The organism is Moritella sp. F3, assembly GCF_015082335.1.
GTDB lineage: Bacteria > Pseudomonadota > Gammaproteobacteria > Enterobacterales > Moritellaceae > Moritella.
This window is the reverse complement of sequence record NZ_BLRL01000009.1, coordinates 115,343-173,013: the sequence shown is the minus strand read 5'-3', so window position 1 is coordinate 173,013 and position 57,671 is coordinate 115,343. Positions and strand designations below refer to the sequence as shown.

Sequence of the window (57,671 nt, the reverse complement as noted above, 5' to 3'; positions counted from 1 at the left end):
TGGGTTGTCGATAGGCATGTCGCATAAATAACAACGTGGTTGTAATAATGCCACACTGAATTTGCGTATCTTAGTTGTATCTAGAGGTTTGATTGGTATATCCTCGAGGCAATAAATTATTGCTCAAGTGTAGGATCAAATGCCAGACGTTATCGCCAAAGAAAGTAAAAATGTAAGTCCTTGTACAAAGTTGCATGTCGAAATTGTTGGTGAAGGCCCAGATCTAGTATTACTGCATGGTTGGGGACTAAATAGTGCGTGCTGGCAATCGGTTGTGCCGTTATTATCTACGCATTATCGTTTACATTTGGTTGACCTACCTGGTTTTGGTTTTAGCCATGAAAATTACGCTGATAGCAGTACGTTAGTTGCCATCACTAATGCATTAGTGGATGTCGTCCCTGCACATGCTGTTTGGTTAGGTTGGTCGTTAGGTGGGCTTTGTGCGACACATTTTGCGCTGCAATATCCGCAACGTGTTGCTGCATTAGTGACGGTCGCTAGCTCGCCGAAGTTTATGGCAACGGCGAAAATTGCTGATATACCCGCTTGGTCAGGCATTGCTGAAAAAGTATTAGCGCAATTCCAGCAACAGTTACAAGAAAACTTACCGCAAACAATTAACCGATTTCTCGCTATTCAGGGCATGGGAAGCGAGACGGCAAAACAAGACATTAAGCAATTAAAATCCTTATTAGCTGCTAGACCACAACCACATGAACAGGCGCTAAGTAATGGATTAAGGTTGTTGGAGAGAGTGGATTTACGTGCTGATTTATCTTCATTAGCAATGCCTTTTTATCGTTGCTATGGCCGTTTAGATGCTCTGGTACCACAAGCAACGGTGGCTTGGATGGATAATCACTTACCGCAATCATCGAGTTTGATATTTAAGGCATCGTCACATGCGCCGTTTATTTCGGAACCTGTGCTTTTTGTTAATAAATTGCAGACATTTCTCAAGAATTCGTTATAAACTTAAGTGACCATCATTAATGTTGTTTTTTGATGTGCTGCGATTATTTGATGACGGTTAGCGACAATGAGGGGGAGGATATGTTTACACAATTATCAGTTAATATGTCTTGTCTAGAAAGTGCGTATATAGCGCATTCTTGTGCTCGTACTTTAACTCATGCAATCACTCATCATGTGGCTGATATATGGCGTTAGTGATCCCGCCACCTACCGCTATTCCGAATGCATTAAATCCGACGACTGCAGCGGTAGAGCGTGACGCCGAAAAACGCGAAATCACGCCAGCCGTGACACCTGATAGTGCGTCCGCTTCAACGAATGATAGTACGGCAGAAAAAGATCTTCTCAATTACAACCCGAAGAAAAACGATCCCGAGCACAAGAGAAAACAGCCTCGAGACCCCTCACCATTTACTGATAATGAAGATCGTGCCGCTGTTGTGCTCGAGCATGCTGTCGATGAAGATGATCGCAGCAATACTGGATTTGAACGTTCCACATTACCGATTGATATGGCTCAGCCTCCCGAGACTATTATTGCTGAACTATTACTATTACGTCAGGCGATCTTAGCTAAAGCAATGCTCGATATTGATGATCGTGGGCAGCTTGGCGAGATTAACTATACGATTAAAACCGCACTGGCGGATCTATTACGCTTAAAACAACTCGATGATGTGAAAGAATTAGCCGCGCAACTGCCCAGTGTCACAGGCGTATTAAAAGGTGAAAATATCCATTCTCATGTTGTCTCGCTCGATGATCTTTTTGCTTCTTCTATTGATGACGCTGCTATTTTGGGTAATGGCTCTGGTAATAATTTAGGCAATGATTCAGTAGCTGTCTCGGCAAAATCAAAGTTAGCAGGTGCTGTTGTCGGTTATTTTTATGGTGAAAATATCGAACCGCACCCACCTTCACAAATCGATCATAAGGAATGATGTGTTCTTTATTGCTTATTTTCCGATACTTTAGCAGTAACTCAGGCTCTGCTTTGTTAGTATAGGTAAAATAACCATACTGATAACGAGGATGTCATGTCAGAGCAACGGATACAGCAAGCAATAGAATTAATCGATCAAATAAATCAGTGTGACCCAGTAATTGAACTCGTTGATGGTGTAGCCCAGCCAAAAGAATGGCTATATGGCATTCGTATGAGTGAGTGTCTGGCTGAATTTATGCCTGAAGCGTCAACAGCGCTGCAAATCGCCGCTCGTGCCCAGCATATTAAACGTTGGAGTATTCCACGTAGCGATCATCCTCTAGGCCGTGAAGGTTATTATAAATGGCGTCAGTCACTCGGTCGTTTACATGCCGAAGAAGCGATGAAGATTGCAGTACAAGTCGGTTGTGCAGAAGATGAAATACACGCGATTGGCCGGATGTTACGTAAAGAAAAAATTAAGCGTGACCCACAAGTTCAAGCACTTGAAGATGTCATTTGTTTGGTATTCTTAAAATATTATTTTAGCGCATTTGCAGAAAAGCATACGCCAGAAAAACTGATTGTGATCGTGCAAAAGACATGGGCGAAAATGTCAGAAAAAGGTCATGAGGCGGCACTAAAATTACCGTTTACAGTTGACCAGCAAGCTTTATTGGCTAAAGCCCTTAGTTAGTCATTCAGGTTGTGACTGTCTAATCCAGTAATCATAATTCACTATCGCGATGATGAGGTCAGTGAATTATGATTAATCATGTATCAATGTATAAGCACCTTTCTTTACCTACCATTATGACTCGACTCACAGATTCAATTCCTCATTTTATTACTCGCAGTTAATATCACTATGTTAGTCGCTATTTTTGTTTTCTTTTGACTATGATTAAAGCCTGTATATATGCAATTGCTCTGGTATATTGAGCTCAGTAGTTACAGTTGGTTAATTGCATGATTTAGGGAGTTTAAGTTAATGGAAATGGAAATAATCTCGGCAGCGGTGATGCTTTTTTTGATCATGGATCCGCTAGGTAACTTACCTATATTTTTATCTATTTTAAAGCATATTGATAAAAAACGTCGACGTGCGGTGATGATCCGTGAGTTGCTAATCGCACTGTTTGTTATGCTGTTATTCTTATTTTTGGGTGAAAAGATCCTCGGTTTCTTAAGTTTAAAGCAAGAAGCTGTGCGGATCGCCGGTGGTATTATTTTATTCTTGATCGCAATTAAGATGATCTTTCCAAGTGAAGGAGGGCTAACTGGCCTGGCGGCAGGTGAAGAACCCTTCATTGTTCCAATGGCGATCCCTTTATTGGCCGGTCCTTCAATTCTCGCCGCACTATTACTATTAGCTCATCAAGATCCGGATAAAATGTTTGAATGGTCTGCTGCGTTAATTATTGCGTGGGGCTTGAGTGCGTTTATTTTAATGTTTTATGAAGGCTTTAACCGTATTCTTGGTGAAAAAGGTTTAGCGGCTGTAGAACGTCTGATGGGGATGTTGCTAGTGATGATATCTGTACAGATGTTACTTGACGGCATTGCTGATTATATTGCAACGGTAAGCTGATGAATAACGCCAATTTGTTGCCGCGTTGTAAACAAAACTTTGCTTTGTTGTTTGCAATATGCCGTCGCAATGGTAAATTAATCTATCTTAATACTTAAGTAAGCTTACAGATAGTTTAGAACGTTGGATGAAAGTAGCATGGTTAAAGGTGCTGCTTCTGATCGACATTCTCATAAATGACAAGGAAAATGAATGAGCATTACCTCTTTTTATCCCCCGCAACGTACTTTGATGGGCCCAGGTCCTTCAGATGTTTACCCTAATGTACTACAGGCGTTAAGTCGCCCGACTGTTGGCCATCTTGACCCTACGTTTGTACAGATGATGGATGAAGTCAAAGAATTACTGCAATATGCGTTTCAAACTAAAAACCCTTGTACGATGGCTGTTTCTGCTCCAGGTTCTGCTGGTATGGAAACATGCTTTGTGAATTTAATTGAGCCTGGCGAGAAAGTGATAGTTTGTATCAATGGTGTGTTTGGCGGCCGTATGGCTGAAAATGTCACTCGCTCAGGTGGTGTGCTGGTTAAAGTGGAAGATGAATGGGGTAAACCTGTTGATCCACAAAAACTTGAAGCAGCACTAAAAGCGCACCCTGACACGAAAATTGTCGCTTTTGTTCATGCAGAAACATCTACTGGTGCATTGTCTGATGCAAAAACACTGTGCGCACTAGCAAAAGAGCATGGCTGTTTATCTATTGTAGATGCGGTGACGTCACTCGGTGGTGTGCCACTGTATGTTGATGACTGGGGCATTGATGCTATTTATTCAGGTACGCAGAAATGTTTATCGTGTGTACCTGGTATTTCACCTGTGAGCTTTAGCGCTGCAGCGGTTGAAAAAATTAAAAGCCGCACAGTGCCAGTACAAAGCTGGTTCTTGGACCAAACATTAGTCATGAGCTATTGGTCAGGTGAAGGTAAGCGCAGTTATCACCATACTGCACCAGTGAATACCCTGTATGCATTGCATGAATCTTTAGTGCAATTACAGACTGAAGGTTTAGAAAATGCATGGGCACGTCATGCTGAGCAACATTTAGCACTGCGTGCCGGCTTGGAAAAACTGGGCATTGAGTTTATCGTTGATGAATCATGTCGTTTACCACAGCTTAATACCGTTGTTATTCCTGAAGGTGTTGATGATGCGGCTGTACGTAATCAGTTATTGCAAACTTATAACCTTGAGATTGGTGCTGGTCTTGGCGCGTTTGCTGGTAAAGCATGGCGTATTGGTTTGATGGGTTATGCTGCACGTCCTGCTAACGTTGCGCTGTGTTTACGTGCGCTAGAAGAAACGTTGAATTAATAGAAAAGCTCTATTAATGTTCTAGTATGCAAAAGCTCCAGTCATTAATAATGGCTGGAGCTTTTTTGGTTTTAATCTAATTTCTTAGCTAATCAAGATTTGTCTATTAAGGCTGCGTGCTATCAGCTTGACTAGCAGCCAAGCGTTGTACCCATTTATTACTTGGGTAAAGTAACGCAGTGCGTTGCAACAAGACCTTTGCCTCTTCATTTTGTCCTAGCTTAGTTAATACCCGCACCCAATTAATATAAATATTTGCTCTTGGGGTTTTCTGGCTGATTTCTGTAGCCCAATCTATATAGTTATTTAGCTCTGCAATGTCATTATTGTACATGGCAATTTGTAAACGATACATCATGGCGTTGAACTCTAACCGTGTGATCCAAGCCACTGGGTTAACAACTTTTGTTAATGGCGTTATATCACTGCGATCACTGCGTTCATATTGCGTTAGTAGCTTATTGGTATGTAAAGTTGTTAGCATGAATACGCTTGTTACCAGCGGGATCAATAAGGCTAAAGTACGTAATAAAAAGGTGTAATTAAACGTGATGCTTTTGGTATTGCCATAACGACAGCCGATATACCAAACCAAGGTTAAAAAGACGACCCAGTGTACGATGGCATGATAAAACGGGTATTCAGTTTGGCTGTGCAATACCAGCGGGAACACCAGCCCTAATAAAGCCAAACCTTGCCAGATTGGTTGCTTGACGATAATACGTAAGAAGCCAATCACTAATAATGCGATGCCAGTTAATGCTACGAGCCCACCTTCAATGCCCCAATAGATGAGTTCATTGTGGGGGTGGTCGAGATTTTCTGGAGAGCCGGGTAAGGCTAAACCTTGACTTAATGCTTCGCTATATGAGTTGAGGTAAGCAACTTCAAAACTGCCGTAACCCCAACCTAATAAGGGCTTTTCTAACCACATGTTAAAACCATGCAGATAGATTGGTACACGAGCACCTGGATCTGTTAATGCGGCTGCTGAACGCGCCACTTTATCTGCCGTTTCGAGAGAGTAAGTACTAATTGCAACTGCGATAACGCAACACGCTAACCATATAAACAGATTTTTTGTTTGTTCAGATTCGCGTAATTGTAGCCATACCCAAGGTAATAACATCAGTGGGGCAATCAATAATGACAAGTAACCGGTGCGTGATTGCAGTAATATCACCGGAATAACCGCCATGAAGGTGGTGGCGTAACAAAATAACCGTTTACCTTTTTCATCTAACTTGGTCTGTGTCAGCAAATATAAAGCCAGCGCAATACCGGTTGTTAAAAATGATGCTGACACATTCGGTTGTTGAAAAATACCATACGGGCGATTGGCTATTTTTTGATAACCCACCGTATTATTGACGGGTAACAGGTAATACTGCACTAGGCTAAATAGCGCTTCGACAAAGACAGCACCTAAGATGAGATACAATAACATTAGGCGTTGTTGTTGATTAAGCTGCAATTGTTGCAAGGCAATAAAAAACAGTAAGCCACCGACTAAACCGAATAATCGCGTGTAGCTAAGCCCTGCGACTACTGGGTCGGCATATAATACCGGTATTAACATGACTAACGTGGCAGCGATGAACATTAAACTGAGACGTGAATAAACCAGTTTAGCTTGTAATGTCGCTTGCCATAGGCCGATACCGATTAAGCTGGAAATAAATATCCAGCCAATAGGATTAAAAGGCAAGTGTAGGCCAGAACCGCCACCATTATGCTGAAAATAATGCATCCCGATCAACATATATATGGCAAACGTAATGAAAAATCCTTTTTTCAATGTTGTTAAGTTCATATTATGACTCTTGGTTAATAACTTGAAGCTGCTTTGCACGTTCAAGCATTGGTTTTAGAAAGCGTGCGGTATGGCTGTCTGGATGCTCAGCTACTGTTTCCGGTGTACCTGCAACCAGAATCTCACCGCCGCCACTACCGCCTTCTGGACCAAGGTCGATCACCCAGTCAGCCGTTTTAACGACATCCAGGTTATGCTCAATAATGACAATGGTATTACCGTGATCACGTAGGCGATGTAACACTTTCATCAACAATTTTATGTCATGGAAATGCAAACCTGTCGTCGGTTCATCCAAGATATACAGGGTTTGGCCGGTATCGCGTTTTGATAATTCTTTAGCCAGTTTAACGCGCTGTGCTTCACCACCCGATAATGTCGTCGCTGACTGACCTAAGCGTATATAAGACAGACCTACATCCATTAAGGTTTGTAATTTACGGGCAATAGGCGGGATCGGCGCAAAGAAGGTATTAGCCTCTTCAACGGTCATATCCAATACTTCATGAATATTTTTGCCTTTGTAGCGTATTTCTAATGTTTCACGATTATAGCGTTGGCTCTTACAGCTATCGCAAGGTACATAAACATCAGGTAAGAAATGCATTTCGACTTTGATTAAACCATCACCTTGGCAGGCTTCACAACGACCGCCTTTAACGTTAAAGCTAAAGCGGCCCGGTTTATAACCACGAGATCGAGATTCTTGCGTACCAGCAAAAATTTCACGAATAGCTGTGAATATTCCGGTATAGGTCGCTGGATTCGAACGTGGTGTACGACCAATAGGACTTTGATCAATATCAACCACTTTATCAAGCTGATCTAGTCCTGAAATTGACGTATAAGGCGCGGGGGTTGTTACCGTTGCGCCATTTAATTCGATATGTGCGATCTTAAAGAAAGTATCATTGATCAGGGTTGATTTACCAGAACCTGATACGCCTGTTACACAGGTCATCACGCCAACGGGAACCGAAAGATCAACATTTTTAAGGTTGTTACCTGTGGCACCTTTGAGGTGAACCCATTTATCGGTTAACGGTGTTCGTTGCGCTGGGATCTCAATCGCTTTACGACCACTGAGGTAATCTGCCGTCAGTGATTTTTTACTTTTTAAGATATCATCAACATTACCTTGTGCGACGATCTCACCACCATGCACACCTGCACCTGGGCCAATATCAAGTACGTAATCAGCCGCGCGGATCGCATCTTCATCGTGCTCGACAACAATCACGGTATTACCAAGATCGCGTAAGTGGATCAGGGTTTGTAACAAGCGTTCGTTATCACGTTGGTGTAAGCCGATCGAGGGTTCGTCGAGTACGTACATCACGCCAACCAGACCTGCACCGATTTGACTCGCCAGACGGATCCTTTGTGCTTCACCACCAGATAAGGTATCAGCACTGCGCTCTAGACTTAAATAATTAAGCCCAACATTGACTAAGAATCCAAGACGATCGCCAATTTCTTTGAGGATCTTTTCGGCTATTTGACCTTTTTGACCAGGTAGTTCCATACCCGCAAAGAAATCAAATGCTTCACCTATTGCCATTCTAGATACTTCTGGCAGTGTCGTTTCTTGGATATAGACGTGACGAGCTTCTTGGCGTAGACGCGAGCCAGAACATGTTTCGCAAGATTTAGTGGTTAAATATTTACTCAGCTCTTCACGTACCGCATTAGATTCTGTTTCTTTATAGCGGCGTTGCATATTAGGAATAATGCCTTCAAACGCGTGGTGACGAAGCACGATATCGCCACGATCATTGACATAGTTAAATTCAATTTCTTGTTCGCCACTACCTTGCAGGATGTAATTTTGAATGTCAGTGGTTAATGAATTAAACGGTTTGGTCAGATCAAACTTATAATGCTTCGCTAATGAAGTCAGCATTTGGAAGTAATAGAAATTACGTTTATCCCAACCACGGATCGCGCCGCCTGATAGACTTAAGTCGGCATTGATAATAATGCGGTCGTGATCAAAATACTGCTGTACGCCTAGCCCATCACAGGTATGGCAAGCGCCAGCTGGATTGTTAAACGAGAACACTCTCGGTTCAAGCTCAGCCATGCTATAACCACATTGCGGACAAGCGAAGTTCGCCGAAAATACGATAGGTTCTGCATCGCTATCATCCATATCAGTAATATAAGCCGTACCGCCAGACATATTGAGTGCGGTTTCAAAGGATTCCGCCAGACGTAGTTGCAGGTCATCTCGGACTTTAAAGCGGTCGATCACCACTTCAATAGTATGTTTTTTATGTAGATCTAATGCGGGTGGATCGGAAAGATCACACACTTCACCGTCAATACGTGCGCGGATGTAACCCTGGCTGGCTAAGCTAGCCAGGGTTTTAACATGCTCACCTTTACGTTCTTTCACGATCGGTGCTAATAACATTAATTTACGGCCCGTTTCTAATGCCAACACGTGATCAACCATTTGGGTGATTGTTTGTGCTGCTAAAGGAGCATTATGAGTCGGGCAACGTGGTTCGCCGACACGGGCGAATAATAGACGCAGGTAATCATAGATCTCGGTGATTGTACCAACCGTTGAGCGTGGGTTATGCGATGTTGATTTTTGCTCGATAGAGATCGCCGGAGAGAGTCCCTCGATATGATCGACATCGGGCTTTTCCATCAAGGACAGGAATTGTCTCGCATAGGCCGAAAGTGATTCCACATAACGACGCTGACCTTCTGCATAAAGCGTATCAAATGCTAATGACGACTTGCCAGAACCGGATAACCCTGTGATCACAATTAGCTTATCGCGCGGTAGTTCAACATTGATATCTTTAAGGTTATGGGTGCGTGCGCCCCGAACAATGATTTGATCCATACATAACTCACACTACATAAAATAATCAGTCAGTATCGCATACTCGAACTTGTTAGGCATTACTTTAGAAGAAACTCTCCGCAATATTAAGGATATCGTCGGGAGAGATATGATCATCTATGTTGACGCTTTGTGTTTTGGTTAGATCGCTATTTGTCGAGCGCATGATGGACTGTTTTGCCGCGCGTTCAGTGAAACCGCCTGCGAGAGCAATGGCTTTATCAACGGTTAAGCCTGGTCGAAAAGGGTATCCTCCAGGGCGCTTTACTTCGCCTTTAATATAAAACTGACGGAATGTGGCGATACTGACCATCACTTTGGGTGAGATGAGGTAAGACCCTTCTAAACCGTTATGTATTTTTTGTTTTATTTCACTTGGCGTTAAGCCAACAACGGTTATTTCGCCAAGATAGGGGTAATCAATAGTGCCGGAAGAATCAATGATGACATTAAAACTCAGGTCTGTTTCACCATAGACATCAATCGCGATTTTATCGCCAGCACCGACTGTATAGTTGTGATGCTTCTGGTGCGCCGCCGCAGATGTTGATAGTAATAAACAGGATAGTAATAAACAAGACCGTGATAAACAGAGTTGCCACAGAGTGAGATTAAACATGCTGAATCCTTTCATATTAGTCATCTAGAAGACCAAGTTGCTGGTTAGACCGTAGATGCTTTTATCATAAGCGAGTCGTGAATCTGACGATGATTTATTTTGGTATCCATAACTTAACCCGAATGTTAACCAGCGGCGAAATTGATAATCTAATGCCATATTAAGCTGGTGACTATTGTCATTACGTTTGCTCTGTTGGTATAGCTCATCACGGTGACTATAAGCCAATGAGCTGGATAAATTATAACGCCAGGTATGTTGCCAGTTGATGGATTGATTATTGGTTTCAATGCTGTCAGTACCTGTGACTGCATTGCGTATTTTTTGACTGACGCTGATATTGATGATGGAATAGGTTTTTGGTGACCAGCGAATACCAACATCCCAGCTTGGATCCGCTTGCGCTGTACGACTATTATCGGCGAAATTAATTTTTTCATAGCCCAGTTTTATTACGCCTTGTGTTTTACCTGTAATATCCCAATTTATACCACTATAAGCGAGATAATTAGCGCTGCCTTGAGTGCTGTCTTTAGCATTGCCAGTGTCTCGATAATTTGTGCTGATATGACCCATGTCGACTAACAAGTTAACACTGGCGGCAAGGCGATAATAAATGGCAAGGCCGTAATCGTATTCATTGAAATCTGCAGCCGTTGTGTAATTACTATTGTCCTCATCGTAGCGCTTGTTATTAAAGCTGACTCTGGGCGCTAGCGTTACAGTTGAGGATTGACTGCCGTAGCGATAGCTAAGGTCTATAGCTTGAGCATAAAAAATAGCAGGTTCAGCGACTCGAACGTCACCTTCTGAGACCCCTGTGTTGGGAGCATCGTGGCCTTGGTCAAACTGATATAGCAATGCTAATGTATGTCGCCTGTTCATGGCGCGACTAATACCTGCTTGTAATGTATGGTCAGTGAAATTACTATTTTCACTTTCGCTGTATAGATTTCTTTTTGCTGCGTAGTTGAGCGTTAATTGGTTATTGTATTTTATTCCTTCAATACGTAACGCTGGCATTATTTCAATTAAGTTGGAGGCTGTTTTGTTACTGCTGACATTGGCTATGTTGTCGTCGTACTTGTAATTGATTGCTAGGCTCGGCGTTATTTCAATACCTAAATCAGTGTTGTAAGCAGGTGAAGGCTCTGCCAGTAGGTTAAATGGTGCAGAGCAGAGGATTAATAGCAGGTAACGTAATGTAAGCATAAGGTTTTTCGCATGGCTATGAGGCCAGTGCAGCCTCCCTTTTATAATAGTATTGATAGCGCTTATCATTCTTTAAAGGTTCTTGGTTTAAGATAATGCCATTGGTACTGACGCCATGTTTTGCCAGTAATTCGATAGTGTTGTTGAGCTCGCTCATTTTAGATTTGTTTGAACGGGTAACTAAAATATTAAAATCAGAGTGTTGACCAATAATAAGCGCATCACTGACAAGCAAGCTTGGTGGTGAATCGATAATAATATAATCATACTGTGATCTTAAGATCGCCAAACAGCTTGAGAAACGCTTAGAAATAAGTAAGTTAGATGGGCTGTCGGTAAGTTCGCCCGCTGACAGTACCGCGAGGTTTGAATGCTGATCATGCCAGATATAACTGTTTAAATTACCACTTTTACTCAAGATATCGACTAGTCCCCGTTGGATGTTTGGGATCCCCATTTTTTTTCTTATCGATGGCTTTCGCATATCGGCTTCTAAAATAATCACTTTGTGGGATTGAGCTAATGCCATCGCGAGATAAATTGCAGATGTACTTTTTCCTTCAGCGACGGAACTGGACGTGACCATGATGACCTGCTGTTTCTTGGTTACTCCTGATAGTTGCAGTGATGTACGTAAACTTTGTGTTGCTTCAAAAATTACATTATTGGTCTGGAATAACTTTTGTGGGGAGTGTTGCTCAAATTTTTTATTAATGGCTTTAAAATTGGGCAGTGAGCCTAATAATGGCACGGTTAGATTTGTCACATTGTCTCGATTGACAAAGAATAATGCACTGAGTAACGCATGTGCTACTAACAGCATCAGTGTCAGCAAGATCACCAAAACTAATATCAATGTGCGTTTCGGTTTGAAAGGGGATCGCGGTATTTTGGCTCTGTCGGTTATGGTGGCTGTTGATAGATTAAGATCATTGGTGAGATTGGTTTCTTTCAATCGCATCAAAAACATATTATATAATTCGTTACTTGAGGTGAGTTCTCGATTGAGCTCTTTATAACGTGCTTTCTGTTTAATCAGGGTGCGATGCTCGGTTTTTTTTGTTTGTAATGCGGCGATGACTGCGGATTCATTTTGTTCAAGCAGAATGATGCTTTTTTTAAAACCGAGAGAGAGTTGTTGCAGCTCTTTTTTAGCATTATCTTCTATGACACTGAGTTGCGCATTGGCGTGGATCATCTTGTCATGAAGTGGACCGTAGCGTTTTGATAACTCGGCTATATTATTTTTCACTCGAGTATAACTATTTCTCAACTCAACTATAACAGCTTGATTAGATAGTGCTTTAATTGATGTTGATGTGAGTAAATCTAAATTTTCAGCCTGATTTACTTGTCGATATAAGGTCTGCGCGCTAATTAACTCACTACGGATCACATTTAATTTTGTGGTGAGATTCTGTAATTCTGTCGTGGTGAAATTATTAATACCGCTGTCATTAATTAAGTTCTCTTGCTGCAGAAAGGCGGTGAGATTGCTTTCCGCTAAATTCAGGTTATCTTTGAGTGCTTGCACGCCTTCTTTAAGCCAAAGCGAGGCTGTGATCGTTTGTTGGACTCTGAAATCACGATTATGTTGGATATATACATCTGCATAGGTATTGGCAATTAAGGCGGCTAACTCAGGTGAATAGTGTTCATAACTGATGGTGAGTAATGGCGTATTTTTAATTAAGCTGACCTGGACTGCGGACTTTATCTGGGCAATAAAAGCATGTGGATTAACGACCGTTACTGGGACTATATCCGTTGATAATATTTTTTTTATATCGCTCACGAGCTCGGCGAATTTAGTGAGAGGTTTGTTCTGTGTGTAATAAAGGTGTTGAGATAGCTGTAACTTGTTGATGACTTTTTCGGTGATTAAATCAGAACGCAGGATCTCTATTTGCGTTTGAAAGTAATCTTTATTGTTTATATCGTTTTGTAGCACCCCTTGGATTGCAATTGGCTTTGCTTGCTGTATTTGTAATTGCAGTACGGTGCTGGCTTTATAAATCGGGGGTAAATCGGCAATGAATACCGCTGCAATGATAGCAACAAGCGTTGTGATGACACAGATCCGTAAAAACGCACGACTAATTATATTAACTAAATGCGTTAAATCTATTTCATCTTGGGCTCCTTGTTGGAGTCTGTGATGCATCTCATTATTTTGCTCCACTTCAGATCCTTTGAATTGCGAGCGATAGGGTCACGTATCCATACGTTCTCATTACTTAGCATTAACAAGTACCATTGTTTTAACAAAAAAGAAACATTTCAAGTGCAAGTTAGTATGTAATTATCTCGTAGGAAGTATAAAGGACCATATAAAATATGATCTTTTATGTATATTAGTCTAAGAGGCGGCGTTGCTTTTAGTCTAAAGGGGAGCGTTATTTTAGCGGGGTGATAATGGCCTTGCGAACCATTAATTTTTATATCAGATTTTCTTTCGCCCAAGATACCGCTTGTAGACGGTTCTTAACTTTGATTTTTTTGAATACATTATAGAGATGCGATTTAATGGTGTGCTCGCTGACATATAATGCATCGGCAATTTCTAAATTAGATGAGCCTGTCATTAACTGACGCAAAATTTCTTGTTCACGAGTTGTTAGTTCTGGTTTTCTATCGAGATCAACGGTTTTAGTTGAACGATAAATTGAGATCAAAGAACTAAGCGTGCGTCTTGGCATCCAAAACTCACCTTCGGTGATCTTTTGTATGCCTTTGCAAACGACATCGAGTTCATCGCGTTTATTAAATACGCCGAATATTGATGGCCAAGTTGAAATGTTTTCCATCGTGGTATCGTCACTTAAATTAATCAATGCTAAACGAAACATGCCATGATATTGCTTCAATTTATTTTTTAGTTGTTCCTGTGAAGTACTGCTGAGGTTATCTGTATCAACCAGTAATAATAAATTGTCATCTATCGAGATACGTTCAATTTCGGCAACTTCACGCAGCTGTTGTACCGGTATATCGAGCTTAGCTCTTAAACACGAGACTAACGTGGCGACTTGCAGACTTGGCTGTGACAGTAGTACTACATTTGGGTAATCCGACATATGACTAATCCTTTAGTGTGTGTGGTTATATCCATATTAATGTTGGGTATTATAAAGCGATAATATTGAGGTAATGACTTAATTTAAGTGTTAAACCTAATGCCTAAGTTCAATACCGCGTGGTACTAAAGTATTGATTGACAGTGGGAGACACAAAAAAGCCCTTCATATACTCAATGTTAAATAGTTGTTAATTAAACTTAACATATCTGGGTGTCTGAAATGAGTCAAGTTAGCCTGGCACTTTATGCCGTCTCATACTTTTATTTTTTAATTGTATTGATGGTTTAACTTCGATTAATGCTTTTATTGTCATTGTATTGGCGTTTTATTTTGGCGTTTTGTTTCACTTGTGATGATTAACTTGGTGTTTTACGGTTATTTTTATTTTTTGTTAATACTAAAGCATGGTCGGGGGGACTGTGATTGTTTTAAATAAATTTTTATTGTCAGCTAGCATGACGTGTTAACATGGCGCTGTAAATATTAAAGGGTTGATGGATTAATTATGGATAATGTAGCTTTATCTAAATTAGAGCAAAAAACAGCGGTGTCGCTAGCGCTAGTATTTGGTTTAAGAATGCTGGGGTTATTTATGATCATGCCGGTATTTGCTATATATGGGCGCGATTTAGTCGGTTATTCGCCGTTGTGGGTTGGTATCGTTATTGGTGCTTATGGTTTAACTCAAGCAATGCTGCAAATACCGATGGGCCAGTTATCTGATCGTATTGGTCGTAAGCCCGTCATTATCGCTGGCTTAGGCTTATTTTGCGTTGGTAGTATTGTTGCTGGCATGGCTGATTCCGTTTACGGCGTGGCTTTTGGACGTATACTACAAGGTACAGGTGCCGTTGCCAGCGCTATTTTGGCATTAGCTGCTGATATTACCCGCGAACAACAACGCCCTAAAGTGATGGCTGTTATCGGTATGTGCATCGGTCTGTCATTTGCGTTTTCGCTGGTGGCTGGTCCTGTATTAGCACAATGGGTTGGTCTTAAAGGCATCTTCTTTGTGACCGCTGCTTTGGCTATCGTTGGTATGTTAGTGGTGTACTATATTGTACCGAACTCAACAACCAAAGCGCCCGCGGGCGATGCGAGTACGAATAAGAACAAATTAAGAGCGATGTTACGTGATCCGCAATTATTGCGCCTTGATGTCGGTATCTTTTTATTACACCTAACGCTGACTGCAGTATTTGTATCATTGCCATTTGAATTAGAGTCGGCAGGACTGGTTGGTGAGCACCACTGGTGGATATATTTCCCTGCATTACTGCTATCATTTATATTGATGGTGCCGATGTTGATTATTGCGGCGAAAAAGAAAATGAATAAACAATTTTTCTTATTTGCAATCGCGTTAATGGGGAGCGCCTTGTGCGTCATGGGTTTTGCTCATGGTAATTTATGGCTGTTTGGTCTGGCAATTATTTTGTATTTTACCGCGTTTAACTTTTTAGAAGCATCGTTACCTGCGATGATCTCTATGTCGGCTCCGGCTGGTGCTAAGGGATCGGCAATGGGCATTTATTCAACGTCACAGTTTGCTGGTGCATTTTGTGGCGGCATTATTGCTGGTAGTTTGTATTCGCAATTAGGCTCGCAAGGTTTATTCTTTATTATTGCTGCGGTCATGATAGTGTGGTTTGCTATTTCTTTAGGCTTAGAGAATGTCGGTCAAGTGAAGGCACATACTATCGCTGTGAGCATTGCTAACCAAAGAGACGCTGAATTAATCGCCGAAAAGCTAATATCGCTTTCCGGTATTAATGAAGCTGTAGTAGTATTAGAAGAGCAGGTTGCTTATTTAAAAGCGACTAAAGATTTTGAAATAGACCAGGCTTTGAACCTGGTTCGTGAACAGCACAGGAGCTAGCATGGCCAGTCGTGGCGTAAATAAAGTAATTATTCTTGGTAATTTAGGTAATGATCCTGAAATCCGCTCATTCCCAAATGGTGGCGCGGTTGCCAATCTAACGATTGCGACAAGTGAATCGTGGCGTGACAAGCAAACTGGCGAACAGCGTGAAAAAACTGAATGGCACCGTGTTGCTGTATTCGGTAAACTAGCAGAAATTGCTGGTGAATATTTACGTAAAGGTTCACAGGTATATATTGAAGGCGCATTACAAACACGTAAATGGCAAGATCAAAATGGCCAGGACCGTTACACTACAGAAGTTGTAGTACAAGGTTTCAATGGTGTAATGCAGATGATTGGTGCCCGTCAAGGCGGTCAACAACAGCAGCAAGGTGGTGGTTCTTCTTACAACCAGCAACCACAACAGCAAAACCAAAATGCAGGTTGGGGTCAACCACAACAGCCAGCAGCTGCACCGCAGCAACAGCAAGGTGGCTATAATCAACAGCCACAGCAACAGGCTCCACAGCAACAAAGCTATGCTCCACAACAGCAAGCACCTGCAGCAGCGCCTCAAGCACCACAGCAAGGTTTTAACGAACCATCTGCTGACTTTGATGATGACATTCCGTTCTAGATCATTTCAGAGCCGGAATTGATTGTTTAACATGATAATAAAAGAGCCCCGATTTTCGGGGTTTTTTATTATTTGTCGTTCCGTCATAGGCTGCAAAGTAAATGGCGGCATAACGTTATGATTTGAAATCATAACGTTATATATGAAAAACAGAATATTCATTTTAGCGGTGGGTTAAGATCACATTTATACTTCATTTGCTTTAAAATTAGTTGTTATTTATTAGTACTGCTCGCTAAACTGGTTTTTTATTCTTGACTCTGTTTGGTATATTATCTGCTTTTCGTGTTGAAATACCGTAGAATCGATAATGATACGGTAAGTTCGTTATCATCAATAAAGTTAAGTTTTTACAAGATTAGATTCTGATATAGGGATGTATAAGAATATATGAAATTTACCAATAAACTGATTGGTTTTATTATTTTTTGTGTGGTGTCATCGGTTGGCGTTGTATTACTTGGCGGTGCGGTGAGTTTACGTGAATTGGCAATTGAAACTCAAAAACAAAATATTTCCCGTCTGATTGATGTGATGGATGAGCAACTTGCAATGGAAGATAGCGAGCCTCGTTTTGCATTCTGGCTGCCAGAGTTATTACGTGCACATTCGGTATTACAATTAACGGTTGAAAAAGAGGGGCTCGTTAGTTATTACTTTGATGCTAACACGCCTGATACCGACGCCGTTGCCTCTTTTCTTAAAGAGTATCATTTTAAATTACGCGCTAATAATGACTTTACTGCAAAGGTGGTGATGTTGTCGCCGTATTATGCGATGGAATACCCGCCGGTATTATTAACTGGTGTTGGTACTGGGTTAGTGATTGCGTTGTTTGGGTTAGTGATTGCAATTAGGTTGCTAAGAAAAGGCATGTATGGCGCCGAATTACTGTCAATGCGCAGTTATAAAATCATGAATGGTGACCACCTTAAAGTGGCTGTCGGTACAGATTCAGAATGGCCTAAAGCAACAAGTCGTGCATTCGATAAATTAATCGCTGATCTGGAAGATACGAAACAAGAACGTAGTCGTTTTGATTCTTACATGCGTACTAATGCGTTTGTGGATGCGTCTACGGGGATTGGTAATCGAGACTCTTTTTTAAATCAACTAGAGGCGATGTTATCCGATCCAGGTGTTATCGCTGGTACGGTTATTAAAATAGAACTCTATGAATTATCACAACTAAATTATAACCATGGCGTAGCAAGTGTTGACGAGATGGTAAAATCAGTCAGTGAACTGTTAAGTAAATTTGTAGATCGTTTTACAGATTCAGTACTCGCGCGTTATCGGGGTGATCAATTCATTGTTTTATTACCTCGGATCACTGGTCCTGAGTCTGAGATTGTGATGAAGCAGTTGTATAAGTTACTCACGCGAGTTGGTTTATCAACCCCCGTGGATTGTGATGAATTATTTTATACCGGCGTGGCTATTTACCACTACGGCGAAGATGCTGAAGAGGTACTAGAAAGTGTCGATCAAGCATTAAAAATTGCGGTGTTACAAGGTTGCTCTGGCTGGTTCTTGTATGAGCAAGAAGAGCTTTCCCCTGTACATTCGAAGGGGACCGTGAGATGGCGAGCACTATTTGATAAAACCTTTAATAACAATGGTTTTTATTATGAACAGCAATCTGTTTTAAGCATGGCAGATAAACAGTTACTTGGGCATGAAATATCCCCAAGACTAAAAGATGAAAATAACGAGTGGGTGCATGCCGGCGTATTTTTGCCGATGGCAGAGAAATGCGGTGTATTAAAACGTATTGACCGACTGACGGTTGAACATGCGATTTCGACTTTAGAGCAGGGTGAGGCAATTGCTTGTGGCATCAACTTAGACATTCAAAGTTATTTAGATAAGCGGTTTATGCGTGCGGTGTATTTAGATATAATTCGCTTGCCTGCTGCGCTACGCGGACTTATCCATTTTGAGATCCATGAATATCAAATAAATCGTAATTTAGCTATGTTATTAGATCCAGTTAAAAACCTCAAAGCGCTCGGTTGCCGCATCGCTGTGGATATGGTTGGTCAGGACGTTGTGGATTCCTCCTATATCAAGAAATTAGGTGTTGATGTTATTAAGATCCATCCTAGTTTGGTGCGAGATTTACATAAACGCCAAATTAATCAAGTGGCTATTCGCAGCATCCTCGGTGGTACCGTTAACTTAGTGACGACAGTGGTTGCTGTCGGTGTTGAGTCTAAAAGTGAGTGGGACAGTCTCAAAAAACTTGGTGTTTATGGCGCTCAAGGTTATTTTTGTAATCAAGTCAGTGTATTGGCTGAGTCTTAACGTCACTTTAACGTGGTCATTTAACTCTTTCTAAGAGTCCATTTTGTGCTAATGTCACACTTTACTTACTACTTAAAGCTGATTGAAGTATTATAGCCATCACGTTATTTACAATTATTAATTTATTTAGGTGCAACAACATTTTATGCGTATACCCTGGTTAAAAAATCGTAATACACAAGCTAAACTGGGTGTTTTTATCGCTAAACAGCGGGTTGACATTTGTGCTTTGTCAGCGGGTAATGAAGCTATTTCAGTACTTGATTCTGTTGCGCTGTCTGATATGTCAGCACTGGTTAAAACGTTAGATGAAATGGTTACAAAGCATCATTTACAGGCAGCTAGTTGCCATGTGGTGCTGTCAAATCAGGTGTATCAGTTACTCCAAATAGACAAGCCAAACGTACCTGATAATGAAATTGCGAGCTCATTGCCTTTCATTGCTAAAGAATTTATTAATGAAGCGATCGATACGGTCGTGTTTGATTATTTTTCGGTACCTAATCAAAATAAAATCAATTTAGTTTATTGTCCAAAAAGCGTGGTTGAATTAATCGTCACGGCCATGCAGCAAGCAAAATTGGAATTGGTCAGCATAGGTATTGAGGAGTTAGCAACTGCAAACCTATTTAACACCCGTGCTGGTGATGAGCAAAAAACGACTCAAATGTTAATTGCTCAGCAAGATTACCAAGAAATCAATTTAACGATTATTTATGATAATCAGCTGTATTTCTCACGTCGCTTGCGTGGCTTTTCTCGATTACGTGATTTACAAGAAAATCAACTTGATAGTCCGTTATTAGATAATTTTAGCTTGGAAATTCAGCGCTCAGCTGACTTTGTTGTTAGCCAGTTAAAACTACCGGAAGTAAAAGCAATCAACTTAGCCTTGCCGAGTGCTATTTTAGAACCGCTCATCACCCGTATACAACTTAACTTTACTACTCCAGTGACGCCGTTAACGCATGCGATTATTACTGATAATGTGGATATTGGATTTTTACCTGCCATTGGCGGCGCTTTGGAAAAACTGTAATGAAGACTCGCGTAAATTTATATACTCAGGCGTTTAGGCCAAAGAAAGAGCGTTTTACGTTAGCACAGGGGCTAGTGATTATTGTTAGCGCCATCTTATTGATGCTGACGCTTACGGTATTATCTGAAAATGATATTACCGCGTCAGTGGCAAAGGTTAGCAACGTAAAACAGCAGGTAGCGGCATTGGAAAGTGAAGTTGATGTACTCTCTGACAAAGTGGCTCGTCATGTGCAAAATCCAGCGTTATCTCAACAGCTCGAACTCTTAAAAACACGCTTGAAATACCGTGATGAGTTATTGGTGCAATTATCACAATTGGCTGAAGTTCAAAGCAGTGGTTTTGCTATCTTAATGTCAGACTTGGCGCGACAACGTGATAAAGACATTCGCTTAAATCAAATTCGTTTAGCGGGCAGCAGCATGACCTTGCAAGGTATTGCGCGTAATCATGATGCGATCCCTCGTTGGATTGGTAAATTCTCGGCGGGTAAATCATTGCAAGGGCGTGAGTTTAGCCAGCTTAATATTAGCCGTAATGAAGATGATATTATCGCATTTACCTTAACTAATTCGCCTATTACGGAGGCCAATAAATGATGAAGCAACATTGGCTCACCCTGAATGAAAAATTTAATCAGTTATCAATGCGTGAGCGTGTGCTACTGGTTGGCGCGTTAGCGAGTGCGATTGTTTATGTGATTTTTAGCTTTGTACTTGAGCCGAACTATGCACGTGACAAGCAGTTAACGACTCAATTGTCGTCGTTAACACAGCAGCAGCGACAATATGATTTTACCATTACCGAATTAAAGCAAGTCTTAACGACAGATCCGAATAAGGTGATCAAGTTACGTATTGCTCGCGCTGAAAATGAACTCAAGGAAGCCAATGGTAAATTAGCAGATCTGACCGCAGACTTAATTAATTCCAACCAGATGGCATTGGTATTAGGTGATGTGTTAAGTCGAGCGAAAAAAGTGAAATTGCTTGGTATCGAGTCATTACCAGTGACAACTATCACGGGTAATAGCAACAAAAAATCAGAAAATGAGCAAAGCCAACCTAAGCCAAAAATGGCGAATGCCAGTGGCCAAGAGGTTAACTCTGCTGAGTTGATTAAATCGGACGCTATTTCGAGTAATATTAATAGCGTTTTAGAGTCGAGCGGCTCAGAAGTGTTGCTTTATCGCCATGGTTTACGTATTACCATGACAGGTGCGTTCTTTGATATTCAAGCCTACCTGGACTCTATTGAGCAATTGCCCAAAAAATTCTACTGGGAAGTATTTGACTATCAAATGCAAGAATATCCAACCGCTGAAGTGGTGATGGAAATCTATACCTTGAGTATTAATAAGGAGTTTATTCGTGGTTAAATTATTACTGCCGATTTTCATCCTGATGAGTTCAACTTTTGCGTTAGCCGGTCAAGGTGTTATTAATGGTAATGTGTTAGACGATCCCACTGGTCCTTGGGGGGCTGCAGACCCCATTGCCCGCAGTGAAACTAAAGCAAAGGTGCATATACCGCGCTTACAGGCTATTTTTGTGCGAGATAATAGCCATGTTGCCATCATGAATGATAAAGAAGTCACCGCCGGTAGCTGGGTTTCTGGTTTCCAGATCCGCCGTATTACTGATGACTTTGTGTATTTCATCCGTAACGATAAAGAATTTAGATTGTCATTATTTGGCAGTAAAATTAAACATTAAGGCTCAAATTTAATTATGAAAAAGTTGTATCTTGCAATTATTTTAGGTGTGTTTTTAACGGGCTGCGAAACAACGCGTAGCTCACTTGAGCCTGTTGTGATCAAAGAATCAATTCAAGCTGAGCTTGATCGTGCAGATGCCGAGGCGCAAGCTTGGACGGTACCCGATGATGTGAATGCAGAATTGTTACCAGCATTTGATGGTAATGAGGGGCTGAATACCCCTGTTGTTGAACAGCGTATGGATATCTCTGCTAAGTCTGTCACAGCGCGTCAGTTCTTTGGTTCGTTATTGAAAGGCACTAAATATAACTTAACTGTTAATCCAGATGTATCTGGTCGTGTGACTGTTGTGCTTAATGATGTCACTATCGCAGAAACCATGGATGCGGTTGCAGATATGTATGGTTATGATATTCAGCGTCAAGGTAATACTTATCGCGTGAATGGTGCGGGTGTGCGCACTGAAATAATCCCGATGAACTATTTGTTGATGAAGCGTAATGGTTTATCAAATAGCTCAATTAGTTCTGGTTATTTGACTGATAATGGCTCTTCTAGTAGTTCTTCAGATGATGATAGTTCATCTGACTCATCGTCATCATCAACGAGTACTGGTACCGAGATATCGACGCAAACGGATACCGATTATTGGGCGGAATTAGAAAATACGTTATTAGGCCTAACGGCTAATCAAAAAGATACCCAAGTTATTATCAGCCCACAAGCGGGTCTAGTGACTGTGCACGGTTACCCGAAAGATATTCGTAAAATTAAAGACTTCCTTGCTAAAGCAGAGCAACAATTACAACGCCAGGTCTTGCTTGAAGTTAAAATAATGGAAGTAACATTAAGTGACGGTTATAAACAAGGTATTGATTGGAATGTAAATAATTCTGCCGTTGTACCTGATTCATCATTTAACTTTAGTGTTGCTGATATCACAGACATTGCGTCTAGTGCTGGGGTATTAACACTGGCAGGTAATGATTTTAGTGCTGCAATCAGTTTATTAAAAACTCAGGGTGATGTAAACGTCCTATCTAGCCCTCGCGTTACTGCACTAAATAATCAAAAAGCGGTGATTAAAGTCGGTAGCGATGAATATTTTGTCACCGGCTACAGTACAACGACATCAACAGAAAACGATAACATAGATCAAGACATTGAATTAACACCATTTTTCTCTGGTATCGCACTGGATGTAACACCGCAGATTGATCGTGATGGTGGGGTATTGTTACACGTTCATCCATCGATTATTGATGTAACTGACTCGAGTAAAACTGTTGCTGGTATTGAGTTGCCGCTGGCCAAAAGTGACGTGCGCGAAACAGATACAGTCGTTAAAGCTAAAAGTGGTGAGATTATTGTTATTGGCGGTTTAATGAAAACGGCGAATGAAGATCTCGTGGCGAAAGTCCCATTTTTAGGGGATATCCCTTGGTTAGGAGAACTCTTTACCAATCGCTCACAGTCAGTACAGAAAACAGAATTAATTATTTTAATTAAACCTATTGTGGTTGATCAGAATACTTGGCGCCTTGAACTAGAGCGCTCTGCTGAGTTACTTGAGCAGTGGTACCCAACAGAAAAAAACAATGAGCAAGGGTAATGTATAAAACGCATTTTGGTTTGACCGAGGTTCCGTTTGGATTGACTCCTAACACTCAATTTTATCATCCGTTAGTGCCACACTTTGAGGCATTGCAAGTACTGACTACTGCACTTGCCTCGGGTGAGGGCTTTATTAAGGTGACTGGTGAAGTTGGCACCGGTAAAACGCTAATTTGTCGTAAGTTACTAAATGAATTAGGAGATGATTATGTCATTGCCTATTTGCCTAATCCGTACTTAACGCCAAATGAAATGCGCGCGGCGGTTGCGAGTGAATTAAGTCTCGATAGCAATTTAGATCAGCAGCAATTGACCGCTGCGCTTAATCATCGTTTGATCGCGTTGTCAGCAGAAGATAAACAAGTTGTGCTATTAATCGACGAAGCGCAGATGCTGCCGCATGAAACATTAGAAGCATTACGTTTGATCAGTAATTTAGAGACCGAAAGCAAGAAATTGATGCAAGTGGTGTTGTTTGGACAGCCTGAATTAGATGCGCGTTTAAAGCAAGATAACCTCCGTCAATTACGTCAGCGGATCACCTTTTTCTACCAGTTACGACCATTATTAGCGAATGAAACCGCCAGCTATGTAGAACACCGTTTAACAGTATCTGGTTATCGCGGGGCACCGTTATTTGCGCCGAAAGCATTAAAATTACTGCATCAATCAAGTGGTGGTATTCCACGTTTGATCAATGTATTAGCGCATAAATGTTTGATGTTAAGTTATGGCGAAAATGTCCGAAATATTAATGTAAAGTTAGTTAAACTCGCAATAAAAGATACTGACAGTGCTATTCAACCGCGCAACCTTCGCTTACCTGTGATGGCGGGTATTTTAGTGATTGAATTGATTTTAGTTATTTGGTGGTTTAGGGAGTCAGTACTGTGAGTGTTATTAATCAAATGCTTAAAGGGTTGGATAAAGAGAACCAGCAACAACAAGCGGCGACTGAACGCAGCGGTGCAGTTATTGTCGCTGCGCCTAAAAACGATAATAAAGTGGCTATTGGTTTAGTCACTTCGATGGTTGTTGTCGCTGTTGTAGCTGCATATTTGTTTATGCAAAAAGATAGTCATGCAACGAATTCAACATTCGCTGTGAGTACATCGAGCGTTCAGACTGAGCAACTATCTATTGACCAAAAATCGGTTGACCCAAAAACGATTCATAAAAAATCGCTCGATCAAAAGCTAGCTGCTCAAGAGCTTATCCCTGAATTGGTTACCAAGCCTGTGATGGCAGAACTTAATGTCGATAATGCGATAGTGACAGCTGCGCAAGAAGCACAAAACACACAGCCTGTCGTGACAGTTCCGGTTGTGGCTGTTGCATCATCTACAACAACGCCGTCTACTGCAGTGCTATTTGCAAAAGAAACAGCAACCATAACGAAACAAAAGGTTGTTACAGCTCCAGCTAGGCACATAGTGGCGACCCCCGTCACTCGCGTCAGCACCAATAAAGCCGTCGCTAAAACCACGGATGTAGTGGCTAGAGACGTCAAGCCAATTGCATTGGAGAGTGTGACGGAAGTTGAAGACAGCGTATCAATTAAAGCGGTAACTCGCACGCCAACGCAACAAGCAGCGCTTTATGCAAAGCAAGCGGAAAGCGCATTGTTAGCGGGTGATAAGGTACGTGCCAAAGTATTATTTGCTAAGGTATTAACCTTTGATAAACAACATGATCTATCTCGAGAAAAATTAGCCGCTATTTTTTATGGTGAACAGCGTACCCAATCAGCGGTGAAGTTGCTGCAAGACGGCTTAAGTATTTCACCTGAATATACTAATTTCCGCTTAATGCTGGCGCGTATTTATCTCAAGAATAAGAATAAACAACAAGCTTATTATTACCTAAAACCACATCAACCTGCGGTGGAAGGTAATGTTGATTATTATGCGATCTTAGCTGGTTTAGCACAAAGCCTAGATGATTTAGATACCGCATTAATTGCTTATACAAAACTAACCGTTCACGAGCCTAATCGCGCTAAATGGTGGTTAGGACTGGGTATTACGGCAGATAAAGCCAAGCAAGTGGGGTTAGCGTTAAATGCTTATCATACAGCCCAAAATATGGGGCAGTTATCTGCATCATCACGTAACTATATCAATGCGCGAATTACCCAGTTGGAGCAACAGTAATGGCACAATTAAAATTAAAACAACGTCTGGGTGATTTACTGGTTGGTGAAGGTATCATCAGTGATGAACAACTCGGTTTAGCGTTAAAAGAACAGCGTAGTAGTGGCCGTAAGTTGGGTGCGACATTAATTCATCTTGGTTTTATTACTGAAGAGCAACTGTTGAACTTTTTATCTCAGCAGTTAGATATCCCATTTTTAAATATCGCAACGCTGAGTATCGATTCGCAAACGGTGCTTAAGTTACCGGAAGTGCACGCGCGTCGACACCGTGCATTAGTGGTTAAAGCTGACCATGATACGCTGACTATTGCTTTGAGTGACCCAGCTGATTTGAATGCAGTAGAAGCGATTTCAAGTTTCTTATCGGCGTATCAGCTTGAATTTGCCATCGTGCGAGAGAGCCAGCTATTACCCGCATACGATCGTTTATACCGCCGAACGAAAGATATTGAAGCGTTTGCTGGTCAGCTAGAAGATGAGCATAGACCAGCGCAAGAGTTTGATATTTTCAAGGATGTCGATGATGCTTCTAATGAAGCTACTGTCGTTAAGTTCCTTAACTCGGTGTTTGAAGACGCGGTACAAATCGGTGCCTCGGATATTCATATTGAACCCGATGAAAAAGCCTTGCGTATTCGTTTACGTGTTGATGGCGTGCTACAAGAAAATATCTTAAATGAAGTGGCTATCGTACCGGCCTTAGTACTTCGCCTAAAATTAATGGCTGGTTTAGATATTTCTGAGAAACGTTTACCGCAAGATGGCCGTTTTAACTTAAAGGTACGTAATCAATCGATTGATATCCGTATGTCGACTATGCCGGTGCAATACGGTGAATCTGTGGTAATGCGTTTACTTAATCAAGATTCAGGTATTTTCCAGTTAGAAAGTACAGGTATGCCTGCAGATTTGATTAAACGTTTACGTAGTTTGATCCGTCGCCCGCATGGCATGGTATTGGTAACAGGCCCGACTGGTAGTGGTAAAACAACGTCGTTATATGCCGCGTTGAGTGAGCTAAACGAACCAGGTAAAAAGATTATTACCGTGGAAGACCCAGTGGAATACCGTCTACCACGGATCAGCCAAGTACAGGTAAACCCTAAGATTGGTTTAGACTTTGCGCATATTTTACGTACTTGTTTACGTCAAGACCCGGATATCTTATTAGTCGGCGAAATGCGTGATAAAGAAACCGTTGAAATTGGCTTGCGTGGTGCCTTAACGGGTCACATGGTGTTATCGACACTGCATACGAATGACGCTATTACCTGTGCATTGCGATTAATGGACATGGGCGCGCCCGGCTATTTAATTGGTGCTGCATTACGTGCTGTTGTTGCTCAGCGCTTAGTGCGAAAATTATGTAACCAGTGTAAAAGTAGCCATGAACTGACTAGCAGTGAACATGCGTGTTTAGAGCGGGTCGGTAACGAAGCTTTCGGTGAGGAACAATTTTATCGTAGTGTCGGTTGTCAAAGCTGTAATTATACCGGCTACCGTGGCCGTATCGGTGTATTTGAATTATTAGAACTCAATGATGCGATGGGTGATGCGTTACGACGTGAGTCGGCTGCAGAGTTTGAGGCGGAAGCGCGTAAGAGTAAGCTTTATCGTCCATTAGTATTATCTGCGCTGGATTTTGCTAAACAAGGCTTAACGTCTATTGAAGAAGTATTAAAATTGGCAGATGAAGTGGTTCTTGAAAATAATGATGGCGAAGCTAATCATCGTGAAGATCATAGTAACGATGATACTAGCGTTGAAGATGACATCAGTAATGGTAGCAACCATACCACGAGTGTTAGCGTTGATGAAACCGCGGAGTCTAATACCTTAGGTGCGAATATTGCCTCGCACGTGAGGGAGCTAAATAAGGTCGATAATATTGAAATCGAAAGTATTTTACGTTTGGTCGAAGCGGTTCGCTCGTTGGATCGTAATGGTCAATAACAGGATTGTTAAGGTCAACTAATGCCAAATTTTTCGTATAAAGGCCGTGATAGCCAAGGTAATGCTACTTCTGGTAAGCAAGAAGCGCAGAATCAAGATGCATTAGTGCAATCGTTAATGGCGAAGGGGATTATTCCCACTGAAATTAAAGTGGCTAAAACTAGCAGCGGTAATATTGATCTTAGCCAGCTACTAACTAAAAGTATTCCGCTTGCTGAACTGGTTATTTTTGCACGGCAAATGTATTCACTCACGCGTGCGGGTATCCCGATGATACGTGCGATTAAGGGCTTATCTGAGTCGAGTTCTCATGCCAAGCTCAAAGATGTGCTTAACGATGTGGTTGTGCGCCTAAACAGTGGTAATACGCTTTCGGCATCAATGGCAGCGCACCCCCATGTGTTTGCTTCTATCTTTGTGTCGATAGTGCGAGTTGGTGAGAATACCGGTCGTTTAGATGATTCATTTTTGCAGATCGCCAATTACTTAGAATTGGAAATGGACACTCGACGCCGTATTGCCAGTGCAGTGCGTTATCCTATTTTTGTGTTGATCGCGATCTCTGCTGCAATGGTGATCTTGAATATTTTTGTTATTCCGACGTTTGCTAATATGTTTAACAAATTCGGGGTTGAATTGCCGTGGGCAACACGGGCGTTACTGGCTTCATCGGCATTTTTTGTTAATTATTGGCATCTACTGATTGTCGCGGTGATGGCTAGCATTGTTGGCTTTAAATATTATATTCAAACTGATAAGGGCAAGTTACGCTGGGGATTATTTTATATTCGCATTCCTATTGTTGGCCCTGTGATTGAAAAAACTTTGTTATCTCGTTTTGCCCGCAGCTTTTCATTAATGCTCAAGGGTGGTGTGCCACTGAATAATAGTTTGTCATTGGTGGCATCAACGGTTGATAACGCCTGGATGGAAGTGCGCATTTTATCAATGCGTGCGGGTATTGAAGAAGGTAAAAGCCTGACGATCACCGCGAGTGAAAGTGGTATGTTTACACCCCTTATTTTGCAAATGATCTCGGTAGGTGATGAAACTGGCCAAGTTGACGACTTATTATTAGAAGCTGCGCAGTTTTATGAACGTGAAGTAGATTATGAACTGCAGTCGTTGACTGCAAAGATTGAACCAATATTGATAGGTATCGTTGCGGTAATGGTATTGATTCTAGCACTTGGTATCTTCGTTCCGATGTGGGATATGATGGGGGTAGTGCAAGGCTAGTTTATTATTACTCCTATAGTGATATTGTTGGTTGTGATGGTATAATGAGTTATATAGTTTTGGCGCTTACAATATAAAATATTATGGTTGTCCGGAATGTTGTGATTAAGCGACATTTATGAAAAAAAACTAGTGAAACTGTACATTTTTTGGCATAGTATCAAAAAATATACTAAGACGTACATTAATGTAAATTAGGTGGATGTTCTACCGGTTATATGTTCATGTAATTTATATAAAAAACAGCTTTTGGAGCTAAAATGAAAAGAAATGCAGGTTTTACACTAATCGAATTAGTGATCGTAATTATTGTTCTAGGTATCTTAGCTGCCACTGCTGTGCCGAAATTTATTAATCTTCAAGATGATGCTAAAGAAGCTGCAATGAAAGGCGTTGAATCTGCACTGCATAGTGCTGCTAATATCGTTTATTCTAAAGCGGCAATTGATGGTGTGGAAACTAAAGATAACTCAGAGATCGATGACGCTGGCGTTAAAATTGAAACTATTTATGGTTACCCTGAAGCAACATTAGCAGGTATTGGCGCATCAGTTGAATTAAGTGGTTTTACTGCTGATTATGATACCGTAGTTAAGGAAGCTAAATTTTGGAATGGTACTGCTTCTGCAACAGGTAATACATGCGTAACGTATACAGAAGCAACATCTTCAGCTCGTTATACTATTGTAAGTAAAGATTGTGGCTCGTAATAATTAAAACAATCAAAATAGTTATTTTGGTTGATTAAGGCTTACCTCGGTAAGCCTTTTTTATATCTGTTATATACCATTGATTAATACTTAGTTACTAATGCATCAATCTTAAAATTATAATAATATCAATGCTCAGTATGGAAAAGCTAATACCTAGCATCCAACTACTAAGACATCAGGTACGATAACATATGCACAAACATTTTGGTTTCACTCTCATTGAATTAGTTATCGTTATTATCCTTACCGGTATTCTCGCCGCGACCGCGATCCCCAAATTAATTGGTAATGATGGTTTTGAAGCGCAAGCCTATCGTGATCAACTTCTGCAATTATTAAAAACCGTACAGCAGCAAGCAATGAGCTGTGATAGTGATTGCCAAACGTCGCTGGTTGGCACGCCGAGTGATCCTTTAGCCGGTAATGCTTATGCTTGTAATCGCGTTGTTATAACGGCGGAACGTTTTGGTATTCCGACGAATTGTGGCACTACGTTGCCTACGACATTTACAGCACCGCAATTAGGCATGAGTCAAGCCGAGGCTGATAGCTCAAGAGTTCAGTTTAGTGCACATACCATTGAGTTCGACTCATGGGGCGTCGCCAGTGGTTGTGTTGGTTGTAATATAAGTATTATCGGTGAGCAAACATTATCCATCAGTATCGAATCTCAAGGCTATATCCATGAGTAGCATGAAAAAGAAACAGCGCGGTTTTACCTTAATTGAGATTGTGGTTGGTATCGTGGTACTGGTGGTAGCCTTGACGATAGTGACAAGTACATTTTTGCCCCAAGCGAATAAAATGACCACACCTATGTATCAGATAAAAGCGACAGCATTAGGTAAGAGTATTATGAATCAAATACTGATTCGTTATTATGATGATGCTAATGCTCGGACTAATGGCGCTATTCGTTGTGGTAAAGATATCGGCGGTGTAACAGTTGCATGTAGCAGCTTAGGCTTAGATGCAGGCGAAACGAGCGGTAATCCAGGTGGTTTCAATGACGTTGATGACTACCATGTGTATTGTAATACAAACCCTGTAGATAACTTGGCGGCATTTACCAATGAATATCCAGGTTATGGCTTGAATATATGTGTTACTAACGCGGCGGCTCAATTCGGTGAAACTAGTACATTGGATCATGTCGCAAAACGGATCCGAATGACCATATTTATGCCTAACAATGAAGAAATCACACTGACTTCATTTAAGGGGAATTACTAATGCCTAAAATGAAAAAATATACGCAGGCTGGTTTCACCCTTGTAGAACTGGTGACTGTGATTATTTTATTAGGTGTTGTTGGCACATTTAGCAGTCGCTTTATTGCTGATAATGTCGTGTTGTATCAATCATCGGTTAATCAAAATGAACGTCTTAATGATGCGCGCTTTGTTCTGAACAGAATGAGTAAAGAGTTGGATTCAGCGATTGCATTTAGCGTGGCTGAAGATAGCCCTGTTGTCGGTCAATCTTGCATTCAATTTGTGCCTTTTACTGCCGCCGGACAGTACTTAAATAGTGTTGCTGGAGAAACCCCTATTCAATTAATTATGGATCCTGCATCAAGAGCCTCTGGCAGTGCTGCTACGGGGAAGTTTAATGGCCAAAGAATTAGCGTATTAACTACTAATTCTGATGACTTTTACCAACCTGCTAGTGGTAGTATTGCAATTATCGATACTTATACCGTTTCCGGTGCTAACGATACGCAAGCTGAGGTTGATTTGGATTCTACACTTACTCTAGATTCTGCTGTATCGCGTTACTTTATCTTTGAGCGTGAGGTTCGCTATTGCTTGGAAAGTAATAACTCGACTTTATTTCGATATGAAAAGGTTGGTAACGCTATGGAAACTCGGGTTCGGATGATGGGGGATTTAAGTTCTAATAGTAGTATGTCGCTAACGAGTGCTACGCAGTTTAGTAATGCCATTTTGGAGTTGAATTTTAACTTTTTATTACGTGGTGGTAGTGAAATCAAATTTGAACATCAGGTGGTAATGTCTAATGTACCATAATCGTCATTCGAGTCCTCATAAGCAGCAAGGTAGCATGCTAGTGATTGCTATTTTTATTATAGTGGTGATCTCGTTATTAGCGGCGTCGTTGAGTCGTATCTTAAGTTCAACAGCAGATAGCGTTGCTAATGAAGTGTATAGCGCGAAGGCTTATTATGCTGCAGATAGCGGTATGGAATTTGCGATTTATCAGGTATTAAATAACGCATCACTATCGACATCTGAATGTGATACTTTCCCTGATGCTGGCTCTTTAAGTTTTGTACTTACTAATGAAGTTGGTCTCGAGAATTGCCAAGTTCAAATTAGCTGTCAGATCATCCCCATTGATGCCAATAATAATCAATTTTACTTAAATTCGACAGGGACTTGTGATGGTGGAAAGATCGTCGCTCAGCATAGTGTCGAGGCAGAGGTTAAGTTGTGATAAATAATATCATTTGATACAAAATTAAAATTAAAATTGGTATTTGTAAATGTTTGTATAAACATCATAGTTGTTATTAATATATTGCAGTTAATACTTTATAATGATATTTGGTGTTTATATGGATTTTAATTATGCAGAGAATGAAATATCTTAGGGTTAATACTTTCAGCGCGCAATGTGTTGCATTATTACTTGGTTTTTTAATCTCATTCACTGTAAGTGCCGATGTTGTATTAAAAGGCGGTATGAAAATTGGTGATAATAATACCAAGCGTATCCACCCTCGCTATTTATTAAGCGCAGCAGACTCGAAAACAAATGAGAATTTGAACAACCCTCGCGTATTGAATCCCATTAACTTTCATCTCAGTAAAGACATCAATTTAACCCAGATCCGTTTGGAAAATGCAGCGTCAATAAATGCTTCGTTGTATTTTGTTATCTGGGATAGCAGTGGTCAGGTGAGAGTTAATAGCCGCTCTACGTCTTATCTCTATGCAAATAGCCAACGACTCGATGCAGATTTACCTGCGGGGAATTATAAACTCGCTGTTGTAGGTCAATGTTTTAATCGGGGGGGGCACCCAAAAGGTTGGCGGAACTCTTGTAATAAAAACTGGGATTATGAAGACTTTTCTTTCACTGATATTACGTTAGCCAGCCCACAAACCTCAAATAGCATTACCTTCTTACAACGCAGACATATTGGTGATTCAAATGAACGCCCTAAGAATGGTTATGCTGGGCGTTGGTATCCAGATGATCATGAAGGTGATGAAGTAGAGTATGAATTTACTGCCCGTACACGCTCTCAGTTACAAACAATCACCATGTACAACTATCGTGATCTCATTCCTAATCAAAATAACGTTAAATTAAAATTATCAGGGGATAATTTTGAGGTGACAACGTGGATGAATCTTTCTGATGAATCTGGCGATTTTGTTTGGCGCTTGAATAAAACCTTACTCGCAGGGCGAGAGTATGAACTAGAAATTGAAGTCGATGATGATGGCGATGCTGATGACATTTCTTGGGATGATATCGTGCTTAAAATGGGTTCTGATAGCGGTACTAATATTGATCATTACCGATTGAACTACAGTGAGCGCGCATTAACCTGTGAACCCACAACTGTGACGGTACAAGCCTGCTCTAACCGTTATCAAGTCGGCGGTGCATGTGTTGAAACGACTAATTCAACCACTGCTACCTTAATCGCTAATGCACAAAATAGTGATGATAAAATTACCAAAGTAACAGGTTCTTTTGTTGGTTCGACCAATGTTAATTTGGGCTACTTAACCGCGGATGATATGACCTTGTCACTGACAGCGATAAAAAATAAAGCTTATTACTGCAATGGGGCGGCTAATAGCGGCGCTAATTGCGATATGAACTTTGCCGACGCAGGTTTTTTCTTTAGTTATGATAATGGCGATAACATTAGCAATCAGGTTGCAGGTCTGCGTTTTTCTAAACCTATTAAGTTAGAGGCTTTTTATAATGATAAAGGCCAGTGTAAAAACATCTTTAAAAATAATGAAATTATTCCTGTCAATTTAGGTATTCAGTGTAAAGAACCTGGTACTTGTTCTGCACTCGATTTTATCGCCGGCAATATTAAACTGGGTAAAAACAACGGTGATAATAGTACTAATTATGAACCTGTCGCTCTTAAGTTTAACCGCAATGGTACACTGATTGATAACGCATTATATCAAGATGCTGGCAAGATAAACTTGATTGCCAGTTACACCATTGATGATGAGACTCATGCTTTAAACGGCTTATCGATTCTGGGCGCGAGTAATCAATTTGCTGTTAGACCTTATCGCTTTAAAGTGTATACAACAGATACACCGAGATCGATAGATCTGACTGCAAAAGATAACGATGGCAATCTGCTGAATAAATATGTTGCAGGGACTGCGTTTAACTTTAATGTTGCTGCGGTTAACCGTGATGGCATAACAACGACCAATTATCAGCCCAATGATAATTCGACGTTAAAACTTAAATTGACGCGTTCAATACCTATCGCCAATGCCGTTGAAGGGCAGTTTAAATATGCTGATGGTACGCAAGATATTGCGACTACAAGTAGTGAATGGTTTGATGCCCAGTTGACATCATTCACAGGGGGGGCTTCTACCTATAAAAAAGCTTATTATAGTGAAGCAGGGGCTTTTCAAATCAACGTGAAAGATGACAGTTATTATACGATGGCGTTTTCAGTTGATACTGTTGTTGCTGCGGATACGGCAGGGAAAGAGCTAGGCCGTTTTATCCCATCTCATTTTAAATTGATATCATCTAGCGTGACTAACTATGTTGGTAATAGCAACGTATTTTCAAATGACTATGATTATATTTTCCCTGAATTCCTAAGTAGTTATGTGGCTGGCACTAAGGTATTACAGCAAAAAGATAACCAAGTATACGAATGTCGAGAGTGGCCTAATAATGGCTTTTGTGTTCAATGGAGTGAAGGTTCTAATCAGTATGAACCCGGTATCGGCAGTGCTTGGGAGGAAGCGTGGGTCTTAAGTATTGGCACAGATGATGATGTCGCATTTACTTATATGGATCAACCTGAACTCATTTTTGACTATCGCCTTGAAGCTCAAAATACACAAGGTATCGTGACCAAAAATTATGATGCGGATAAAGCAACCGTTGCTTTTATAGCTAATTCAGATGGACTGGACTTTTCTCCTCGCTTACAGCATTTTGGTGGTACTTGGTGTTATGGCGTTTACCAGCCTGGAGAGTGCAATGTTGATAGTACTTATGGCATTGGTGATGCCGGTTTATTCAAACGCTTAGCAAATGGTGAAGATGGCCCGATACGCGATACATTTTTTGGTATTTCAGTAACAGATCTTGATGGCGTAGAACTCGTTGATAAAGATATGCCGGCTAATAAAAATACCGCCAAACGTTTATCTTCACAAGCAAGCGAGCTACGTTATGGCCGTTGGAATATCAGTGATGGTTATGGTCCAATTAATGATCTGTTACCTGTTGCGATGCAATTAGAGTATTTTGATGGTCAACAATTTATAATTAATCATGATGATAGTTTAACTGAATTCGTTTTTAGTGACGCTGAAGCTCAGATGAAAGGTAGTTCGTCGGGCATTAGTTTGACTGGCAGTGGCCCATTTATCGAAGGTGAGAGCCAGGCATTACTTATTTCATCAAAAAATCCCGGTAAGGCTATTTTAGAATATATTAATACGCCGCCTTGGTTGCAATATGATTGGACTGTCGACTCGAAAAACCCGACTGCCATTATTACTTTTGGCTTTTTCTACGGTAACGACCGTGTTATTTACCGAAGACGGTTAAATTAATAGTGAGTAGTTCATAAAGTCTGATAAACTTGCCTCATTCATTGCGCATTGGTAAAGTTAACCGATCCTGCAACATTTTACTTTTAGGAATGCCCAAAGCCATGTTTAAGAAGTTAAGAGGCGTATTCTCAAGCGATTTATCAATCGACCTGGGAACTGCAAACACTCTCATTTATGTTAAAGGTCAAGGTATTGTTCTTGACGAGCCTTCTGTTGTTGCGATCCGCCAAGAGCGCGGTGCGAACAAGAGTGTTGCAGCTGTGGGTACAGCCGCAAAGCAAATGCTAGGTCGTACTCCTGGTAATATTGCTGCTATCCGCCCAATGAAAGATGGCGTTATCGCTGACTTTTTCGTGACAGAAAAAATGCTACAGCACTTTATTAAACAAGTGCATGACAATAACTTTTTCCGTCCAAGCCCACGTGTTTTAATTTGTGTACCATGTGGTTCAACACAAGTAGAGCGTCGTGCAATCCGTGAATCAGCACAAGGTGCAGGTGCACGTGATGTATTTTTGATTGATGAACCTATGGCTGCGGCGATTGGTGCTGGCATGCCAGTATCTGAAGCAACAGGCTCTATGGTTGTAGATATAGGTGGTGGTACGACTGAAGTTGCAATCATCTCACTAAACGGTGTGGTTTACTCTTCATCAGTACGTATTGGCGGAGACAAACTTGATGAAGCAATCATCAGCTATGTACGCCGTAATTACGGTAGCTTAATCGGTGAAGCAACTGCTGAACGTATTAAGAAAGAAATTGGTTCTGCTTACCCACTCGATGAAGTGGTTGAAATTGAAGTACGTGGCCGTAACCTTGCTGAAGGTGTACCGCGTAGTTTCATTTTAAACAGCACTGAAATTTTAGAAGCATTACAAGAGCCGCTATCAGGTGTTGTAAGTGCAGTAATGACAGCGCTAGAACAGTCTCCACCAGAACTTGCGTCGGATATTGCCGAACGTGGTATGGTATTGACTGGTGGCGGCGCCTTGATCCGCGGCCTTGATCGTTTATTACTGGAAGAAACCGGTATTCCTGTTGTTATCGCTGAAGATCCACTGACATGTGTGGCTCGTGGCGGCGGTACGGCATTAGAAATGATTGATATGCACGGTGGTGATCTGTTCCATTACGATTAAGCCCCTGATTAAATAATCCTATAGGATGGCGGACGCGCCATCCTTTGAGAATACCATCTAATGAAACCTATTTTTGCTACCTCTACATCTTTACAACTGCGCCTATTCCTTGCGGTTATCGCCTCTTTCTCGTTAATTGTCTTTGATTCTAAATTTGATTCTTTTTCGAATGTACGCGTATATTTAAATACCGCTGTATCGCCCTTGATCTATGCGGCAGATATTCCAGGCGAAATGCTAAAAGGTATGTCAAATACCGTTGTATCTCGTCGAGAGTTAAAAAAACAAGTTGAAGAACAACAGGATAAGTTATTTGTCCAGCAAGTGCAGTTACTTGAATTTAAGCACCTAAAAGAAGAAAATAAGCGCCTACGCGCATTACTTAATTCACCTGTCCATTCCGATAAACGTAAGCTTGTCGCTGAAATAATTACCGTTAATTCTGACCCATTTTCACTGCAAGTGGTGATTAACAAAGGGACTAATGATGGTATTTATATTGGCCAGCCAGTATTAAACGAGCAAGGTGTCGTTGGGCAAATTGTTGATGTGTCTATGACTTACAGTCGAGTACTACTGATTTCTGATGTGACTCACGGTATACCGGTTCGAGTTCAGCGTAATGACATTCGTGCAATTGCTAATGGCAGTGGCGAGTTAAATGGACTCAGCTTACCTTATGTGCCACACAGTACAGATATCCAAATGGGTGATGTGCTGGTGACGTCAGGGCTTGGTGGTGTGTTCCCCGAAGGATACCCTGTCGCGACGGTGACTGAATTTACTTACCAGGTTGGACAACCTTACGCGCAAGTTGAAGCGAAACCTGTGGTGGCATTAGAGCGGATACGTTATGTATTATTAGTTTGGGATGATATTAACCCCAATGAGACTAATGAACCGCAGTTAGAAACAGGTAAGGAGACAGCACTATGACGCCTGCTAACGGTCGTTTTAAATTAATTCTGACCATTATTCTCGCATTGTTACTGACCGTATTGCCAGTGCCTGAACCATTCGGTAGTTTCCGACCTGATTGGGTGTTATTGGTGTTGGGTTATTGGTGTATGGCATTGCCGTATCGAGTGAGTATTGGCTATGCTTGGGTGACTGGATTAACCTTAGACCTGTTGCTCGGTGCACCGCTAGGTATTCACTCTTTGGCCCTTTCTATTGTTATCTATATTATCGTGATGAATCATCGTTTGATCCGTAATATATCGTTATGGCAGCAAGCCTTAATTGTCGGTTTCTTAGTCATGCTCAATAAGCTTATTATATTCTGGGCTGAAAAATTACTTTTCGATATTTCAATAACACCGACGTACTTATGGTCAATCTTAACCACGATGTTAATATGGCCATGGATATTCTTGATTTTAAGGAAGATTCGTCGCCAATTTGCGATTAGATAGTGGCCTGAAGATAGCTTAATTGAGTAGAAGATAATAAGATGAAACAGACTAATATGTATTTAGCGTCGCAGTCACCACGTCGCCGTGAGTTATTAACCCAAATTGGCATTGAATTTTCGGTATTATCTGTTGATGTGGAAGAGCAACAACAAGCAGGCGAATTAGCGCCTGACTATGTATCCCGCCTGGCGCGTGATAAAGCGCAAGCGGGCGTTGCTGCGCTAAGTAACACGAATATTGCAGAGATAAAGACTAATACTGCTAATAAACAGGTGGTGTTAGGGGCTGACACGATAGTGGTCTATGCCGGACAAGTATTAGAAAAACCGGTAGATGAAACTGATTCAGCACGCATGCTCAGTTTATTATCAGGTCAAGTACATGAAGTGATGACTGCTGTGGCACTTGCCGATGGCTCACGCTGCTGGGTTGAGTTAGTGATAACAACAGTACAGTTTAGAGATATATCAACGATTGAAATGCACGATTACTGGCGTACGGGTGAACCCTGCGATAAAGCCGGTAGTTATGCTATCCAAGGTATTGCCGGTAAATTTGTCAGCCATATAAGCGGAAGTTATAGCGCGGTTGTCGGTTTACCCTTAATGCAAACCGAGCAATTAATTCAAGCCTTTAAGGCAGATCAGAATAAGTAACGAAGGGCTAAATAATATGGGTATAACGACAGAGTTATTAGTAAATGTTACCCCGAGCGAAACACGTGTTGCCTTGATTGAAAATGGCGTACTGCAAGAAATACATGTCGAGCGAGAAGCAAAACGTGGCATCGTGGGTAATATCTATAAAGGTAAAGTAAGCCGGGTTTTACCGGGCATGCAAGCTGCATTTATTGATATTGGTCTCGACAAAGCGGCGTTTCTTCACGCATCAGATATTGTACCGCATACCGAGTGTGTAGCGCCGGGCGAAAAGAAACATTTTAAAGTGGCCGATATCTCGCAATTAGTGCGTCAAGGTCAAGATATTATCGTCCAAGTAGTGAAAGATCCAATGGGTACTAAAGGTGCTCGTCTGACTACGGATATTACCTTGCCTTCACGCTATTTAGTGTTTATGCCTGGTAGCTCGCATGTAGGGGTATCACAGCGCATTGATTGTGAAGAAGAGCGTACTCGTTTAAAGCGTGTCACTGAAGCGCAAATTGATGAACTCGGTGGTTATATCATTCGTACCGCCGCTGATGGTGTTGGTGATAAAGAACTTGAACAAGACATTGCTTACTTAAAACGTTTATGGACCAAAGTGCTACAGCGTAAGAAAACGAATCCAAGCGCGAGCATGTTGTATCAAGATCCGTCTTTGGCATTTCGTATTATTCGCGACTTTGCCGGCGCCCCATTAGACAAGATCCGTGTCGATTCACGTTTGGCTTATGCTGAACTATGTGAATTCACTGAATCGTATGTACCAGAGCTAGTCAGTGCGTTAGAACCGTATACTGGCGAACGTCCCATCTTTGAAATGTACGATGTGGAAAGTGAATCGCAACGTGCGCTTGAGCGTCGAGTAAAGTTAAAGTCGGGTGGTTATTTAATTATCGATCAGACTGAAGCTATGACGACGATTGATATTAATACTGGCGCGTTTGTTGGTCATCGTAACCTTGAAGATACGATCTTTAATACCAATGTCGAATCGACTCAGGCGATAGCTCGTCAGCTGAGATTGCGTAACCTTGGTGGTATTATCATTATCGATTTCATTGATATGCAAAGTTCTGAGCATCGCCGCCGTGTGATGGAATGTTTGGAATCAGCATTAAGCCATGATCGTGCTAAAACCAATACCCATGACTTCTCGGCGTTAGGCTTAGTTGAGATGACTCGTAAGCGTACCCGTGAATCATTAGAGCATGTATTGTGTTCTGATTGCCCGACGTGTGATGGTCGTGGTTCAGTTAAAACCGTTGAAACGGTATGCTATGAGATATTTCGTGAAGTAACACGTGTTAACCGTGCTTACGATGCGGATCAATTTAACGTTTATGCCTCGGTTGCAGTTGCTGAATACATTATAAAAGAAGAATCACACAGTATTGCTGAATTAGAATTGTTTATGGGTAAACAGGTGAAGATAAAGCCTGAACCGCAGTACTTACAAGAACAATTTGATGTGGTAATGATGTAGCGTGACAGCGAAACGAAATTGGCTAAGAAGGTGTGGTAAAGCCTGCCTTTACACTTTTGCCTGCTTAGCTGTTTTTTCTGCCGTTTCGATTAGTTTGTTACGGGCGAGTTTACCGTACCTGAATCAATATCACGATCGCGTGATTGATTGGCTTGTTGCTGATCAGTCGGTGAGCATTGAAGTTGAAAGTATTGATGCGGGTTGGTATAAATTCGGCCCGGTATTAATTGTAAATACGCTCGATGTAAAGTTCGATGAATCCCTGCCTTATAATTTTGATGTCGCGCGTATTAAGATCAGCGTCGATTTTTGGAATAGTTTATTAGAACAAAAGCTGCTGGTTGATAACCTCATCTTAGATGGCGTACAGATAAAACTACCCATCTCTCCGTTTCAAAGCAGCAAAGAAAAAGACACTAAACTTTCTTCTCCTGAATTAACCCGCCTGCTTGATGTATTTTTCCGTCAGCTGGAACATTTTGAATTAACGAATAGTAACTTACGGGTATTAACCCCCGCGGGTGAAGAAAAGATTATTCATATACCTGAATTTGCTTGGCTAAACAAAGGTAATCGTCACCGAGGGGAAGGTTGGGCATACATCAATGATGATATCACTGATAATAATTTGCGCATCATGGTGGATGTTACCAGCGCTAAACATGATTTAACCAATGTCAGTGGTCAAGTTTATGTTCAAGCCGAAAATGTGAGTTTATCGAGTTGGTTTGAAAGAGTATTAATTGATCGAGAAGGCTTAAAAAAAGGCGCGCTCAGTTTTGAAAGCTGGATTGATATTGTTAATAATCAACCAACAACGGCATTACTTCAACTGCAGCCATCAGAGTTTAGTTGGAAAAGCGGTGATTTACAGCAAGACCTTAATATCTGGGGGGGCGAACTGGCATGGCAGCTAACGGATACTGGCTGGCAGTTAGACAGTCGTGAATTAGCCTTGGTCACCAATGGTATAGTCTGGCCATCACTCGAGCTACAAGTTAGACAGCAAGAAGATGATTTATTTGCGTTTGTTAATCAAGTTGAATTGTCTAAGCTCGCGCCTATTGTGGCACTGTCGCGACATGTCGATGACGCCTTATTTCAGGATCTTAAAACGCTCTATCCACATGGTTTAGTCCGTGATGTGAAGGTTAAGATCCCATTGCAAGATTGGACGCAGCTACGTTATCAATTAAACGTAGATGATTTTCAGTTGCAAAGTTGGCAAGGATTTCCTGCGATTGATAATGTCGATATTGCCGTGACGGGTGGCTTGGATGCTGGCAAAATTCGTGTTGATATGCACGATACATTATTAGATCTTTCCGAACATCTTGAGCATAGCATTCAGGTGAATCAATTTTCGAGTGATTTAACCTGGCGTCGTTATGATTATACCGATGCAAATAAGAATGAACCTGCTGGTAAAAAGCTGACGGGTATCGAGATCAGTGCTGACAAGGTGTTTGTTGATACCCCTGAATTAGTGCTTGATAGCCAGTTTTTATTAGATATACCGAGCGATGCAAACCCATTCCTCAGTCTTGCTGGTGACTTGAAGTTACGCGATGCTAGTAAGGCTTATTACTATTACCCTACAGCTTATATGGGTGAGTCATTAATCGATTACTTGAGAGGCGCTTTAAAGCAGGGGCACTCGGACAATGGTCAGTTATTGTGGTTTGGTGAATTTGCTAATTATCCTTATACACAAGGTGATGGCATCTTTGAGGCGCGATTAAATGTTGTTGATGCCGAGTTCAAATTTGATCCTCAGTGGCCAACGCTGACGGAATTACAGCTCGAATTACTCTTTCAAAATGATGATTTATTTATGTCATCGCGACAAGGTAACTTGGCTCAAGTGGCGATATCGGCAGTGGACTTACAACTGCCGAGTTTGGGTAACGTACAAGCACTTGGTATTCAGGCGCAATTTGCGACGACGGGGAAAAAAGCCAAATCTCTGATTGATTCAAGCCCATTGCCAGAAGTGAGTGAGGTGTTGAATAGTTTACAGGTATCAGGAAATCTGAATGGTAAAATTGATATTATTTTACCGTTTACCGATGATGATCCCGTTGTGGTTAGTGGTGACATTGGTTTAGTAAATGATGATATTTATTTGCCGGCACTGGATTTAACTTTGACGGATGTGAATGGTCGATTCAAGTTTGATGATACAGGCTTACTATCGACGCCATTAACAGCCAAGTTGTTCGACCAACCACTCAATGTCGGCTTTACGAGTGCGCAGCAAGACAGTATTTATCAAGTTAATGTCGATCTGGCTGGTGTATGGGCCAGTGATAAAATCATGACGCAATTAATGCCTGGGTATGAACAGTATGTGTCTGGTGATGTGAATTGGAAGGGCACATTAAACATGGCTTTTCCTGAGCAGGGCTTTAACTATGAATTTGATGTGCAGAGTGATTTAGAGCGTCTTTCGATCGACTTGCCTATGCCTTTGGCAAAATCCACATTTTTGGATTGGCCTACCGATATTTCACTTGTAGGTAATGATAAACAAGCTCAGATCCAAGTAAATGTCAGCGATGTGTTGTATTTTTCTGGTCAGGTTAATTACGCTGATGAACAGTTAGCGTTGATCCAGTCTTTAGTGCAGATTGGTAATGCAGATGAACTGCTGATCAGTGATACCGCGAATGCAGTTGTCGTCAATGTGGATAATCTCGATATCGTAGATTGGCAATCGTGGTATAACGGATTACCCGATAGTGACTTTAATGTGAGCAGCGCAGTTGAACCTTTATCGTCAATTAAAGTAGCAGTGGCTAATACCGTTTATTATCAGCAGCCTTTGACTGACTTAAATCTCACCGCGACTAAGGGTTACCGAAACTGGGGGATCACACTTAAAGCGGATGAATTTAATGGTCGTGTTGTTATACCTGAACTCGGTAATGTGAATATCGATTTTGATTATTTATATTTACCTGATTTAGTGTTTGTTGGGGATGGCGATACGACTAGCAATAGCGAAAAATCCTCGGTGCAAGCGTCATCAACCGAGTTAGTTTGGCAGGATATACCTGGTTTTAATTTTAATTGTGGAGCTTGTATTGTAGGGCAAATCAATTTAGGCAAAGCATCTGCAGAAGTGACTAAAGACAACAATGGACTTAAGTTACAAGCATTAGATGTCGATATGGAACATTCAGCAGTCGCGATGACTGGACGTTGGTTTACCAATGATAATGGCCTGCAAGAGACGCAACTAGAGGGTGAGTTAAAAACCCAAAGTATTGAAGAGTTTATGACAGGCTTGGGGTTAATTAGTCCGTTAGCGAAAACGCCAGCAGACGTTAATTTTAAATTGGGTTGGCAGGACAATCCACTTAAGCTGGACATTGACTCGCTAAATGGTAGTGCGAATATAGTGACTAAAGCTGGGCGGATCTCGAATGTCAGTGATAAAGGGACGCGATTCTTAAGTGTGCTGAGTTTGCAGTCGTTAGTGAAGCGCTTGAGTTTGGACTTTAGTGATGTATTTAATGATGGTTTACCTTATTCCTCAATGTCCGCATCACTACAGGTCGTCGATGGCGCCATTAACAATAAAGATTTTTTAGTTAACTCCAGTAGCGGTAAAATTACCGGTAATGGTTATATTGATTTAGTCACGGATACCATTAACTATAACTTAAGCTTTTTTCCAGATGTTACTTCGAGTCTACCGGTATTGGCTGCATTTGCGGTAACGCCTACGACTGCATTAGCCGTCTTCGCGTTATCGAAAATTTTGGAGCCCGTGGTGGAAGTTATTACGGAGCTGAAGTTTAATGTCAGTGGTGATTTTGATAATCCGACATTTACTGAAGTTAAACGTAATCAAAAAGCGATCACTGTACCTGACGAACTCATCAATGCGACAGATCCGAAGACGGCTGGAGACAAGTAATGCAGTTAGTAGCAATACAAATGACCTCGGGTGCTGATATTAAAGCGAACTTAGCGTATGTGGCATCACAACTGGCATTGATTGATACAGGGGGAACCCCGACCTTGATCTTATTACCAGAGAATTTTGCCTTGTTTTCGCACCGCGATGATTATTTAGCTCATGCAGAACGATTAGGGCAAGGACGAGTACAGCAACAGCTTGCTGATTGGGCTAAGGAATACCAATGTTGGCTGGTTGCAGGGTCTTTTCCTATTCTTAGTGATATTGAAGATCGGATTTATACAACCAGTTTAGCATTTGACCCCGCTGGGGAATTGGTGCAACATTACCATAAGATCCACTTATTTGATGCGCATGTTCCAGCTGTATCTATCGCGAGCAATGATCATCAAGATAAGAGCATATTTAAGAAAAATGTTAAGCAAGGTTTTAAGAAAGAGCTAAAGCAGCAAACTTATAAAGAATCAGATAGTTTTATTGCTGGTGATCAGATCGCTACTTTCACTATTACAGATAGTACGGGCGGAGATATAACGGTTGGTATGGCTATTTGCTATGACCTGCGTTTCCCTGAATTATTTCGTGCACTCAGTGCTGCTAACGCCGATGTGTTATTACTACCCGCAGCCTTTACCCATGCGACAGGTAAAGCGCATTGGTTACCCTTGTTACAAGCCAGAGCCATAGAGAACCAATGCTATGTGTTAGCGGCTAATCAAGTGGGTGATCATGGTGGTAATCGTCATACTTGGGGTCATTCGGTTATCTTAAACCCTTGGGGCGAGAGTTTGGCACAACAAACATCGTCGTGTGGTATCTGCTGCGCGCAATTAGATAAACATAAGTTAGTACAAGTACGTGCTGACATACCTATTTTACAACATGCACGCTTTACGGCGAGCTTGAAAAATAAAGAGTAATAATCACAATGAGATTTGAACAAGTCGAAAATTCAATTTTACTGCCAGCCGAGTTAGACCTCGATAAGCTGCAGAGCACGCTGTCATTATTGATGGGCAATCAGCTTGATTATGGTGATCTTTATTTCCAAGCTTGCAAGCATGAGTCTTGGGGTTTAGAAGACGGCATTGTTAAAGAAGGTTCATTTAACATCGAGAAAGGTGTTGGTGTACGTGCCGTTTCGGGCGAGAAAACCGGTTTTGCGTATTCAGACGAGATCAGTTTAAAGGCATTAACCCAGTCTGCGACAGCGGCTCGTGGTATTGCTGCTAGCGGTGGTGAAGGTAAAGTTAAATCGTGGAGTAAACCACAAGGTAGTGAGATTTATCAGCCATTAGATCCATTAGCGAGTATGGAAAGACAGCGTAAAATAGACCTGTTACATGAAGTTGATGTCTATGCGCGTGCTTTAGATGCCAATGTGACTCAAGTAAGTGTGAGTTTGTCTGCTGTATACGAAGAGATATTAGTAGCGGCAACCGATGGTACGTTAGCGACAGATGTACGTCCGTTAGTACGTATGAACTGCTCAGTGTTAATTGAAAAAAATGGTAAACGTGAACGTGGTGGCGCTGGTGGCGGTGGTCGTTATGGTTTCGATTACTTTTTAGAAGATGTAGATGGTACGCAGCGTGCATTTAGTTATGCTAAAGATGCGGTGCGTCAGGCATTAGTTAATATCGATGCAATCGAAGCGCCTGCTGGTGCCATGCCTGTTGTACTTGGTGCTGGTTGGCCTGGTGTATTATTGCATGAAGCTGTTGGCCATGGTCTTGAAGGTGACTTTAACCGTAAAGGCACGTCTGCTTACGCGGGTAAAATTGGTGAAAAAGTTGCATCTTAGTTATGTACGATTGTGGATAACGGCACATTAGAAAATCGCCGTGGTTCGTTGAATATCGATGATGAAGGTACGGTAACGCAAAATACCATGCTAATTGAAAACGGTATTTTAAAAGGTTACATGCAAGATAAACTTAACGCCCGCTTAATGGGTGTGGAATCTACGGGTAACGGTCGTCGTGAATCATTCGCACATTTACCGATGCCGCGTATGACGAATACTTATATGCTACCAGGTGAGCATACACCAGAAGAGATCATCAGTACGGTTGAGAAGGGCATTTATGCGCCGAACTTTGGCGGTGGTCAGGTGGACATTACTTCCGGTAAATTTGTATTCTCAGCGTCTGAAGCTTATTTAATTGAGAATGGTAAAATTACCACTCCGATTAAAGGTGCAACCTTGATCGGTAATGGCCATGAAGCCATGCAGCATATCTCGATGGTTGGTAACGATCTGGAATTAGATAAAGGTGTTGGTATTTGTGGTAAAGAAGGCCAAAGTGTGCCGGTAGGTGTTGGTCAGCCGACATTAAAACTAGACAGTATGACTGTGGGTGGCACTGGTAGCTAATAGGCTATTTGTACTGTGTTGAAGTCATGTGCAGTAGATAAAAATAAAGCCCTAACAAGTATATGAATCACTTGTTAGGGCTTTATTGTTTGTACTGGTTAATATCAATGTTGCCATCATGGCAAATTAATATTATAGACCAGCAATCTCACGTAGGTGTTTAAAGATTTCTTTGCTTGGTTTAGCTGCTTTAAGCGGCTTTTCAGCTTTAATTTCTTTATTCACTTGGCGGATCAGTAGACGCAATTTCTGACGGTCAGCATTTGGATAGGTTTCCATTAACGCTGTGATCGCAGTATCACCACCGGCAATCAATTCATCACGCACTATTTCTAGTTTCGCTAATTCAACCGTTGCTTGGTTATACTTATTGGTGATCTTATCGTATGCCGCTTGGATTGGCTCGAGACCGTCACTACGCATGATTTTGCACATGTACGATAGATGTCTGCTATAAGCATCAGTACGTACTACAATTTTTCTTGCTGTGACGATTGCTGCAAGCATTTCTTCTGAAAAACCCATCTTGGCAATTTCTGCTTTACTGAGTAAAGCGATCGCGCCAGCGAGTTTCAGAGTCTTGGCAATTTCAATTTTGTTTTCTGCACGACTTTGATATAACTCGTCGTCTTCAGCGCGTCGGTAAGACTTTTCACTGGTAATATTTCGTTCTCTTACGCTCATAATATTCTTTTTCAAAACGATTGATATGTTAATTGTATCAGTTTATTGCTAATTGCGCAGTTGCTGCAGGAATTTTTATCACATCATGGTATGCTAAATCCAGTATAACTAATTGAAACGAGCCCATGAACTTAAAACAGCAAATTACATTAGAACAAAATAAATTGGAATTAGCCGTTACTCAAGCACTCGACATCGCCAAAAAAGCGGGCGCGAGTGATGCTGAAGTAGCTATTTCACGACAAACGGGTTTGTCTGTGAGTACGCGCATGGGTGAAGTTGAAAATGTAGAATTCAACCATGATGGCGCGTTAGGTATTTGTGTATACCGCGGCCAGCGTAAGGGTAATGCATCAACATCTGATTTAAGTGAAGCTGCAATTCAAAGCACAGTGGCTGCGGCGTTAGATATCGCTTTGCACACCGCTGAAGATGAGTTTGCAGGTCTGGCAGATCGTGAACTGATGGCGTTTGCACCGACAGACTTAGACTTATGTCACCCGATTGATATCAAACCTGAGTATGCGATTGAGCAAGCGTGCCTGACTGAACGTTTAGCGTTAGCGCAAGATCCTCGTATTGTGAACAGCGAAGGTGCGTTTACCAGTCACAGCAGTATTAAAGTCTACGGTAATAGCCATGGCCTGGTAAATGGCTACGCGAGTACTCGCCATAGTATGAGTTCGGTATTGATTGCCGAAGAAGATGGCGCAATGGAACGTGATTACGGCTACTCAATGGCGCGTGACGCAAGTAAACTGTGGACACCTGAACAGATAGCTACTGAAGCTGTTAATCGCACTGTAGACCGCTTAGGTGCACGTAAGATTGATACCTGTAATGTCCCTGTCATTTTTCACCATGATGTTGCTAGTAGCTTAATGGGCCAACTTGTGATGGGTATCAGTGGCGGTAGCTTATACCGTAAATCATCCTTCTTACTGGATAAGTTGGGTGAGCAAATTTTCCCTGAATGGTTAAACATCCAAGAACGTCCACATATTATGGGTGGCTTAGCATCCTCTATGTATGACGCTGAAGGTGTACGCACTAAAGATTTAAATGTGGTTGAGCAAGGTATCTTAAACAGCTACTTATTAACGAGCTACAGCGGCCGTAAGTTAGGTATGCAAACAACCGGTCATGCTGGTGGCATTCATAACTGGAACGTGACAGGTAAAGGCGAAACATTAGGTCAACTTTGTCGTCAAATGGGCACGGGCTTATTAGTGACTGAGCTGATGGGACAGGGCGTGAATATTGTTACCGGTGATTACAGCCGTGGCGCGTCGGGTTTCTGGGTTGAGAACGGTGAACTGCAATATCCTGTTCACGAGATCACGATTGCGGGTAACTTAACTGACATGTTTAAAAACATTGTTGCAGTGGGTAGCGATATTGATGTGCGTAGTAGCATTTTGATGGGGTCTACATTATTAGAATCAATGCAGATCGCGGGCAACTAGTGATTAACTGTAAAAAGTATTGAATATAAAAAGCCTGTGTTATGAAACACAGGCTTTTTTATTTATAAGACTATGTGATGTAAATACCGTCGTTATTTAAGCGCCGTAGACCAACGTTGCCATGCCTAAGAAGGCAAATAGACCAACTACATCGGTAACCGTTGTTAATGCCATACCGCCTGCCAATGCCGGGTCGATATTGTATTTTTTCATCACCAGGGGGATCACGACGCCAGCCAATCCGCCCATCGACATATTAATAAACATCGCGCCACCAATGATCAGGCCAAGAGATGGGTCGCCTTTCCATAATGACACGATAATAGCGATAGAGATGGCCCAGATAGCGCCATTCAGTGCCCCTACCATGGCTTCTTTACCAATTAACCAGCGACTATTCTCATCACTAATATGGCCAACCGCCATACCACGGATAACCAGTGCAAGTGTTTGATTACCAGCTATGCCACCCATGCTAGGGACAATGGTCATCAAAATAGCCAATGTTGCTAGCTGTTCTAAAGTTGCTTCAAACATATTCGAGACGGATGCGGCTGTGAGTGCCGCGATTAAATTAACCCCAAGCCAGAGTGTACGACGCTTGGTACTTTGGATAACGGGAGCAAAAGTATCCTCGTCATCATCCATACCGGCCATACCCATCATGTCATGCTCGGCATTTTCACGGATAATATCAACCACGTCATCAATGGTAATACGACCGAGTAATTTCCCTGAGTCATCAAGTACGGGGGCTGAGATCCAATCATGACGCTCAAACAGTTTGGCTACTTCAGAAGTATCCATCGTGGCTGGTAAGGTTTCAGCTTGACGATCCATGATGGTGCTAATAACACTGTTGGGATCTGTCGTGAGTAGCATGGCTAAAGGTACATCGCCAATTAATCGGTCATCTTTATCGACAACGTATAACGTATCAGTGGCTTCAGGTAATTCTCCACGCAAACGAATATAACGTAAGATCACATCAACAGTGACATCAGGACGTAAAGTAATGGTGTCCGTATCCATGATGCTGCCGGCAGTATCTTCTGGATAGGCCATAGCAGCTTCTAGACGATGGCGATCTTGAGTGTCCATTTGCGTGATAACTTCTTGATAGATGCTATCGGGTAGACTGCGGAGAATATTGGCGAGGTCATCGGTATCCAAACCTTCCGTTGCAGCAACCAGTGATTCAGTATCCATCAGTTTTAGAATGCTGGTCTTGGCGTCTTCATTTAGCTCGTCAAGGATCTCACCTTGCATTTCAGAGTCGGTTAACCGCCACAAGACTTTACGGCCAGCTGGTGGTGATGATTCGAGTAATAATGCAATATCACAAGGGGGCGTTTGGTTGAGCATTCGTTTTACGTGAACAAACATACCGCTGTCGAGCGCTTCATTCATTTCACTTAAACGCAGGTGTGTACTGTCATGCTCCATTTGTTCTAGCATATGTCGTCCCCATTCTTATTATTCTTGTGCAAGACCTTGCCCGCTGATGCGGACAATTCTAGCTTAATCTGTATTTATAATCAGCATTTACATAAAATATCATAATTCATTATATGGTATTGATAATACGTTGGCTAAGGTAGTGCTTAGCTGATCTTGTGTTTGTTTTTTTCTAATGTCTGGTGACGGGTTTGCACGATTCGATCTTGCAGTTTAAAGTATTTCGCTAGCTGCTCTGCAATAAAGACAGAACGGTGTTGGCCGCCAGTACAGCCAATTGCAACAGTGACATAGCTGCGATTATTTTTTTCTAACAGCGGTAACCAGGTCGTTAATAAATTTTCGATTTGCAGTGCAAAACTCATTACTTCTGGTTGTTGGCTGAGGTAACTAATCACCGGTTCATCCAGACCTGTATACGGTTTTAATTCTGGGATCCAGTGTGGGTTAGGTAAAAATCGCACGTCGAATACATAGTCAGCATCCATTGGTAGGCCATGTTTGAAACCAAATGATTGGAAGACCAACACCAATTGATTATTTTTCTTACCTAGAATACGTTCTTTGATTTGCTCGCTCAGCTCATGAATATTGAGCTCGGTGGTATCGATTTTCAAATCAGCATGCAAGGCGATAGGGCGTAAGCGTTTTTCCTCTATTTCAATTGCTTGAGATAGCGATAACTCATCTTTGGTTAATGGATGTAGTCGTCTCGTCTCGCTGTAGCGCTTAATAAGTACAGCTTTATTGGTATCGAGGAATAAACTGGTTAGGTCGGTGCTGGCTTTTAGCGCCGTAATAATGTCATTTAATTCTTTTTTGTCAGTTGGGAGGTTACGTACATCGATACTGACAGCCACTTTTTCAGTTTTTTCATTTAAGGTTTGTAGTAGCTGTGGGAGCAAGGTAACAGGTAGGTTGTCTACACAATAGTAGCCTAAGTCTTCAAGTACCCGTAAAGCAATTGATTTACCGGATCCTGATTGGCCGCTGACGATTATTAATTTCATGTTCTGTCCCCATATCTGCGCAGCGAATATATCGTTACCATAGCTAAAATTAGGTTGCTAATTTTAAAGCTGTAGCAATATAAAAGAATGCTCATTATCCCGTAATTGGTGTGGATATGATATGTTTTAATTATGTCAGCGTTATTAATACTTAAAGTAATACCTAAAGGAAAAGTGGTTTTCCTTTAGGTTATTTGTTGTGGGGCTAAAATTAATGGCGAATTAATTTTTCTTTGTGTTTAATGACCTGCCTATCGAGTTTATCCATTAAGCCATCAATTGCAGCATACATGTCGTTATGTTCATGTACGGCAAAAATTTCCCCCCCATTTAAATGTATTTTTGCTTCTGCAACCTGCAGTAATTTTTCGACATTTAAGATCACGTGGATATTGTTTATGTGATCGAAATGTCGTTCTAATTTGGAAAACTTGCTATCAACGTAATCTTTCAGTGAATCTGTAATATCTACATGTCTACCTGTTAAATTAATTTGCATATACGTCTCCCTTATGAAGGTTAGGTGAGTCCTATAATAGACTCTTGCGCTGATTAGATGGCGGTATGCTCAGTGCTTCTCGATACTTTGCAATAGTACGTCGAGCGACCTTGATACCTTGATCAGCAAGTAAATCAGCAATCTTGCTGTCACTTAATGGCTTGCTGGCATTTTCTGCCGCGACCAATTTCTTAATTAATGCTCGGATAGCGGTTGATGAACATTCGCCACCGTTGTCCGTGCTTACATGACTTGAAAAGAAAAATTTCAATTCAAAGATCCCACGTGGGGTATGCATAAACTTCTGCGTCGTCACACGTGATATCGTGGATTCATGCATCTCAACTTCTTCGGCAATATCGTTGAGTACCATAGGTTTCATGGCTTCATCACCATACTCAAAAAAATCAACCTGTCGCTGGACGATACTTTTTGTCACTTTTAGTAAGGTGTCATTACGACTTTCTAAACTTTTAATAAACCACTTTGCTTCTTGGACGTGGGTGCGAACAAATTGCCCATCGCTGCTGTTGCGGTTACCTGTCGAAAGATTAGAATATTCATTGTTCACCTTTAATCTTGGCACAATGTCAGGATTTAACTCTACCACCCATTGATTATTTTTTTTCTTTACTAACACGTCAGGTATAACGTAAAGCCCTTCTGTTTGATCAATGACATTGCCTGGTCTTGGTTCCAAGCTCTGAATTAATTGCATGATCTCTTTGAGCTGGGGTTCTTTTAATTTTGTTTTACGGCTTAATTGACGGTAGTCGCGATTGCCTAATAAATCCATATGAGATTGGATTATTTGCTGACATTCGCTTAACCAAGGGGTATTTTTAGGTAAATGTTGGAGTTGGATCAATAAACATTCTTGCAGTGAACGTGCTGCTACGCCGATGGGATCAAAGTGCTGAATACGTTTTAGTACCGCTTCGACTTCGTCTAATTCAATCTTGGCATCGTTGTTAGCGTCCACTTCTTGGTGGTCGATATCAACGCTGTTCAGGATCTCTTCACAAGTTTGAGTGAGATAACCGTGATCATCAATACCGTCAATAATTGCGACTGCAATCGCGTGATCGATGTCAGAAAAAGGGGTTAGCTCCATTTGCCACATCAAATGTTCGTATAAACCTTCGCTGGTTTCACCTTGGTAAACTTGATCTAGGCCATCAATTCCGGCGCTGCCGCTACTGTGGTTTTGTATTTGTGGGGTGTAAACGTCATCCCAGTTACTGTCATTGGGTAGTTCATCGGGCATCGATTCACTGGCAAGCGCATCGCCCACTTCAATTTGACTGCTATCGGTCGGCGCTGCATCATTATTAGCATCATGGTTGTGGTCATCATGCGCGTTATGATTATCTGCGTCGTTAGCGGGCGACTCATGAGGATCTTCTTGTTCTAATAGTGGATTGCTATCTAGCGCTTCTTGGATCTCTTGCTGTAACTCCAAGGTCGATAGTTGTAATAATCGAATCGCTTGTTGTAACTGTGGCGTCATTGCCAGAGATTGACTCATCCTAAGTTGTAATGATGGCTTCATCTAACGACTACTCTCTCTTCCTTAATGCGGCTAAATATCAATATCAAACTATAGTCGGAATTGATCTCCAAGATATACTTCTTTTACTTTTTCATTGGATAAAATTTCTTCAGAAGTACCTGAAGCGATCAAATGTCCATGGCTAACAATATATGAATGTTCACATACATCAAGCGTTTCACGTACGTTATGATCGGTAATTAACACACCTAAACCGCGGTCACGTAAATGCTGAATGATTTTCTTAATATCGCCAACCGAAATTGGATCTACGCCAGCAAATGGTTCATCCAATAAGATAAACTTCGGATCTGCAGCGAGTGCGCGAGCAATCTCTACACGACGGCGTTCACCACCTGATAAGCTCATACCTAAACTGTCGCGGATATGGGTGATATGAAATTCTTCTAATAATTCTTCTAATTTTTCTTCACGTTCAAAACGGCTTAATTCTGTGCGTAATTCCAAAATAGCCATGATATTTTTTGTTACTGATAAGCGGCGAAAAATAGAGGCTTCCTGTGGTAAGTAGCCAATACCTTGCTGTGCGCGAATATGCATAGGCTCATGGGTTAATTCTTGGTCATCGATGAAGATTTGTCCATGATCTCGCTTTACTAAGCCAACCACCATGTAAAAGGTAGTGGTTTTACCTGCGCCATTAGGCCCAAGTAAGCCAACAATTTGGCCGGATTCAACTTCCAGACTCACATCTGAAACCACTTTACGTTTGTTGTAACTTTTTGCTAAGTGTGATGCTTTTAAACGCGCCATATGAATTTACTTACTCTACTTAGTTTTGGTGTCTTCAGGAGTGAAAATAGTGATCACGCGATCGGATTCATTTTTGCCACTCTCGGCTATCATTTCTTGTTTATCAATTTGGTAGATGATCTTGTCACCTTTAACTTCACTATCAGCTTGGCGTAAACGGGCATTCTTTGACAAGGTTAAGCGTTTTTTGCCAAGTTCATAGCGGATCTCGTTAGACTCAGCGTTAATTTTTTTACCGTCATCTAGTTCTTGGTAAAAAGTAGCTACGTTCCCCGTCGCTATCATTACTTCGGTGCCTTTGCCGTTAGAGCTTAATACCGTTAGTTTATCAGCATGAATTAATATAGTGCCTTGAGTTACCACCACATTATCATAAAAGATAACGCGGTTCTCTTTAATAAACACTTCTTGACGTTTGGCATTCACGACAACATTTTCTTGGAAATCAGACTCTAATGCGAGTGCTGAATTACTCATGAATAATGTTAACAGTAAAACTTTATATTTTTTCATCATTAGTATAAATCGCTTCAACTTGCTTAAGGATTGTCATGTATTCTTGTTTTAAATCACCTTCCAGGCCAATGCCTGTTTGATTAAACAAGTCGCCAGTAATGGTAATTAATTGATCGCTACGCACCAAATTTTCGGCGAGTTCTAATTGTAAATAACTGGTTGTGATGACATCGATATAATCATTTTTAGCCATGTTTTTGATGATAACATCATCGCGTAATATGGCGACATCTTCACTGCTAAAGTTACCTTCTTTAGCTTTGATCTTCCACGTCGCTTGTGCATTTTCATCATAAAGGATGATAACGGGGTTAGTGAACATTGTCATGCCTAACTCACCATAATGCTCCATGCTATCTGCAAAAGTGCGACGTATAATTTTTCCTTCAAGGCTAAATTCAACGCTACGGAGAACTTGTGCAGTAAAATCAGGTTGATATTCGGTTGATGTTGGTGCTGTTATTTCTTCATTAGGCGAAAAAAATCGCCATATCCCAAGGGCACACAAAAAGAGGATTACTATTCCTACATTTTGTCGATTCATACCGAAGTACCTTGTGCTTGGTCTAAAATCCCTTTCGCTAATAAGATCAGGTCTGCGAGTTCTCTTACTGCGCCAAAACCACCGCGAATAGAGGTGCTAAAATCAGCACCTTTTTTGACTAATGGGTGTGCATCTGCAACCGCAACACTGAGCCCACATAGATTCATTACCGGTAAATCGATAACATCATCACCAATATAGGCTACATGTTCTGGTGATATGTTTAATTTTTCAAGCAGCATGTTAAAGGCAACGACTTTGTTGTCCTGGCCTTGATAGACGTGCTTAACCCCTAACCCTTGCATACGGTTAGCGACAATCGTTGATTGACGGCCGGTGATGACCGCGACTTCAATACCTGCATTAAGTAGCGATTTAACCCCAAAACCATCACGGGTATGGAATGCTTTCAGCTCTTCGCCATCGTTACCCATATACACTCGACCATCAGAAAAAACACCATCTATATCGCAAATAAGCAGCTTTAATGTTTTTGCTTTAGTTAAAATATCTTGTGAGATTGGACCGTATAACGTGTTGATCATTTTATAGTACACCTGCGCGTAGTAAGTCATGCATATTGAAGGCGCCGACTGGTTCTTGTTTTTCATTAACAACAATTAAGCCGTTAACTTTCTTATTTTCCATGACGGCGAGGGCTTCTGCAGCCAATATATGTTCATTAATAGTAACACACCTTTCGGTCATTACTGCACTGATAGGGGTTTGGTGAATATCTATACGTGCATCTAAAATACGACGTAAATCACCGTCAGTGAAAATACCAACCAGCTTATCGGCGTTCGTGACAGCGGTCATCCCTAGGCCTTTTCGAGACACTTCTAATAAGGCATCAGAAATCGTTTCGTTTTGTTGTACGCTTGGTATGCCGTCACCTTTATGCATAATGTCGGAAATACGCAGTAATAACTTACGACCTAAGCTACCGCCTGGGTGAGATAAGGCAAAATCATTGGCTGTAAAACCTTTCGCTTCAAGTAAAGAGACGGCAATAGCATCCCCCATGACTAAGCTTGCAGTGGTGCTCGAGGTTGGTGCTAATCCTAATGGGCAAGCTTCTTTATCGACCTTAACACATAAGCTAACGGTTGCTTCACGAGCCATGGTTGAATTGGTGTTACCCGTTATCGCAATGATCGGTATGCTTAAACGGGTTAATACTGGGTACAGTGCTAATATTTCATCAGACTCACCTGAATTTGAGAGGGCGATGACCACATCTTCACGTTCGATCATGCCCAGATCGCCATGACTGGCTTCACCGGGATGCACGAAGAATGCTGGCGTCCCGGTGCTGGCGAGTGTCGCCGCAATTTTGTTAGCAATATGCCCTGATTTTCCCATGCCGGTTACAATAACCTTGCCTTTACAGGCGATAAGTAACTCACAAGCACCTGTAAAGGTCGTATCAATATATTGACCTAATTGCGTGATCGCAGCGGCTTCTATTTCAATGACATTAAGCGCACTTTGACAATAATTGAACTGACTCGACATGGTTATTTCCTAATAAATATACGATTTGATACTTAGCCTAGAATAGCAATAATGACTAAATACTACTAAATATAATAACTTGATACGCGACAAAACCAGCCAATAGCACGCCACCTTCAATACGGTTGATACGACCTGGACGGCCTCTAAAGCCGATGGCCATTAATAGCATCACGATCGTTGCGCCGAGCATGTAGTAGAAGTCACGACTAATAATCGCGGGATCAATCATACCTGGTGCTAAAATACCTGGTAACGATAATACGGCTAAAATGTTGAAGATGTTAGACCCAATGATATTCCCCATTGCCAGGTCATCTTCACCTTTTAAAACGCCGGTTATTGATGCTGCAAGTTCTGGTAAGCTCGTGCCTATCGCAATAATAGTCAGGCCGATAACTAAATCGCTCATGCCATAGTATTGTGCGATCACGACTGCTGAATCGACAAGATAGCTAGAGCTAACAGGCAGGGCGATCATACCGAAAATTAACCATGCCACTGCTTTCCAAGTTGGCACGCCTTCAGGTACGTCATCATTGTGTTCGTCGGCAATCGGATCATCACTTGGACGCTTTAATGCTAAAATTGTTAACGTTAGAATCGTAATGAAGAATAATAATAATAAAATTACACCTTCATACATTTCTAGTTTTAAATCCCAAAGCACAACACCGGCAAGTATCGTGGTAATTAATACCATCGGGATCTCTCTACGGATGGTTGCAGAGCCGACGAGTAAGGGTTTTAATAATGCGGTTAAGCCTAAAACCAAGGTTATGTTGGTTATGTTTGAACCAATCGCGTTACCGATTGCCGTATTGGGAGCGCCATTTAGCGATGCCGATACAGCGACCATCATTTCTGGTGCAGATGAACCCATCGCTACAATAGTAAGGCCAATGATAAGCGGTGAGATACCAAGATTTCGGGCTAATCCAGCAGCGCCATAGACGAATTTATCGGCACTGATGACAAGTCCAATCAATCCCAGAATTAAAATAATAATATTTGTAGTTAACATCGGCCAATTAAAAAGTTGATAAAAAAGAGTACTATTTTCGGTCTTTTTTAACGGAAAGAAAAGCTAAATTGTTAAATCTTGTCGACTATCGAATGATCACGCCCTAAAAATCGTGACTTAGTGATAGTTTTGGATTGTGTATTAAAGCGATTGCTTTTAGAATACTGGGC

Annotated in this window: 49 protein-coding genes and 1 pseudogene (1 of these 50 cut by a window edge); 32 read left to right on the top strand and 18 right to left on the bottom strand. The window is 41.4% G+C overall.

What is annotated here, in order from left to right:
- On the bottom strand, nt 1-54 hold the 5' end (the start) of the coding sequence (locus JFU56_RS15560; RefSeq protein ID WP_242065977.1) for a ComF family protein. The gene continues 654 nt to the left of window position 1, outside the view; the window shows 54 of its 708 coding nt (coding positions 1-54); it begins with the start codon at nt 52-54; its stop codon lies beyond the left edge, outside the window.
- A gap of 85 nt (nt 55-139) precedes the next feature.
- On the opposite strand from JFU56_RS15560, the gene bioH reads away from it, so the two are divergent.
- From bioH to JFU56_RS15535, 5 genes are all read left to right on the top strand, one after another.
- Nucleotides 140-976, top strand: a complete 837-nt coding sequence (bioH, locus tag JFU56_RS15555; RefSeq protein WP_198438195.1) for a pimeloyl-ACP methyl ester esterase BioH — start codon at nt 140-142, stop codon at nt 974-976.
- A gap of 187 nt (nt 977-1,163) precedes the next feature.
- Nucleotides 1,164-1,919 (top strand): hypothetical protein, encoded by a 756-nt coding sequence (locus tag JFU56_RS15550; protein WP_198438194.1) that lies wholly within the window; start codon nt 1,164-1,166, stop codon nt 1,917-1,919.
- A 96-nt stretch (nt 1,920-2,015) separates the two neighbouring features.
- Nucleotides 2,016-2,600: a DUF4202 domain-containing protein gene (locus JFU56_RS15545; protein WP_198438193.1), complete on the top strand. Its 585-nt coding sequence runs from the start codon at nt 2,016-2,018 to the stop codon at nt 2,598-2,600.
- Nucleotides 2,601-2,900: 300 nt separating this feature from the next.
- Nucleotides 2,901-3,494 carry a YhgN family NAAT transporter gene (locus JFU56_RS15540; RefSeq protein ID WP_026006196.1) on the top strand — a complete coding sequence of 198 codons (594 nt, stop codon included), beginning with the start codon at nt 2,901-2,903 and terminating at the stop codon, nt 3,492-3,494.
- A gap of 192 nt (nt 3,495-3,686) precedes the next feature.
- Nucleotides 3,687-4,805, top strand: a complete 1,119-nt coding sequence (locus JFU56_RS15535) for an alanine--glyoxylate aminotransferase family protein (RefSeq protein ID WP_198438192.1) — start codon at nt 3,687-3,689, stop codon at nt 4,803-4,805.
- Nucleotides 4,806-4,911: 106 nt separating this feature from the next.
- Here the strand turns inward: JFU56_RS15535 and JFU56_RS15530 are convergent, their stop codons facing one another.
- The 6 genes from JFU56_RS15530 to JFU56_RS15505 all read right to left on the bottom strand — a co-directional run bounded on the left by JFU56_RS15530 (nt 4,912) and on the right by JFU56_RS15505 (nt 14,386).
- A complete protein-coding gene (locus tag JFU56_RS15530; protein WP_198438191.1) occupies nt 4,912-6,618 on the bottom strand; it encodes a PglL family O-oligosaccharyltransferase in 1,707 nt (568 codons plus the stop codon).
- A gap of 1 nt (nt 6,619) precedes the next feature.
- Complete coding sequence (uvrA, locus tag JFU56_RS15525) at nt 6,620-9,478, bottom strand: excinuclease ABC subunit UvrA (RefSeq protein ID WP_198438190.1); 2,859 nt, start codon at nt 9,476-9,478, stop codon at nt 6,620-6,622.
- A gap of 64 nt (nt 9,479-9,542) precedes the next feature.
- Nucleotides 9,543-10,097: a polysaccharide biosynthesis/export family protein gene (locus JFU56_RS15520; protein WP_198438189.1), complete on the bottom strand. Its 555-nt coding sequence runs from the start codon at nt 10,095-10,097 to the stop codon at nt 9,543-9,545.
- A gap of 24 nt (nt 10,098-10,121) precedes the next feature.
- Nucleotides 10,122-11,309 carry an outer membrane beta-barrel protein gene (locus JFU56_RS15515; protein WP_198438188.1) on the bottom strand — a complete coding sequence of 396 codons (1,188 nt, stop codon included), beginning with the start codon at nt 11,307-11,309 and terminating at the stop codon, nt 10,122-10,124.
- Nucleotides 11,310-11,325: 16 nt separating this feature from the next.
- Nucleotides 11,326-13,491, bottom strand: coding sequence for a polysaccharide biosynthesis tyrosine autokinase (locus JFU56_RS15510; RefSeq protein WP_206759247.1), 2,166 nt, complete (start codon nt 13,489-13,491; stop codon nt 11,326-11,328).
- Between the two features lie 256 nt (nt 13,492-13,747).
- Nucleotides 13,748-14,386 carry a LuxR C-terminal-related transcriptional regulator gene (locus JFU56_RS15505; protein WP_198438187.1) on the bottom strand — a complete coding sequence of 213 codons (639 nt, stop codon included), beginning with the start codon at nt 14,384-14,386 and terminating at the stop codon, nt 13,748-13,750.
- Nucleotides 14,387-14,894: 508 nt separating this feature from the next.
- Here JFU56_RS15505 and JFU56_RS15500 point away from each other — a divergent pair.
- From JFU56_RS15500 to tldD, 26 genes and pseudogenes are all read left to right on the top strand, one after another.
- Nucleotides 14,895-16,268 (top strand): MFS transporter, encoded by a 1,374-nt coding sequence (locus tag JFU56_RS15500; RefSeq protein ID WP_198438186.1) that lies wholly within the window; start codon nt 14,895-14,897, stop codon nt 16,266-16,268.
- A gap of 1 nt (nt 16,269) precedes the next feature.
- Complete coding sequence (gene ssb, locus JFU56_RS15495) at nt 16,270-16,890, top strand: single-stranded DNA-binding protein (protein ID WP_198438185.1); 621 nt, start codon at nt 16,270-16,272, stop codon at nt 16,888-16,890.
- A gap of 390 nt (nt 16,891-17,280) precedes the next feature.
- Nucleotides 17,281-19,197: an EAL domain-containing protein gene (locus JFU56_RS15490; RefSeq protein WP_198438184.1), complete on the top strand. Its 1,917-nt coding sequence runs from the start codon at nt 17,281-17,283 to the stop codon at nt 19,195-19,197.
- Nucleotides 19,198-19,342: 145 nt separating this feature from the next.
- On the top strand, nt 19,343-20,236 hold the full coding sequence (locus JFU56_RS15485; protein WP_198438183.1) for a biogenesis protein MshI: 894 nt from the start codon (nt 19,343-19,345) through the stop codon (nt 20,234-20,236).
- Nucleotides 20,236-20,835 (top strand): MSHA biogenesis protein MshI, encoded by a 600-nt coding sequence (locus JFU56_RS15480; protein WP_198438182.1) that lies wholly within the window; start codon nt 20,236-20,238, stop codon nt 20,833-20,835. The genes JFU56_RS15485 and JFU56_RS15480 overlap by 1 nt, the downstream gene beginning before the upstream one ends.
- Nucleotides 20,832-21,614: a glucose-6-phosphate isomerase gene (locus tag JFU56_RS15475; protein WP_198438181.1), complete on the top strand. Its 783-nt coding sequence runs from the start codon at nt 20,832-20,834 to the stop codon at nt 21,612-21,614. Before JFU56_RS15480 ends, JFU56_RS15475 begins: the two co-directional genes overlap by 4 nt.
- Nucleotides 21,607-21,951, top strand: a complete 345-nt coding sequence (locus tag JFU56_RS15470) for an MSHA biogenesis protein MshK (protein WP_198438180.1) — start codon at nt 21,607-21,609, stop codon at nt 21,949-21,951. The genes JFU56_RS15475 and JFU56_RS15470 overlap by 8 nt, the downstream gene beginning before the upstream one ends.
- A 15-nt stretch (nt 21,952-21,966) precedes the next feature.
- Nucleotides 21,967-23,565: a pilus (MSHA type) biogenesis protein MshL gene (mshL, locus tag JFU56_RS15465; protein WP_198438179.1), complete on the top strand. Its 1,599-nt coding sequence runs from the start codon at nt 21,967-21,969 to the stop codon at nt 23,563-23,565.
- Entirely contained in the window at nt 23,565-24,461 is an 897-nt protein-coding gene (locus JFU56_RS15460) for an ExeA family protein (RefSeq protein ID WP_198438178.1), read from the top strand. The genes mshL and JFU56_RS15460 overlap by 1 nt, the downstream gene beginning before the upstream one ends.
- Nucleotides 24,458-25,720 (top strand): lipopolysaccharide assembly protein LapB, encoded by a 1,263-nt coding sequence (locus JFU56_RS15455; RefSeq protein ID WP_198438177.1) that lies wholly within the window; start codon nt 24,458-24,460, stop codon nt 25,718-25,720. The genes JFU56_RS15460 and JFU56_RS15455 overlap by 4 nt, the downstream gene beginning before the upstream one ends.
- Nucleotides 25,720-27,675, top strand: a complete 1,956-nt coding sequence (locus JFU56_RS15450; RefSeq protein ID WP_198438176.1) for a GspE/PulE family protein — start codon at nt 25,720-25,722, stop codon at nt 27,673-27,675. The genes JFU56_RS15455 and JFU56_RS15450 overlap by 1 nt, the downstream gene beginning before the upstream one ends.
- A gap of 21 nt (nt 27,676-27,696) precedes the next feature.
- Nucleotides 27,697-28,914, top strand: a complete 1,218-nt coding sequence (locus JFU56_RS15445; protein ID WP_198438175.1) for a type II secretion system F family protein — start codon at nt 27,697-27,699, stop codon at nt 28,912-28,914.
- 260 nt (nt 28,915-29,174) lie between these two features.
- Complete coding sequence (locus tag JFU56_RS15440; protein WP_198438174.1) at nt 29,175-29,624, top strand: type II secretion system protein; 450 nt, start codon at nt 29,175-29,177, stop codon at nt 29,622-29,624.
- Between the two features lie 194 nt (nt 29,625-29,818).
- Nucleotides 29,819-30,319, top strand: coding sequence for a Tfp pilus assembly protein FimT/FimU (locus JFU56_RS15435; protein ID WP_198438173.1), 501 nt, complete (start codon nt 29,819-29,821; stop codon nt 30,317-30,319).
- Nucleotides 30,312-30,860, top strand: coding sequence for a prepilin-type N-terminal cleavage/methylation domain-containing protein (locus tag JFU56_RS15430; RefSeq protein ID WP_242065976.1), 549 nt, complete (start codon nt 30,312-30,314; stop codon nt 30,858-30,860). The genes JFU56_RS15435 and JFU56_RS15430 overlap by 8 nt, the downstream gene beginning before the upstream one ends.
- The gene (locus JFU56_RS15425; protein WP_198438172.1) at nt 30,860-31,657 is read left to right on the top strand and encodes a type II secretion system protein J; all 798 of its coding nucleotides are present in this window, start codon (nt 30,860-30,862) and stop codon (nt 31,655-31,657) included. Before JFU56_RS15430 ends, JFU56_RS15425 begins: the two co-directional genes overlap by 1 nt.
- Nucleotides 31,647-32,084 carry a PilX N-terminal domain-containing pilus assembly protein gene (locus JFU56_RS15420; protein WP_198438171.1) on the top strand — a complete coding sequence of 146 codons (438 nt, stop codon included), beginning with the start codon at nt 31,647-31,649 and terminating at the stop codon, nt 32,082-32,084. The genes JFU56_RS15425 and JFU56_RS15420 overlap by 11 nt, the downstream gene beginning before the upstream one ends.
- 134 nt (nt 32,085-32,218) lie before the next feature.
- Entirely contained in the window at nt 32,219-35,446 is a 3,228-nt protein-coding gene (locus tag JFU56_RS15415; protein ID WP_198438170.1) for a DUF6701 domain-containing protein, read from the top strand.
- 101 nt (nt 35,447-35,547) lie between these two features.
- Complete coding sequence (locus tag JFU56_RS15410; RefSeq protein WP_019440706.1) at nt 35,548-36,588, top strand: rod shape-determining protein; 1,041 nt, start codon at nt 35,548-35,550, stop codon at nt 36,586-36,588.
- Nucleotides 36,589-36,648: 60 nt separating this feature from the next.
- Complete coding sequence (gene mreC / locus JFU56_RS15405; RefSeq protein WP_198438169.1) at nt 36,649-37,524, top strand: rod shape-determining protein MreC; 876 nt, start codon at nt 36,649-36,651, stop codon at nt 37,522-37,524.
- Entirely contained in the window at nt 37,521-38,003 is a 483-nt protein-coding gene (mreD, locus tag JFU56_RS15400; protein WP_198438168.1) for a rod shape-determining protein MreD, read from the top strand. Before mreC ends, mreD begins: the two co-directional genes overlap by 4 nt.
- A 38-nt stretch (nt 38,004-38,041) precedes the next feature.
- Nucleotides 38,042-38,659 (top strand): nucleoside triphosphate pyrophosphatase, encoded by a 618-nt coding sequence (locus JFU56_RS15395; protein ID WP_198438167.1) that lies wholly within the window; start codon nt 38,042-38,044, stop codon nt 38,657-38,659.
- Between the two features lie 16 nt (nt 38,660-38,675).
- The gene (gene rng, locus JFU56_RS15390) at nt 38,676-40,151 is read left to right on the top strand and encodes a ribonuclease G (protein WP_198438166.1); all 1,476 of its coding nucleotides are present in this window, start codon (nt 38,676-38,678) and stop codon (nt 40,149-40,151) included.
- Nucleotide 40,152: 1 nt separating this feature from the next.
- Entirely contained in the window at nt 40,153-44,076 is a 3,924-nt protein-coding gene (locus JFU56_RS15385) for a YhdP family protein (protein ID WP_198438165.1), read from the top strand.
- Nucleotides 44,076-44,999: a carbon-nitrogen hydrolase family protein gene (locus tag JFU56_RS15380; protein WP_198438164.1), complete on the top strand. Its 924-nt coding sequence runs from the start codon at nt 44,076-44,078 to the stop codon at nt 44,997-44,999. The genes JFU56_RS15385 and JFU56_RS15380 overlap by 1 nt, the downstream gene beginning before the upstream one ends.
- Before the next feature lie 8 nt (nt 45,000-45,007).
- A pseudogene (gene tldD / locus JFU56_RS15375) lies at nt 45,008-46,456 on the top strand (metalloprotease TldD).
- A gap of 132 nt (nt 46,457-46,588) precedes the next feature.
- On the opposite strand, the gene yjgA reads toward tldD, so the two are convergent.
- Nucleotides 46,589-47,140 (bottom strand): ribosome biogenesis factor YjgA, encoded by a 552-nt coding sequence (gene yjgA / locus JFU56_RS15370; RefSeq protein ID WP_198438163.1) that lies wholly within the window; start codon nt 47,138-47,140, stop codon nt 46,589-46,591.
- 125 nt (nt 47,141-47,265) lie between these two features.
- On the opposite strand from yjgA, the gene pmbA reads away from it, so the two are divergent.
- A complete protein-coding gene (gene pmbA, locus JFU56_RS15365; RefSeq protein ID WP_198438162.1) occupies nt 47,266-48,606 on the top strand; it encodes a metalloprotease PmbA in 1,341 nt (446 codons plus the stop codon).
- Nucleotides 48,607-48,702: 96 nt separating this feature from the next.
- On the opposite strand, the gene mgtE is transcribed toward pmbA, so the two are convergent.
- From mgtE to JFU56_RS15315, 10 genes are all read right to left on the bottom strand, one after another.
- On the bottom strand, nt 48,703-50,064 hold the full coding sequence (gene mgtE / locus JFU56_RS15360; protein WP_198438161.1) for a magnesium transporter: 1,362 nt from the start codon (nt 50,062-50,064) through the stop codon (nt 48,703-48,705).
- A 146-nt stretch (nt 50,065-50,210) separates the two neighbouring features.
- Nucleotides 50,211-51,074, bottom strand: coding sequence for an RNase adapter RapZ (gene rapZ / locus JFU56_RS15355; RefSeq protein WP_198438160.1), 864 nt, complete (start codon nt 51,072-51,074; stop codon nt 50,211-50,213).
- Nucleotides 51,075-51,285: 211 nt separating this feature from the next.
- Nucleotides 51,286-51,573 carry a ribosome hibernation promoting factor gene (gene hpf, locus JFU56_RS15350; protein ID WP_198438159.1) on the bottom strand — a complete coding sequence of 96 codons (288 nt, stop codon included), beginning with the start codon at nt 51,571-51,573 and terminating at the stop codon, nt 51,286-51,288.
- 31 nt (nt 51,574-51,604) lie between these two features.
- Complete coding sequence (locus tag JFU56_RS15345) at nt 51,605-53,125, bottom strand: RNA polymerase factor sigma-54 (protein ID WP_198438158.1); 1,521 nt, start codon at nt 53,123-53,125, stop codon at nt 51,605-51,607.
- A 48-nt stretch (nt 53,126-53,173) separates the two neighbouring features.
- A complete protein-coding gene (gene lptB / locus JFU56_RS15340; protein ID WP_019440720.1) occupies nt 53,174-53,899 on the bottom strand; it encodes an LPS export ABC transporter ATP-binding protein in 726 nt (241 codons plus the stop codon).
- Between the two features lie 15 nt (nt 53,900-53,914).
- Nucleotides 53,915-54,376, bottom strand: a complete 462-nt coding sequence (gene lptA / locus JFU56_RS15335; RefSeq protein WP_242065975.1) for a lipopolysaccharide transport periplasmic protein LptA — start codon at nt 54,374-54,376, stop codon at nt 53,915-53,917.
- 22 nt (nt 54,377-54,398) lie between these two features.
- Nucleotides 54,399-54,959 carry an LPS export ABC transporter periplasmic protein LptC gene (lptC, locus tag JFU56_RS15330; RefSeq protein ID WP_198438156.1) on the bottom strand — a complete coding sequence of 187 codons (561 nt, stop codon included), beginning with the start codon at nt 54,957-54,959 and terminating at the stop codon, nt 54,399-54,401.
- A complete protein-coding gene (gene kdsC / locus JFU56_RS15325; RefSeq protein ID WP_198438155.1) occupies nt 54,956-55,504 on the bottom strand; it encodes a 3-deoxy-manno-octulosonate-8-phosphatase KdsC in 549 nt (182 codons plus the stop codon). Before kdsC ends, lptC begins: the two co-directional genes overlap by 4 nt.
- Before the next feature lies 1 nt (nt 55,505).
- Nucleotides 55,506-56,477 (bottom strand): KpsF/GutQ family sugar-phosphate isomerase, encoded by a 972-nt coding sequence (locus JFU56_RS15320; RefSeq protein ID WP_198438154.1) that lies wholly within the window; start codon nt 56,475-56,477, stop codon nt 55,506-55,508.
- Between the two features lie 55 nt (nt 56,478-56,532).
- Nucleotides 56,533-57,501, bottom strand: coding sequence for a calcium/sodium antiporter (locus JFU56_RS15315; RefSeq protein ID WP_198438153.1), 969 nt, complete (start codon nt 57,499-57,501; stop codon nt 56,533-56,535).
- Between the last annotated feature and the right edge of the window lie 170 nt (nt 57,502-57,671).

Excerpts from the sequence above, each read along its gene's own strand:
- bioH (WP_198438195.1), top strand. The coding sequence starts at position 140 with ATGCCAGACGTTATCGCCAAAGAAAGTAAAAATGTAAGTCCTTGTACA.
- JFU56_RS15550 (WP_198438194.1), top strand. The coding sequence starts at position 1,164 with ATGGCGTTAGTGATCCCGCCACCTACCGCTATTCCGAATGCATTAAAT.
- JFU56_RS15545 (WP_198438193.1), top strand. The coding sequence starts at position 2,016 with ATGTCAGAGCAACGGATACAGCAAGCAATAGAATTAATCGATCAAATA.
- JFU56_RS15540 (WP_026006196.1), top strand. The coding sequence starts at position 2,901 with ATGGAAATAATCTCGGCAGCGGTGATGCTTTTTTTGATCATGGATCCG.
- JFU56_RS15535 (WP_198438192.1), top strand. The coding sequence starts at position 3,687 with ATGAGCATTACCTCTTTTTATCCCCCGCAACGTACTTTGATGGGCCCA.
- JFU56_RS15530 (WP_198438191.1), bottom strand. The coding sequence starts at position 6,618 with ATGAACTTAACAACATTGAAAAAAGGATTTTTCATTACGTTTGCCATA.
- uvrA (WP_198438190.1), bottom strand. The coding sequence starts at position 9,478 with ATGGATCAAATCATTGTTCGGGGCGCACGCACCCATAACCTTAAAGAT.
- JFU56_RS15520 (WP_198438189.1), bottom strand. The coding sequence starts at position 10,097 with ATGTTTAATCTCACTCTGTGGCAACTCTGTTTATCACGGTCTTGTTTA.
- JFU56_RS15515 (WP_198438188.1), bottom strand. The coding sequence starts at position 11,309 with ATGCTTACATTACGTTACCTGCTATTAATCCTCTGCTCTGCACCATTT.
- JFU56_RS15505 (WP_198438187.1), bottom strand. The coding sequence starts at position 14,386 with ATGTCGGATTACCCAAATGTAGTACTACTGTCACAGCCAAGTCTGCAA.
- JFU56_RS15500 (WP_198438186.1), top strand. The coding sequence starts at position 14,895 with ATGGATAATGTAGCTTTATCTAAATTAGAGCAAAAAACAGCGGTGTCG.
- ssb (WP_198438185.1), top strand. The coding sequence starts at position 16,270 with ATGGCCAGTCGTGGCGTAAATAAAGTAATTATTCTTGGTAATTTAGGT.
- JFU56_RS15490 (WP_198438184.1), top strand. The coding sequence starts at position 17,281 with ATGAAATTTACCAATAAACTGATTGGTTTTATTATTTTTTGTGTGGTG.
- JFU56_RS15485 (WP_198438183.1), top strand. The coding sequence starts at position 19,343 with ATGCGTATACCCTGGTTAAAAAATCGTAATACACAAGCTAAACTGGGT.
- JFU56_RS15480 (WP_198438182.1), top strand. The coding sequence starts at position 20,236 with ATGAAGACTCGCGTAAATTTATATACTCAGGCGTTTAGGCCAAAGAAA.
- JFU56_RS15475 (WP_198438181.1), top strand. The coding sequence starts at position 20,832 with ATGATGAAGCAACATTGGCTCACCCTGAATGAAAAATTTAATCAGTTA.
- mshL (WP_198438179.1), top strand. The coding sequence starts at position 21,967 with ATGAAAAAGTTGTATCTTGCAATTATTTTAGGTGTGTTTTTAACGGGC.
- JFU56_RS15460 (WP_198438178.1), top strand. The coding sequence starts at position 23,565 with ATGTATAAAACGCATTTTGGTTTGACCGAGGTTCCGTTTGGATTGACT.
- JFU56_RS15450 (WP_198438176.1), top strand. The coding sequence starts at position 25,720 with ATGGCACAATTAAAATTAAAACAACGTCTGGGTGATTTACTGGTTGGT.
- JFU56_RS15445 (WP_198438175.1), top strand. The coding sequence starts at position 27,697 with ATGCCAAATTTTTCGTATAAAGGCCGTGATAGCCAAGGTAATGCTACT.
- JFU56_RS15440 (WP_198438174.1), top strand. The coding sequence starts at position 29,175 with ATGAAAAGAAATGCAGGTTTTACACTAATCGAATTAGTGATCGTAATT.
- JFU56_RS15435 (WP_198438173.1), top strand. The coding sequence starts at position 29,819 with ATGCACAAACATTTTGGTTTCACTCTCATTGAATTAGTTATCGTTATT.
- JFU56_RS15430 (WP_242065976.1), top strand. The coding sequence starts at position 30,312 with ATGAGTAGCATGAAAAAGAAACAGCGCGGTTTTACCTTAATTGAGATT.
- JFU56_RS15425 (WP_198438172.1), top strand. The coding sequence starts at position 30,860 with ATGCCTAAAATGAAAAAATATACGCAGGCTGGTTTCACCCTTGTAGAA.
- JFU56_RS15420 (WP_198438171.1), top strand. The coding sequence starts at position 31,647 with ATGTACCATAATCGTCATTCGAGTCCTCATAAGCAGCAAGGTAGCATG.
- JFU56_RS15415 (WP_198438170.1), top strand. The coding sequence starts at position 32,219 with ATGCAGAGAATGAAATATCTTAGGGTTAATACTTTCAGCGCGCAATGT.
- JFU56_RS15410 (WP_019440706.1), top strand. The coding sequence starts at position 35,548 with ATGTTTAAGAAGTTAAGAGGCGTATTCTCAAGCGATTTATCAATCGAC.
- mreC (WP_198438169.1), top strand. The coding sequence starts at position 36,649 with ATGAAACCTATTTTTGCTACCTCTACATCTTTACAACTGCGCCTATTC.
- mreD (WP_198438168.1), top strand. The coding sequence starts at position 37,521 with ATGACGCCTGCTAACGGTCGTTTTAAATTAATTCTGACCATTATTCTC.
- JFU56_RS15395 (WP_198438167.1), top strand. The coding sequence starts at position 38,042 with ATGAAACAGACTAATATGTATTTAGCGTCGCAGTCACCACGTCGCCGT.
- rng (WP_198438166.1), top strand. The coding sequence starts at position 38,676 with ATGGGTATAACGACAGAGTTATTAGTAAATGTTACCCCGAGCGAAACA.
- JFU56_RS15380 (WP_198438164.1), top strand. The coding sequence starts at position 44,076 with ATGCAGTTAGTAGCAATACAAATGACCTCGGGTGCTGATATTAAAGCG.
- yjgA (WP_198438163.1), bottom strand. The coding sequence starts at position 47,140 with ATGAGCGTAAGAGAACGAAATATTACCAGTGAAAAGTCTTACCGACGC.
- pmbA (WP_198438162.1), top strand. The coding sequence starts at position 47,266 with ATGAACTTAAAACAGCAAATTACATTAGAACAAAATAAATTGGAATTA.
- mgtE (WP_198438161.1), bottom strand. The coding sequence starts at position 50,064 with ATGCTAGAACAAATGGAGCATGACAGTACACACCTGCGTTTAAGTGAA.
- rapZ (WP_198438160.1), bottom strand. The coding sequence starts at position 51,074 with ATGAAATTAATAATCGTCAGCGGCCAATCAGGATCCGGTAAATCAATT.
- hpf (WP_198438159.1), bottom strand. The coding sequence starts at position 51,573 with ATGCAAATTAATTTAACAGGTAGACATGTAGATATTACAGATTCACTG.
- JFU56_RS15345 (WP_198438158.1), bottom strand. The coding sequence starts at position 53,125 with ATGAAGCCATCATTACAACTTAGGATGAGTCAATCTCTGGCAATGACG.
- lptB (WP_019440720.1), bottom strand. The coding sequence starts at position 53,899 with ATGGCGCGTTTAAAAGCATCACACTTAGCAAAAAGTTACAACAAACGT.
- lptA (WP_242065975.1), bottom strand. The coding sequence starts at position 54,376 with ATGAGTAATTCAGCACTCGCATTAGAGTCTGATTTCCAAGAAAATGTT.
- lptC (WP_198438156.1), bottom strand. The coding sequence starts at position 54,959 with ATGAATCGACAAAATGTAGGAATAGTAATCCTCTTTTTGTGTGCCCTT.
- kdsC (WP_198438155.1), bottom strand. The coding sequence starts at position 55,504 with ATGATCAACACGTTATACGGTCCAATCTCACAAGATATTTTAACTAAA.
- JFU56_RS15320 (WP_198438154.1), bottom strand. The coding sequence starts at position 56,477 with ATGTCGAGTCAGTTCAATTATTGTCAAAGTGCGCTTAATGTCATTGAA.
- JFU56_RS15315 (WP_198438153.1), bottom strand. The coding sequence starts at position 57,501 with ATGTTAACTACAAATATTATTATTTTAATTCTGGGATTGATTGGACTT.